Below are 54,741 nucleotides of genomic sequence, written 5' to 3'. Positions count from 1 at the left end.
TTCGACGCTGACCCGCGCAATAACCCTGAGGCCCAGCTGATTTACGAAGCGCGTGCCGATGATCCGGCGCTGGATGCGGTGGCTGGCAGTGTCGGCGGTGCCCTGGGGCGTGGCGGCATGCAGACCAAGCTGCGTGCGGCACGGCTGGCGGCGCGTTCCGGTGCGCATACCATCATCGTTGGCGGTCGGATTGAGCGGGTGCTGGATCGTCTCAAGGCGGGCGAGCGCATCGGTACGCTGCTGTCGCCTGAGCGCGGCATGCTGGCGGCGCGCAAGCAGTGGCTGGCGGGGCATCTTCAGACGCGCGGTACCCTGGTGTTGGATGCTGGTGCGGTTTCAGCGTTGTCCCAAGGCAACAAAAGCTTGTTGCCGGTGGGTGTAAAACTGGTCCAGGGCAGCTTCCGCCGTGGCGAAATGGTGGTGTGTGTGGCGCCGGACGGTCGTGAGATTGCCCGTGGCCTTGCCAACTACAGCGCCCTTGAGGCGCAGAAAATCATCGGGCAGTCGTCTGAGGCGATTGTCGGTCTGTTGGGTTACATGGCTGAGCCGGAGCTGGTTCACCGGGATAACCTGATTCTGGTTTAAGTAAAAAGGAAGTCTCGATGCGCGTAATGAAGGGATTGCTCGGTTTGCTGCTGGCGATGCCGTTGCTGGCGTCGGCCGAAGAGATTGGCCAGGTGTCGACGGTGTTCAAGTTTGTCGGCCCCAATGACCGGATCGTGGTCGAGGCCTTTGATGACCCGAAGGTGGATGGCGTGACCTGCTACCTGTCTCGCGCCAAGACGGGTGGGGTAAAGGGTGGGTTGGGTCTGGCGGAGGATCGCGCCGAGGCGTCGATTGCCTGTCGCCAGGTAGGTGCAATTCGCTTCAAGGGCGAGCTGAAGGATGGGGATGAGGTGTTCAAGGAGCGCACGTCCCTGGTCTTCAAGACCATGCAGGTGGTGCGTTTCCTCGACAAGAAACGCAATACCCTGGTGTATCTGGTCTACAGCGACCGCTTGATCGAAGGCAGCCCGCAGAATGCGGTGACGGCGATTCCGATCCTGCCGTGGCCCACAGCGCAATAAATCTGAAGCAGAGCCGGCATGCCGGCTCTTTTTTTTGGCTTTCCCAAATCGCAGGCAATAAAAAACCGACCCTGGGGTCGGTTTTTTAACAAGCTTATCGCTTAGGCTGCAGCAGCAAGGTTCAGAGCCTTGATGTGGCCATTCAGACGACCTTTATGGCGAGCAGCTTTGTTCTTGTGGATGATGCCTTTATCGGCCATACGGTCGATAACTGGCACAGCCAGAACGTAAGCAGCTTGAGCTTTTTCAGCGTCTTTTGCGTCAATGGCTTTAACTACATTCTTGATGTAGGTACGAACCATGGAACGCAGGCTGGCGTTGTGGCTGCGACGCTTCTCAGCCTGTTTTGCACGTTTTTTGGCGGAAGGTGTGTTGGCCACCGTCGAGCTCCTCGAAAGACTTTTTAGGAAATAGCAAACAAAATAGGCCGCGAATCATGCCGATGAGTTGAAGTCTTGTCAAGGGCGTGTGATGCGAACTGCTGAGTGGTCGATCTTAAGAGGCGGGTGATTTATTTCCGGCGCTTGACCTGTAAACTCGCGAGCTTTGGCTCTGTGCTTGTTGCAGGCGCGGAGTATCGCATATGTGGGCCGTTTGTTCGCCTGCTCTTTATCTATAGGCAAAAACTCTTTCAATGAATCTGCTCAAATCGTTGGCCGCTGTCAGCTCTATCACTATGATTTCCCGGGTTCTGGGGTTTGTGCGTGACACGCTGCTGGCACGTATTTTTGGCGCCAGCATGGCCACGGATGCCTTCTTTATTGCCTTTAAACTGCCCAACCTGCTGCGGCGGATCTTCGCCGAGGGGGCTTTTTCCCAGGCATTCGTGCCGATTCTGGCAGAGTACAAGGCCCAGCAAGGCGAGGAGGCGACCCGCACCTTCATTGCCTATGTTTCGGGTTTGCTGACGTTGGTGCTGACGCTGGTGACGATCGCCGGGATGCTCGCCGCGCCCTGGGTGATCTGGGCCACGGCCCCCGGTTTTGCCAATACACCGGAAAAATTCGCCCTGACCACTGATCTGTTGCGGGTGACCTTTCCTTATATATTGCTGATTTCCCTGTCGTCCCTGGCCGGGGCGATCCTCAATACCTGGAACCGTTTCTCGGTGCCGGCCTTCGTGCCGACCCTGCTTAACGTCAGCATGATTATTTTTGCGCTGTTCCTGACACCGTATTTCGATCCGCCTGTGATGGCCCTCGGCTGGGCGGTCCTGGCTGGTGGCCTGGCACAACTGCTGTACCAGCTGCCGCACCTGAAGAAAATCGGCATGCTCGTGCTGCCGCGTTTGAATCTCAAGGACACCGGCGTCTGGCGGGTGATGCGCAACATGCTGCCGGCCATCCTCGGGGTTTCCGTCAGCCAGATTTCCCTGATCATCAACACCGCCTTCGCCTCGCTGCTGGTCTCGGGTTCGGTGTCGTGGATGTACTACGCCGACCGTCTGATGGAATTGCCGTCCGGCGTGCTCGGCGTGGCACTCGGCACCATCCTGCTGCCAACGCTGTCGCGCACCTATGCCAGCAAAGACCGCCACGAATATTCGCGGATTCTCGACTGGGGCCTGCGCCTGTGCTTCGTGCTGGTGCTGCCGTGTGCCGTGGCCCTGGGGTTGCTCGCCGAGCCACTGACGGTCGCGCTGTTCCAGTACGGCCAGTTCACTGCGTTTGACGCCTCGATGACCCAGCGTGCGCTGATCGCTTATTCCGTCGGCCTGCTGGGCATTATCGTGATCAAGGTGCTGGCCCCCGGCTTTTATGCTCAACAAAACATCCGTACCCCGGTAAAGATCGCGATCTTCACCCTGGTGGTTACCCAGCTGCTCAACCTGGCGTTCATCGGTCCGCTGAAGCATGCCGGGCTGGCGCTGGCGATCAGTGTGGGGGCCTGCATCAACGCCGGGCTGCTGTTTTATCAGCTGCGTAAACAGAAAATGTTCCAGCCTCAGGCGGGCTGGGGCTTGTTTGCGCTCAAGTTGGTGGTGGCAGTGGGGGCGATGGCCGCGGTACTGCTGGGCCTGATGCACTTCATGCCGGCCTGGGAGCAGGGCCATATGCTCGAGCGCTTCATGCGCCTGGGAGCGTTGGTGGCGGCTGGTGTGCTGGTGTACTTCGGCATGTTGCTGCTGATGGGCTTCCGCTTGCGGGATTTCAATCGCAAGTCGCTGAGCTAGAGACTTTTCGTCGATAAGACGGTTGTTTTATCGATTCGCGCAAATGGCCTGCGCTGTTGCCTGTCGTCCGGGGGCCGGGTGTGGTTATAATCGACCACTTTATGAGCAAGAAGCGCGTTATGCAGCTGGTTCGAGGTCTCCACAACCTGCGCCCCCAGCATCGGGGCTGCGTCGCCACTATTGGCAACTTTGACGGTGTTCACCGTGGCCACCAGGCTATCCTGGCCCGCCTGCGTGAGCGTGCGGTTGAGTTGGGCGTGCCCAGCTGCGTGGTGATTTTTGAACCACAGCCGCGAGAATTCTTTACCCCGCAGACGGCGCCGGCGCGTCTGGCCCGCCTGCGGGACAAGCTGCAACTGCTGGCTGAAGAAGGTGTGGACCGCGTCCTCTGCCTGGCTTTCAACCAGCGCTTGCGCAGCCTCAGCGCCGCCGAGTTCGTCGACCGTATCCTGGTGGACGGCCTCGGCGTGCAGCATCTGGAGGTCGGCGACGACTTCCGTTTCGGTTGCGACCGGGTAGGGGATTTCGATTTCCTGCAGCAGGCCGGCGTCACCCAGGGTTTTACCGTCGAAGCCGCGCAAACCGTCGAACTGGACGGCCTGCGCGTGAGCAGTACCCAGGTGCGTAACGCCCTGGCCGCTGCCGACTTCGCCTTGGCCGAGCGTTTGCTCGGTCGCCCGTTCCGGATTGCCGGGCGGGTGCTGCACGGCCAGAAGCTGGCGCGCCAACTGGGCACGCCAACCGCCAACGTGCAGCTCAAGCGCCGTCGTGTGCCACTGACCGGGGTTTACCTGGTGAGTGTCGACATCGACGGCCAATCGTGGCCCGGAGTCGCCAACATAGGCGTCAGGCCCACGGTTGCAGGTGATGGCAAAGCCCACCTGGAAGTTCACCTTTTGGATTTTGCCGGTGATTTGTATGACCGGCGTTTGACGGTGGCTTTCCACCAAAAGCTGCGTGAAGAGCAGCGTTTCGCCTCCCTGGAGGCGTTGAAAACGGCGATCAATGCGGATGTCGCCGCCGCCCGTGCACTAGCCGCACCTAGCGCCCATCGCTAATGAAGAGCCTTAAATGACCGACTATAAAGCCACGCTAAACCTTCCGGACACCGCCTTCCCAATGAAGGCCGGCCTGCCACAGCGCGAACCGCAGATCCTGCAGCGCTGGGACAGTATTGGCCTGTACGGAAAGTTGCGCGAGATTGGCAAGGATCGTCCGAAATTCGTCCTGCACGACGGCCCTCCTTATGCCAACGGCACGATTCACATCGGTCATGCGCTGAACAAGATTCTCAAGGACATGATCATCCGCTCGAAAACCCTTTCGGGTTTCGACGCGCCTTATGTCCCGGGCTGGGACTGCCACGGCCTGCCGATTGAACACAAGGTCGAAGTGACCTACGGCAAGAACCTGGGCGCGGATAAAACCCGCGAACTGTGCCGTGCCTACGCCACCGAGCAGATCGAAGGGCAGAAGTCCGAATTCATCCGCCTGGGGGTGTTGGGCGACTGGGCCAACCCGTACAAGACCATGAACTTCAAGAACGAGGCCGGTGAAATCCGCGCCTTGGCCGAAATCGTCAAGGGCGGTTTCGTGTTCAAGGGCCTCAAGCCCGTGAACTGGTGCTTCGATTGCGGCTCGGCCCTGGCTGAAGCCGAAGTCGAGTACGAAGACAAGAAGTCCTCGACCATCGACGTGGCCTTCCCGATCGCCGACGAAGCCAAACTGGCGCAAGCCTTCGGTCTGGCGAGCCTGGCCAAGCCAGCCTCCATCGTGATCTGGACCACCACCCCGTGGACCATCCCGGCCAACCAGGCGCTGAACGTGCACCCGGAATTCACCTACGCCCTGGTGGACGTCGGTGACAAACTGCTGGTGCTAGCTGAAGAGCTGGTGGAGGCGTGCCTGGCCCGCTACAACCTGCAAGGCTCGGTGATCGCGACCACTACCGGGTCCGCGCTGGAACTGATCAACTTCCGTCACCCGTTCTACGACCGCCTGTCGCCAATCTACCTGGCCGAGTACGTTGAGCTGGGCGCCGGCACCGGCGTGGTTCACTGCTCGCCTGCCTATGGCGTTGACGACTTCGTGATCTGCAAGCAGTACGGCCTGGTCAACGACGACATCATCAATCCCGTGCAAAGCAACGGCGTGTACGTGCCGTCCCTGGAATTCTTCGGTGGCCAGTTCATCTTCAAGGCCAACCCGGCGATCGTCGACAAGCTGGCGGAAGTCGGTGCGCTGCTGCACACCGAAACCATCACCCACAGCTACATGCACTGCTGGCGTCACAAGACCCCGCTGATCTACCGCGCCACTGCGCAGTGGTTTATCGGCATGGACAAAGAGCCGACCAGCGGCGAAACCCTGCGCAAGCGTGCGATCAAGGCGATCGAAGACACCAAGTTCGTTCCGGCCTGGGGCCAGGCGCGCCTGCACTCGATGATCGCCAACCGTCCGGACTGGTGCATCTCCCGCCAGCGCAACTGGGGCGTGCCGATTCCGTTCTTCCTGAACAAGGAAAGCGGCGAGTTGCACCCACGTACCGTCGAGCTGATGGAAGAGGTTGCCCAGCGCGTTGAACAAGAGGGCATCGAAGCCTGGTTCAAGCTGGACGCCGCCGAGCTGCTGGGCGACGAAGCGCCGCTGTACGACAAGATCAGCGACACCCTCGACGTCTGGTTCGACTCGGGTACCACCCACTGGCACGTACTGCGCGGCTCGCACCCGATGGGCCATGAGACCGGCCCGCGTGCCGACCTGTACCTGGAAGGTTCGGACCAACACCGTGGCTGGTTCCACTCCTCGTTGCTGACCGGTTGCGCGATCGACGATCATGCCCCGTACCGCGAGCTGCTGACCCACGGTTTCACCGTCGACGAGAACGGTCGCAAGATGTCCAAGTCCCTGGGCAACGTGATCGCGCCGCAAAAGGTCAACGACACCCTGGGCGCCGACATCATGCGCCTGTGGGTTGCCTCTACCGATTATTCGGGCGAGATGGCCGTTTCCGAGCAGATCCTGCAGCGCAGCGCCGATGCCTACCGCCGGATCCGTAATACCGCACGCTTCATGCTGTCGAACCTGACCGGTTTCAACCCGGCCACCGACATCCTGCCGGCCGAGGAAATGCTCGCCCTGGACCGTTGGGCCGTGGACCGTACCCTGTTGCTGCAGCGCGAGCTGCAAGAGCACTACGGCGAATACCGCTTCTGGAACGTCTACTCGAAGATCCACAACTTCTGCGTGCAGGAGCTGGGTGGTTTCTACCTCGACATCATCAAGGACCGCCAGTACACCACCGGCGCCAACAGCAAGGCCCGCCGTTCGGCGCAGACCGCGCTGTACCACATCTCTGAAGCGCTGGTGCGCTGGATCGCCCCGATCCTGGCATTCACCGCCGACGAACTGTGGGAATACCTGCCGGGCGAGCGGAACGAGTCCGTGATGCTCAACACCTGGTACGAAGGCCTGACCGAATTGCCGGCCGACTTCGAGCTGGGCCGCGAGTACTGGGAAGGCGTAATGGCCGTCAAGGTTGCCGTGAACAAGGAGCTGGAAGTGCAGCGCGCGGCGAAGGCCGTTGGCGGCAACCTGCAGGCCGAAGTTACGCTGTTTGCCGAAGAAGGCCTGACCGCTGACCTGGCCAAGCTGAGCAACGAACTGCGCTTCGTCCTGATCACCTCGACCGCCAGCCTGGCGCCGTTTGCCCAGGCGCCTGCAGATGCCGTCGCGACCGAAGTCCCGGGTCTCAAGCTCAAGGTGGTCAAGTCCTCCTTCGCCAAGTGCGCCCGTTGCTGGCACTGCCGTGAAGATGTCGGCGTGAACCCCGAGCATCCGGAAATCTGCGGTCGCTGTGTCGACAACATCTCTGGCGCTGGCGAGGTTCGTCACTATGCCTGAAGCCAGTCGTTTTGGACGCCTGGGCTTGCTCGTGTTGAGCGTGCTGGTGCTGGTCATTGACCAGCTCAGCAAGGCTCACTTCGAAGGCGCCCTGGAGATGTACCAGCAGATCGTGGTGATTCCCGACTACTTCAGCTGGACCCTGGCCTACAACACCGGCGCTGCGTTCAGCTTCCTGGCCGACAGCTCCGGCTGGCAGCGCTGGCTGTTTGCCCTGATCGCCGTGGTGGTCAGTGCCGTGCTGGTAGTCTGGCTCAAGCGCCTGGGGCGTAACGACACCTGGCTGGCCGTTGCGTTGGCGCTGGTGCTGGGTGGCGCATTGGGCAACCTCTACGACCGCATTGCCCTGGGCCATGTGATCGACTTTATTCTGGTGCATTGGCAGAACCGCTGGTACTTCCCGGCGTTCAACTTTGCCGACAGCGCCATCACCGTCGGTGCAATCATGCTGGCGCTGGATATGTTCAAAAGCAAGAAAACCGGAGAGACCGTTCATGACTGAACAGGTATTGGCTGAGCAACGCATTGGCCAGAACACGGAAGTCACCTTGCATTTCGCATTGCGCCTGGAGAATGGCGACACGGTCGACAGCACGTTCGACAAGGCCCCGGCGACCTTCAAGGTCGGCGACGGCAACCTGCTGCCGGGTTTCGAAGCGGCACTGTTCGGTTTCAAGGCCGGCGACAAGCGCAACCTGCAGATCCTGCCGGAAAACGCCTTTGGCCAGCCCAACCCGCAAAACGTGCAGATCATCCCGCGTTCGCAGTTCCAGGACATGGAGCTGTCGGAAGGCTTGCTGGTGATCTTCAACGATGCGGCGAATACCGAGCTGCCGGGTGTGGTGAAAGCCTTTGATGACGCGCAAGTGACCATCGACTTCAACCACCCGTTGGCCGGGAAAACCTTGACCTTTGATGTTGAAATCATCGACGTTAAAGCGCTGTAACTAACGAAATCGGCCTACTGCAGGGGCGAGCTTGTTGGGGCTGCTTCGCAGCCCAGCGGGAGCAAGCGCCCTCGCCACACAAGCTCGACCCTACAGGGCAAGACACGAGGCACAGCATGCAAATCAAACTCGCCAACCCCCGTGGCTTCTGCGCCGGCGTGGACCGGGCGATTGAAATCGTCAACCGCGCCCTGGAAGTTTTCGGGCCGCCGATTTACGTGCGCCATGAAGTCGTCCACAACAAGTTTGTGGTCGAAGACCTGCGCAGCCGCGGGGCCATCTTCGTTGAAGAACTGGACCAGGTGCCGGACGACGTTATCGTCATCTTCAGCGCTCACGGCGTTTCCCAGGCGGTACGCACCGAAGCAGCAGGCCGTGGCCTGAAAGTGTTCGACGCGACCTGCCCGCTGGTGACCAAGGTGCACATCGAGGTCGCGCGCTACAGCCGTGATGGTCGTGAATGCATCCTGATCGGCCACGCCGGTCACCCGGAAGTCGAAGGCACCATGGGCCAGTACGATGGCAGCAATGGTGGGGCGATCTACCTGGTGGAAGACGAAAAAGACGTCGCTGCATTGCAGGTGCACAACCCTGAAAAGCTGGCTTTCGTTACCCAGACCACCTTGTCCATGGACGACACCAGCCGCGTCATCGATGCCTTGCGCTCGCGCTTCCCGGCCATCGGCGGTCCACGCAAGGATGACATCTGCTACGCCACCCAGAACCGCCAGGATGCGGTCAAGCAATTGGCCGACGAATGCGATGTTGTGCTGGTGGTGGGGAGCCCCAACAGCTCCAACTCCAACCGCCTGCGCGAACTGGCCGAGCGCATGGCCACCCCGGCCTACCTGATCGATGGTGCCGAAGACATGCAGCGCAGCTGGTTCGACGGTGTCGAACGCATTGGCATCACTGCCGGAGCCTCGGCCCCGGAAGTCCTGGTGCGTGGCGTTATTCAGCAACTGCAGGCCTGGGGCGCCACGGGCGCTGATGAACTGGCTGGCCGTGAAGAGAACATCACTTTCTCCATGCCCAAGGAGCTGCGGGTTCGTTCGCTGCTCTGAGGCCCAGAGTGCCGGCATAGCCCCGGCACAAAGCCTGCTCGGTCTTGTTGCTGCGCAGGCTGATACGCCCGCTGGCGGCCAGCACTATTTGATACAGGCTCAGTTGCTGGTCCGTCGCACACACGTGGACGGTGCCGGCGCTGAATGCCCCTGCTGACAGCAGCGGTTCACCCAGGCTGCTGAAGCGTATCTGGGTTCTCACCGGCGTATTCCCCACAATCGGTATCTGCCCACTGTCCTGGCGCTCCAGCAGCACCGGGTTTTTGTCGTCCAGATGGCCGCGACCGTTCAGGTCCAGTATCACCCTCCAACCCCGGCTCCAGTCATCGTCCAATGCATGGATAACCACCGTGCGATTGCGTGCGATGGCTTCTGTGCGGGCATAACGCAGTCCGCCGGCAAGGGATTCGGCGGCGCTCTGGCGTCGTTGCGACTCGAGCAGCCCCTTGAGGCTCGGCACTGCCAGATTGGCCAGGATGCCGCTCAGGAACAGGCCGAGTATCAGTTCAATCAGCGAGAAACCTCGTTGTTTCATGGGCCGTCCCTCCGTGGACGCGGTGTGCTTTTTCAGTCGGTGCCGGATGGCAGACATAGTTATAGCGCCCAGTCCGGCGGGTCGAATGGTGGCCATTCTGTCCAAAGTATTTCGCTTTGTTCCGGGGGGCAGCGCTCAGGCAATACCGGCGCTAGTCTTGCGTCGCACAGCAGGATTGCGCTGCTTTCTGATGACCTTCGACATGGATGGCGATGGTAATGAACGCTTTTCCCGTAACGCCCCACCCGCAACCGACCCAGGCCGGAATGACCCTGATCGAGGTCCTGGTATCTGTGCTGATCCTCGCTGTCGGCCTGCTGGGGGCGGCAGTCATTCAGCTCAATGCATTGAAATACACCGACAGTTCCAGGATGACCAGTCAGGCCAGTTTCATTGCCTACGACATGCTCGACCGGATCCGCGCCAATTCGGGTGCTGATTACTCCTGGGGCCAGGGTGAACGCGCGCCCTCCAGCACTTCGGTCGCGAGTGTGCGTGATCTGGACCTGCACGACTTTGAAGCGAATATCGTCGGGTTCGCCGGGGAAAGCGCCAAGGGGTCGGTTGCGGTCAATCAGCGAGAAGTGACCATCAGCATCAGTTGGGACGACTCCCGTGGAGCGAAGGCTCAAGGCACCCGGGAAACATTCACCCTGACCAGCCGGGTTGCAGTCGACCCGAGGGTGTTGCCATGAGAGGTCCAGTGTGCGGTTTCAGCCTGGTGGAGATGCTGCTGGCATTGGCCCTCGGCCTGATGTTGATCCTGGGGGTGACCCAGATTGCACTCAGCTCCCGAACCACTTATGCCAGCCAGAGTGCGGCTTCGCTGTTGCAGGATGATGCACGGTTCGCCCTTGGCAAGCTGATTCAGGAAATACGCCAGGCGGGCATGTTTGGCTGCTTGTCCGCTGCATCAATCAGCAACGCTCCCGCAGGTTTTGATCGTCCCATTGGATGGAGTACCACCGGCAGTTCCCGGTCCCTGACGCTGGTGACCGCCGACGTCGGGGAGGGTGGCAGCAAGCCGGACTGGACGGTGCTTTCCGATTGCACCGGCTCTGCCCACGCCTATGTTGGAAGCCCGCCGGCAGCGACGCCCGGGCAAATCTACTTCCCACTGCGCAAGCTGACCTACACCTTTGAGGGCGGGCAGCTGAAGTTCAGCACGCTGGCGGCCCCGAGCAAAGCGGTGCTGGTGGATAACGTGGGGGCATTCGATATCAGTTTCGGCGTGGCCGAGAAGCCAGGCTCAACGGTTGTCAGCCGATATGACCCCAACCCCGGCGATGAGTCGCTCATCCGCAGCGTGCGGATTCTGCTGACACTTCAGGATCCAAATGGGTTGGTGAAAGACCAGGCCTACAGCGTGGTCGCGGCACTACGTAATCGCCTGGAGTAGCGTGCCCATGGGTTATTACCTCTCCCGTTCGAGGCAGGCAGGCATGGTTTTGCTGATCAGCCTGGTATTCCTGCTGCTGTTGGCACTCCTCGGAGTGTCTTCGATGCAGGGAGCAATCTCGCAAGAAAAAATTACCGGCAGCCTTCGGCAGCGCAACCAGTCGTTTCAGCAGGCCGAAAGCGGCCTCAGGCTTGGCGAGTCTTTGGTGCAGGCGTCAGGTTTCGCCCTGCGCCCTTGCCACTCGACGGCTGCGTGCGCGCCACCTGCCGAATCGGTTTCGGTAGTGGGGCCGGGGACGAATCCCGTATCGACTGTGACCTGGATAGGGATGAAAGATGGCGTCTACGGTATTCAAAAACTGGGGCCGGGAACGGGTTTGGCTCAGCTCCCGGCAGAGGCCCAGGCCACGGTCTATCGCGTGACATCAGTGGGCGTCAGTGGGCACTCGCGTTCGGTCCTGGAGTCTGTGTATGCCCGTGTGGGCAGCGGGCCCGGCGAGCGTTTTCGACGAATCATGTGGCGACAACTTCAATAGGTGAGCAGCACGATGGGCAAGGATTGCACAGGCTTCACCCTGATCGAATTACTGATCGCCGTGGCGATCGTCGGACTCCTGGCGGGCGTCGCCTATCCCGGGTATCTCAGCCATATGAAAAAGGTCTATCGCGCGGAAATTGCCGGGTTGCTGAGTGAGCAGGCACAGTACCTTGAGCGTTATTACGCGAGGAACGGCACTTTTATTGATGCGACTGGCGTCATCGCCGGCAATGATCGCTATAGAATCACCCCTGCATTGAACCCTCAGGATTTCGTTCTGCTTGCCACGCCGGCAATTGACTCGGTGATGGCGGGCGATCCCTGTGCCGCCTTCAGCCTGAGCAGTACCGGTGCGCGAAGCAATCCGGGAGCCGCGCCTGATATGACGCGCAAGGCGTGCTGGGGGCAATGATGAGGAAGCTGGACGATTGGGCGCCGGGCGTGCCTTTTTCTTTTTATCGGCTGGATCGAACAATGGCTAAGCAACAGCAAGTAGTGGTTGTGGGTGGTGGGGTAATCGGGTTGTTGACGGCGTTCAACCTGGCGACCCAAGGGCAAGCGGTTGTGCTGCTGGATCGTTCGGCGGTCGGTCAGGAGTCTTCCTGGGCCGGCGGCGGCATTGTCTCCCCGCTCTACCCGTGGCGCTACAGCCCGGCCGTGACGGCCCTGGCGCACTGGTCCCAGGATTTTTACCCGCAACTGGCAGAGCGTCTGTTCGCGGCTACTGGCATTGACCCGGAAGTTCACACCACCGGCCTGTATTGGCTGGACCTGGATGATGAAACCGAGGCGCTTGCCTGGGCAGCCCGCGAAGGGCGCCCGCTGAGCAAGGTGGATGTTTCAGCTGCCCATGACGCTGTGCCGGTGCTGGGTGCCGGGTTTTCCCAGGCGATCTATATGGCGGATGTGGCCAATGTGCGTAATCCGCGGTTGGTCAAATCCCTCAAGGCGGCCTTGTTGGCCCTGCCGGGCGTGACGATTCACGAGCAGTGTGCGGTTGATGGGTTTATTCAGCAGGGCGGCAAGGTTGTTGGGGTGAATACGGCGCTCGGGCCGATCCATGGCGATCAGGTAGTGCTGGCCGCCGGCGCCTGGAGCGGTGAGTTGCTGGGCCGCCTGGGGCTTGAGTTGCCCGTGGAGCCGGTCAAGGGGCAGATGATCTTGTACAAGTGTGCGTCGGACTTCTTGTCGTGCATGGTCCTGGCCAAGGGGCGTTATGCGATTCCCCGGCGGGATGGGCACATTCTGATTGGTAGCACGCTGGAGCACGAGGGGTTCGACAAGACGCCCACCGACTCTGCACTGGAAAGCCTGAAAGCCTCTGCCGTCGAGTTGATTCCGGCCCTGGCCGATGCCGAAGTGGTGGGGCATTGGGCCGGTTTGCGGCCCGGCTCGCCGGAGGGCATTCCGTATATTGGCAAGGTGCCAGGTTTCGACGGGCTGTGGCTTAACTGCGGGCATTACCGCAACGGCCTGGTGCTGGCGCCGGCGTCCTGCCAACTGTTTGCCGATTTGTTGCTGGGACATGAGCCGATCATTGATCCGGCCCCGTATGCGCCGGCAGGCCGAATCAACGCTGGATAGATTTCGGCCCTTGCTCCAGATGCGCCTGGGTGCAATACCATTCCTGGCGCAGGCTCAAGGCTCGATCCTGTGGCAGGTGAAGGCCACAGTGGGCGCAACGAACCATCTGGATCGGGCCCTGTTCGCTGGGCCGCTGCTGTTTGGCGGCCGGACTTTTGAATTTGCGCCAAAACCATACCGCGGCAGCAATAACGGCGATCCAGAACAGTAGACGAACCATGGTGGGCAGCTTCTCGACAAGGAATCCCGCAGTTTAGCCAAGGACGTGATGGGCGCACAGCGCAATTATGCAGCGCAATAAAAAAGGGAGCTCCGAAGAGCTCCCTTTTTGCATCGCGGCGAACAATCAGTCAAAGATACCGAAAGTCATGTAGCTGAACCACGAGCGATCTTCGTTATTGCCCAGGGCTTGAGGCCCTTGCTCTTCGATGATGTCGCCGTTTTCGTCACGCGGCTTGAGGTCCGATGGAATCGAATCCTTGGCGTCCTGGTATTGCTTGATGATGTCCTGGTTGGCGCGGGTTTCGCCCGGCGGCAGCGGTGGACGGGACTCGATCAGGCCCAGGGTGTACTTGCTCAACCACGAGCGGTTGTCGGCTTCGGCAACCTGCGGTACGAACTGGCCGTCCTTCAGGCTTGGGTGGTCCGGGTAGTTGAGCTTCAGGGTTTCCAGGCTGGTGGCCGCCAGGGCGTCCAGGTGCAGGCGCTGGTAAGCCTCGGTCATCACGGCCAGGCCGTCACCCACCGATGGGGTTTCCTGGAAGTTTTCCACTACGTAACGGCCACGGTTCGCGGCAGCAACGTACGCCTGACGGGTCAGGTAGTAGTGGGCTACGTGGATTTCGTAGGAAGCCAGCAGGTTGCGCAGGTAGATCATGCGCTGCTTGGCGTCCGGCGCGTAGCGGCTGTTGGGGTAGCGGCTGGTGAGCTGGGCGAACTCGTTGTAGGAGTCGCGGGCAGCGCCCGGGTCACGCTTGGTCATGTCCAGCGGCAGGAAGCGCGCCAGCAGGCCAACGTCCTGGTCAAACGAGGTCAGGCCCTTGAGGTAGTAGGCGTAGTCCACGTTCGGGTGCTGAGGGTGCAGGCGGATAAAACGCTCGGCGGCGGACTTGGCAGCTTCCGGCTCGGCGTTCTTGTAGTTGGCGTAGATCAGCTCGAGCTGGGCCTGGTCGGCGTAGCGCCCGAACGGATACCGCGACTCCAGTGCCTTGAGCTTGGTCGTGGCGCTGGTGTAGCTGTGGTTGTTCAGGTCGGTCTGAGCTTGTTGGTACAGCTCGACCTCGCTCAGGTTTTCGTCGACGACTTCCTTTGTTGACGAGCAAGCAGCAGTCATGGCGAGGATGGCGATCAGCAGCAGGTGTTTCACTTGCATGGCGGCTTGCGTCCCTATGACGGCCGCTGTCTTGGGCGGGGCCGTCCTGTTATGATGAGCGCCCCTTGGAAAGCCTCGGGGCAAAAGACGCCGTATTTAACCACAAGCGCGCAGCCGAAACCAAAGGCTGTGCCACGCCTAGTCTGAGCATGTCCGATAAAATTGAACTTCGCGCAGAGGTGCCGTCCGAATTGGGCGGCCAACGCCTCGATCAAGTCGCCGCACAATTATTCGCTGAGCACTCGCGCTCGCGCCTTTCCGCCTGGATCAAAGACGGCCGCCTGACTGTGGATGGAGCGGTTATCCGCCCGCGAGACATAGTCCATGGTGGTGCGATTCTTGAGCTGACTGCCGAGCAGGAAGCCCAGGGAGAATGGATCGCCCAGGACATTGAACTGGACATCGTCTACGAAGACGACGACATCCTGGTGATCAACAAACCTGCCGGCCTGGTGGTTCACCCGGCCGCCGGGCACGCTGATGGCACGCTGCTCAATGCCTTGTTGCACCACGTGCCGGACATCATCAATGTCCCGCGCTGCGGCATCGTGCACCGCCTGGACAAGGACACCACCGGCCTCATGGTGGTGGCCAAGACCATTCAGGCGCAGACGCAGCTGGTCACACAACTGCAGAGCCGCAGCGTCAGCCGGATCTACGAATGCATCGTGATCGGCGTGGTAACCGCCGGTGGCAAAATCAATGCCCCGATCGGCCGCCACGGCCAGCAGCGCCAGCGTATGGCGGTGATGGAAGGCGGCAAGCAAGCCGTCAGCCACTACCGCGTGCTTGAGCGTTTCCGCTCCCACACTCACGTGCGGGTAAAGCTGGAAACCGGTCGTACCCACCAGATTCGGGTGCACATGGCGCACATCAACTTCCCGTTGGTCGGAGATCCGGCCTACGGTGGCCGCTTCCGCATTCCGCCGGCGGCCAGTGCAACCATGGTTGATTCGCTGAAAACCTTCCCGCGCCAGGCGCTGCATGCACGCTTCCTGGAGCTGGATCATCCGACGAGCGGTAAACGGATGAGCTGGGAATCGCCACTCCCAGACGATTTTGTCTGGTTGTTGTCGCTGCTCAAGCAGGATCGCGAGGCGTTTATCGGATGAGTGACTGGCTGATTCCTGACTGGCCCGCGCCGGCCGGGGTGAAAGCCTGTGTTACCACCCGTGCGGGCGGCGTCAGCGTGGCGCCGTTCGACAAGCTAAATCTCGGCGATCATGTCGAGGACAGCCTCGAAGCCGTGCTCGAAAATCGCCGTCGTCTCCGCGCTGCCTTCAATATCCAGCCCGCCTGGTTGCGCCAGGTCCACGGTGTGGTTGTCGTCGAGGCGGATCCCGGCCGGACTGCCGAAGCCGATGGCAGTTGGACCAGCACCCCGGGCATCGCCTGCACTTCGATGACGGCTGATTGCCTGCCTGCCTTGTTTTGCAATCGCGCCGGTACCCGCGTCGCGGCAGCCCATGCCGGCTGGCGTGGCCTGGCCGCTGGCGTATTGGAAGCGACCGTTGAAAGCCTGGATGCCGAGCCTGCCGACGTACTGGTGTGGCTGGGGCCGGCCATCGGTCCGCAAGCCTTTGAAGTCGGCCCGGAAGTGCGTGAAGCCTTTATGCAGCAACTTCCGGAAACGATTGAGGCGTTCGTGCCCAGTCAGAACCCGGGCAAGTTCATGGCCGACATTTATCAGCTGGCCCGCCTGCGGCTTGCCGCCCGCGGCGTCACTGCCGTGTACGGTGGTGGCTTGTGCACCGTGACGGATCCCCGCTTCTATTCCTACCGTCGCAGCCCGCGCACCGGTCGGTTCGCCTCCCTTGTCTGGCTTGAACGCTAGACTCCTTTGACTTGGGTCAATCCTGACGCAAGTCAGCGGTCGCCCGCTTGAATCTTCCAGAATCCACCCCATCTATAAGGGTATCTGGCAGGTTTCTTCATTCAGGATGTGTTTGTTCATAGCTCCGGCCTGCTCAAAAGGAAGGTGACTAATGCGTATTGATCGTTTAACCAGCAAATTGCAGTTGGCTTTATCTGACGCCCAATCTCTGGCGGTTGGCCTGGATCATCCGGCCATCGAGCCTGCGCACTTGATGCAAGCGCTCCTGGAGCAGCAAGGCGGTTCCATCAAACCCTTGCTGATGCAGGTGGGCTTCGACGTCAACAGCCTGCGCAAGGAGTTGAGCAAAGAGCTCGACCAACTGCCGAAAATCCAAAACCCGACTGGCGACGTGAACATGTCCCAGGATCTGGCGCGTCTGCTTAACCAGGCGGATCGACTGGCGCAGCAAAAGGGTGACCAGTTCATCTCCAGTGAAGTGGTGCTGCTCGCCGCGATGGACGACAACAGCAAACTCGGCAAATTGTTGCTGGGCCAGGGCGTGAGCAAAAAAGCCCTGGAAAACGCCATCAACAACCTGCGCGGCGGCGAGGCGGTAAATGACCCTAACCACGAGGAGTCCCGCCAGGCCCTGGACAAATACACCGTCGACCTGACCAAGCGCGCCGAAGAAGGCAAGCTTGACCCGGTGATCGGCCGTGACGACGAAATTCGTCGCACCATCCAGGTCCTGCAGCGTCGCACCAAGAACAACCCGGTGCTGATCGGCGAACCTGGCGTGGGTAAAACCGCGATTGCCGAAGGCCTGGCCCAGCGCATCATCAATGGTGAAGTGCCGGACGGCCTTAAAGGCAAGCGCCTGCTGTCCCTGGACATGGGGTCGCTGATTGCCGGCGCCAAGTTCCGTGGCGAGTTCGAAGAGCGCCTCAAATCCCTGCTGAACGAACTGTCGAAGCAGGAAGGGCAGATCATTCTGTTTATCGACGAACTGCACACCATGGTCGGCGCCGGTAAAGGCGAAGGCTCGATGGACGCGGGCAACATGCTCAAGCCGGCACTGGCGCGGGGCGAGTTGCATTGCGTGGGTGCGACCACGCTGAACGAATACCGTCAGTACATCGAGAAGGACGCGGCCCTTGAGCGTCGCTTCCAGAAAGTATTGGTGGAAGAACCGAGCGAAGAAGACACCATCGCGATCCTGCGTGGCTTGAAAGAGCGGTATGAGGTCCACCATAAAGTCGCGATTACCGACGGTGCGATCATCGCGGCGGCGAAACTGAGCCATCGCTACATCACTGATCGGCAGTTGCCGGACAAGGCCATCGACTTGATCGATGAAGCGGCCAGCCGCATTCGGATGGAGATCGATTCGAAGCCCGAAGTGCTGGACCGTCTGGATCGGCGCCTGATTCAGCTGAAAGTTGAATCCCAGGCCCTGAAGAAAGAAGAAGACGAGCCGGCGAAGAAACGCCTGGAAAAACTTCAGGAAGAAATTGTTCGCCTGGAACGCGAGTATTCGGACCTCGAAGAAATCTGGACCTCGGAAAAAGCCGAAGTGCAGGGTTCTGCGCAGATCCAGCAAAAGATCGAGCAGTCCCGTCAGGAACTGGAAGCAGCCCGCCGTAAAGGCGACCTGAACCGCATGGCCGAGTTGCAGTACGGGGTGATCCCGGACCTGGAGCGTAGCCTGCAGATGGTCGACCAGCACGGCAAGCCCGAGAACCAGCTGCTGCGCAGTAAGGTGACCGAGGAAGAAATCGCCGAAGTCGTCTCGAAGTGGACCGGTATCCCGGTGTCGAAAATGCTCGAAGGCGAGCGCGACAAGCTGCTGAAGATGGAAAGCCTGTTGCACCAGCGCGTCATCGGCCAGGAAGAGGCGGTGGTCGCGGTGTCCAACGCGGTGCGGCGTTCGCGGGCCGGGTTGTCCGACCCGAACCGTCCGAGCGGCTCGTTCATGTTCCTCGGCCCGACCGGCGTGGGCAAGACCGAGTTGTGCAAGGCCCTGGCCGAATTCCTCTTCGATACCGAAGAGGCGATGGTGCGGATCGATATGTCCGAGTTCATGGAGAAACATTCCGTGGCTCGCCTGATCGGGGCGCCACCAGGCTATGTAGGGTACGAGGAAGGCGGTTACCTGACCGAAGCGGTACGGCGCAAGCCTTACTCGGTGATCCTTCTGGACGAGGTCGAGAAGGCCCACCCGGATGTGTTCAACGTGTTGCTGCAAGTGCTGGAAGATGGCCGCCTGACGGACAGTCACGGGCGCACCGTGGACTTCCGCAATACGGTGATCGTGATGACCTCCAACCTGGGCTCGGTACAGATTCAGGAGCTGGTGGGTGATCGTGAGGCCCAGCGTGCAGCCGTAATGGACGCGCTGACCAGCCACTTCCGGCCGGAGTTCATCAACCGGGTCGATGAAGTGGTGATCTTCGAGCCTCTGGCGCGGGATCAGATCGCGGGCATTACCGAGATCCAGTTGGGCCGCCTGCGCAGCCGTCTGGCGGAGCGCGAGTTGTCACTGGTGCTGAGCCGCGAGGCGTTGGACAAGCTGATCGCGGTTGGTTACGACCCGGTTTATGGCGCACGGCCGTTGAAACGTGCGATCCAGCGCTGGATCGAGAACCCGTTGGCGCAGCTGATCCTGTCGGGCAGCTTTATGCCGGGCACCAGCGTCGAGGCAACGGTGGAGAACGACGAAATCGTCTTCCACTAAGCCCAAGCGGTACTGCTATAAGAAGAGGCCCCGCATTGCGGGGCCTTTTTTTTCGATAGGGCGTTGAACTGTAAGGCAAAGGCTTGTAAAGTGCGCCCCGCAGCAACGTCAGCCCAACGGTTTCTTCTCCCCAAGGAGAAATCAGAAAGAAGCGCAAATCATTGTCTTAAAAGCAATTTAAAGGGTTGACAGGGGTTTTTAAGATTGTAGAATAGCGCGCCTCAGAGACACTAACGTAGCGATACGGAAGCGTCGAAGAGAAGGTAACATGCAACAACGTAACACTTTGAAATATGTAGTTCCGTGATAGCTCAGTCGGTAGAGCAAATGACTGTTAATCATTGGGTCCCAGGTTCGAGTCCTGGTCACGGAGCCAATTTCAAAACCGGGGTATAGCGCAGTCCGGTAGCGCGCCTGCTTTGGGAGCAGGATGTCAGGAGTTCGAATCCCCTTACCCCGACCATATTTGGGTCGTTAGCTCAGTTGGTAGAGCAGTTGGCTTTTAACCAATTGGTCGTAGGTTCGAATCCCACACGACCCACCATTTTTGAGACCAGTTGACGCTGGAATCAAATCTTAGAATCAGAGGTTCTAGCTCTGATAGAGGCGGTTTTACGGTTTTGGAAAGTGTTACAGCACTTAGATATCGCCGTAGACATGCAGCCGTCTGAGGCGAACAGTAGTTTCGGTTCGTCATGATGTCAATGTGCATAGGCTTTGCGATGCGCATTCCGGGGTATAGCGCAGTCCGGTAGCGCGCCTGCTTTGGGAGCAGGATGTCGGGAGTTCGAATCCCCCTACCCCGACCATATTTAATGAAAAAGGCGTCTTTATGACGCCTTTTTTTGTGCCTTGAGCAAAGTCGTACCGTTCGTCTGGAAAAAATCCGGATTTCGACCTGGTTCTTTATTCCGGGCATGCGAAAGCCTCTGGCCAACCAGAATTCCCTATAGCCAGTGCGCTTTGATTATGAGCGTACTAGGGCGATGCTCTGGAAAATGATGAGCTTCGCATTGAATGCTCAGTTGAGGTGCGTTTCCTGAATGTGCCGACACCAAGCCCGCTCGCCATTAGCGTCAATAGTAGACTCTGCTCTACTTGATCTACTGGTGGGTCCATAGAGCATGTCATTGACTCGCGATGCAGTTGCGCAGATGCGAGCTCGAGAGCCTTCTGTAGCGCGCTTCGGCCAGTCGACTTGGTCCGCCGATCAATACTGACCTCTGTGCTGCTAGATTGTTGTGGAGCTGGCAGCTTCTTGGGCTCTGGTTGAGCGGTTTCCTGTGAATGCACACCTATTTTGGCGGGTAAGGGGGCAGAGGGTTTGCCACTTGGATCAACTCGTGTCACTCGGCTCAGAGCGCCCTGAGCCCGACTCCGCTCATGTAGAACAGCACGCATATGGTCGTAGTCCGCCTCTATGTAATTCATCGTTGTCGCTAGATTCGAATGATTCAGCAGGCTTTTCGTGAGATGAATGTTTCGCTCAGGCTGCTTCATCAAGTCTGTTGCTAATGTGTGCCTGAAGCGGTGAGGGGTCATGCGCACGCCGATCTTATCGGTGAGCTTGCCGTACATTGACTCCACCTGGTCGATGTTCATTTCCTTGCCATGGAAGTGACGAGAGAATCTGTTGACGTTGAACAGCTGATCGTCTGGTGAAAAACCGATTTTCTCGGCCTCCCCCAAGATCCTGGATAAGTGTGGAGCGAGTCCTTCCATAATGGGGAGGAAAAACTCCCGATGGGTCTTCTCTGTTTCACCGCGGACCAAGATCATCTGGCTGTCCCAGTCGATATCTTTGTAACGCAGGCACAGCAGGGCATTCAGACGTATGCCTGTGTAATAAAACATCTCGAAGACGCTGAGCCAGAACCAGGCAGGTGTGATCTGGCTACGTTCATGCGTACAACGTTCTTGGCCTACAAGGGATATGAGCCAGTTGCGTGCTCGTTGGATGGCGTCTCCATTGATTGTCTTGCTGGCTCGCTTTGGTGGGATAACGCTGGTTTTCTTGAATGGGTTGATCGTGGTATGGGTCATCAGGCCGTGTTCTATGGCGTAGCCCCAAACAGTTCGAAGGTGATTTGAATAGGTGTTCCAGCTGCGTTTGGATAATCCGTTCTCAAGGACTTTTTTTCGCCATGTCAGAACCGCACGATGATCGATCTCCTCAACTGAGGCCGTTCGGAAATGCTTGAGTAGTGCTTTGGTCGAGGCGCGATAGATCTTTGCACTGGCAGGCCGCAGATCATGGGCAAAGATGTATTCCTCCGTCAGATTCGAGGGCGTCGTCATTGTGGCGGCTCCGTTGCTTCTGACTTCAAGGACAGGCTGATATTGTCGAAAGGGACCTCAGAGAAGATTGTTCGCGGGTCTAGTAGTAAGTACCCCTTGAGCTGCTTGGATTTTCGAGGTCCAACAACGTCACAGGTCCAAATATTCAAACTCTTATGCGTTTTTCGATGAAGTTTCTGTTTCTCGAAACTACGTTGAACCAGCTGCCAGGCGCTGACTTGCTGTACTTTGGCTTGCTGTTCGATATGGGGGAATTCAAGGACGTAGCGTTTGAAAATTCCAGGCGTTACCAGCATAGCGGTCCCTGCTACGGTATGAACCAGCGCTTTGGTATCGTTGATAATGATGGTCCGGGATGCGATGCCTTTCTTAAGCCATTCAACAAATCCCTGACCGATCTCGGTGTTATTGCTAGGCATCGGAGTGACTTCTTCGATTATTGCTAAAGGCGCACCTCCTTGATTGGAGGTTTGGGAAGGCTGGATTTCATCCAGTTTCGGAGGCGCGGTATGTGCCGCTGAGACCGCTTTGTTTTTGGTGTCTTCTGATGGCTCATTGATGTTACCAAGGAGCGCCAGTAGCTCGTCAAATTCATCTGTACTGCTCGAGGAATGCTGAGGTAGTTCGAACGGTGATGGCTGTGCCGGTGCTAAAGGCGCCGGCACAGGGCTGGATTGAATTTCCGAAGGCAACTTTTTGGCCGGTGTGGCGACGGTATTTTCAGCTGCAGAGTCTTCTACCGGGTTGCCAGCTTCTACCTCAAGAGTCCCAGCGTAAGCTGTGGGCCGATCACTTGGATCATTCCAGATCAGTGCCGGTGAGAGCTTCAGCAGGGTGAAGGTGTTTCGCCAGCCACGACCATTGTCTATCGTGGCTTTCCAGATTGCCTTGTCTTGGGCATTGGTTTGGATTACCCCCTGATCTTGCAGCATGTTGAAGAAAGGCGCATTCGTACTGGGTACACCTTCAACGCCTTTGGTCAGCAAATAGGCTCGCAATTGATCAGCAATAGGCTTGCTAACCAGCCAAAGAGCATCCTGTGTCAGCCATCCATCTGACGGTCCATCGGGTTGATTCAGTTTGAATGTATCTCGGACCAGGTGACGCAACCCATCTGCTAATTGACGCTGCAAAGACTGTTTGGGCGCGGACAGCGCGCGGGCTGGATTTCCACCGAGCTCCTGTGCGACGGACGCCTGATCGGCCTTGACCACGATCTCTCCCAAAATGCCGGCATGTTCGTACTGACCAGCCAAAATGAAGATTAACTGCGACCACACTTCGGGGAAATTACTGAGCCAATCTAAGATTTCTGAGGAGAGGATCTGCGCGTAGATCAGTGCGGCAGCGGCTCCGTGAAGTTGGTAGTTGCGTCCTTTCACGTAACGGAATCGATAGGGACGATCGATTGGGCCGTGCCACGGGTGCCAGGTTTTACCTCCTGCCAGCTCGACGTGCACGTCGACGGCGATCTTGCCGAGGTCGTGTATCAGAGCGCCGTAAGCCGCGGCGGCAGTCCAGGCCTCAGCCTGTGCTGATTGAGACTCCGGCGGTGCGCCTATAGGAAGCAGGTAGCTCTGTCGAATTTTCAAGGCATAGGCGACGATTTCAAGCCCGTGATCCAGCATGCCGCCAGGGTGTGCATGATGGTGGTTTTGCGAAGCAGGGAGCTGCTGGACCAACTCCGCGTAGCGCTCAAGTGGACGCCTATAGAGCTCGACAAACTGTGAGCGAGATAACGATGCGCGCTGCCAAATGTTCTCCAGTAGTTTCTGACGGCGCGGCGATGCCAGTAGTGCTTGGCTAGAGGCCGGCTGTATAAAACCGTTAGGGGAGGGGCTTTGGGCGGGTAGCGCTTTATTGCGGCGGAAAATAGAGAACATCGCCTGCTCCGTAAATGATTCATGGGGCAGGCTTTTCTCCTATCAAAGGGGGGGCGAGCAAGGGGAAAGGATCACTGGTTGCCTCGGGTATTTCTTTTGGCGAAGAGCCATCTTTCTATGGTGGTGACGGAGAAAGGAATGCAGAATTATCGTCGTTTCGGTCTAAGGGCACGGGGCCGCAGATCGACTATGTGAGGAAAAAATGATGGTTTCACTTCGCTACGCTACGAAATCAACCTCAGATAATGTTTGGGCACTTTGTGATTTGATACGTGACAATAAGTGTGATGAGATCATTCTTTTTGCTAGTGTAGGGAATGATCTTGATGATGAGGAAGCAAGGTGGGACAACAACCTTCCTCTGGTTGTCGCCTTAGCTAAATATATTATTCCTCACGTTGATAGCGTCTTGGTCATTTTTGATGGAGTGTTTCTAACCGCTGCGCGTTCCGCTCGTTATGGTGAAGTACGTGAACTGCTGGATGTAGCTATTGCGTCTGACAAGGTTTATTACTCTGGGCAGAGAGCCCCACTTACTAGCGAAATGACTCCTGACGAGGCTGTTTCAACTCTTATTAATTTAGGTTCTATCCAACCGTTGACGGTTGAGTCCAGAGCTGAATACTTTTCTTTGCTTAGTAATTTTACAGAAGACGAGTTAGTTGAAGTTTATTCGACTCGCGAGATGCGTTGATGAGATTGGACCTTTTTCCCGCTGAAAGCGGCCCTTTCGGGTAAGGCTTTTACCCTTGTGAACCATTCCATTCGCTTCTACAAAACCTTTTACCTTTTGGGCCATTTTTGTTGTGAAAGGGGGGCATCTGGTGCTGAAGGCAAAGGCCGTTTGTCTCATGATCTTGCAGCATAGAAAAATCGGTATTATAAGTAATGTCAAATCGCCCCTAGACCGGGTAAGAAGGAGACGCACCATGACCGCACAGACCTCTCAGGGAGTAGCAAGTCGCTTAGGCTATGGCCTGGGTCAGGCTGCGCGCCTCGTTTGGTGCAGTCAGAACCGTACCCTGCGTTGGGTCAAGCGTCTGGTTGTGGCTGCCGTACTCCTATATTTTTCTGCAGACATTTTCAGCGGGATTATCAGCGTTGCAGTATTTACCTTGGTTTTGGGTGGAGGGCTCTGGGCGTTGAATCACAGACCTACGCCTCGCAGAAACCAGATAGAGTATGGTCAATGCTATGGCCCCGATGGCTATGGGTACTATGTTGCTGGTCAACGTGTAGACGACGATGATTAAGGGTCTCATATCAATGATATGAGACCCTTACGTTACATAACGCTACGTTTGACAGTATTCACCCCTTCCTGACCTGCCTTTTGAACATCTTTTGTTCCGCTGGTAAGGCCTTCCAATGCTTTTCCTGCGCTCACCCCTGCCCATCCCAGCGCGCCCATCCAAAACACTGGCAGGATGATGAACATCGAGCCCATCACGAAGTTTAAGATTGCGTCCTGGGTGGCAGTGTTCAAACCCATCACAGGATCAAATGATAAATGCGGAGAACCGGCTCCATATAAAGCGTCCAATATCGTGGTATCGACCCATCTAGCCAGTTGAAACCAAAAGTCCACGAATATCAGAGCGAAAAAAACAACGGACATAGTCATGGCCACTTTTAGTTGGTAAGCCCCGACGATTAGCACCAAGGGAATGCAAATCACCATCGCCATTTTCAAGAACGCCATGACCATCGGTAGCGCCTGGCGAACCATGTCCATCGCTGGAAAATAGGCCATAGATCCTAATGCAACCCCGAGAGTCCCCGCTGCCCGGGCTGCACCATTCCACACAGTTCCGTCGATTTGTCCCCCGTAGTCCGTATAAACATCCCCTTTCACCTGGTTCGACGGCGAGACCAGTTGCCGGACAAGCGAGTCAGTGACTTCGTCCGGGGACAACCACTTTGCCCAGCCGAGCATTTTGGTCATGAGGTCCGGCGACACTTGAGCCTTGATACGGTCCCGCAGTCCCACTCCGCTATCTGACCACCATTGTTTGCAAGTTGGATAGCCCCCACCTCCACCCACTTGTGGTAAACCCACATCACGAGATGCGTTATAGGGCCATGATGCCCTTGGAGTTTTGGAGTAGTCCGTGTCGTAATAACCCGAGGTGTTCAATAAATAGTGCGAACCAATCCAGCTGAGTTCCTGCGCAAAACGAGGGTCATTCCCTTGCGCTCCCAATTCGGGTTGGCGCATGAATAATCTGGCACGGGAGGGTCCATAGCAATCGTGCGTAAAGTCGCCAATTTCCTGAGCCAATAGCGGGTTGTTGATCTTGGTGTTGCTAACTTCCATGCGTACTTGCCGTAAATCAGTCCCGCAGGGAATTGCTGCTACAGCGCCATTGGTTAATCCCTTTGATAATGCATGCATTAATGCCCACCACATGGGCATCTGGGCACTCTTTCCTGCCAGTGAGCTGAATGTTGTGTTCCAGCCTGTGTCTGTGGGTTTAGGTAAGTTGTATTGACATTGCTGAGCTCTACTCTGGTCAAATGCCAAGGTATCAAAACTCACATTGACGGCTGGTACAGCGAAGAATGCGACTACGATGTAGCCAACGTAGATATTGGTTTCGATACGTGCCAGTGAGAGAACGCCTTTGTTGCCCTCATCGGCCCCCTCACCACGGACTTTCAGCCACTCTCGAATAACGATGATGCAGAAGGGGAGGGCGAATAGACCGGTATCTGAAATCATCGCCCAGATACCATTGTTGATGATCCAACCGACCAACGTCAGGTAGTACTCTAAATAGTCATTGGTGTAGAGCGTCACAGAACACCCCCTGCCTGATACAGCACCTTGCTCAGTTCAACCATCAGAAATAATAAGATCACCATTATCTCGATCTTCAACAGGCCTTTGCGCCGTTTCGAGCGTTCTGAGTTCGATAACCGTACCTTGAATTTGAACCAGGCAACGGTCAGTGCGATATAAAGCATTAGGCGCCAGGTAAAGAGCGGCCAATAGTGGTCGGTGCGCCAGGCTTGCCATTGCTCGGCGCTGTCGAACATGTTCATCAGGACAGCGCTGAGTAGGACTACGAGGGCGGCAGTCGCGAGCAAAACACCCAGAACAAGCAGAATGCTCCTCCCGGTTCGTCGAACCAGCGAACGGTTGGGAGCGGCGACAGGCTCCTGTATTTCGGTCATGGCCTTTCTCACTGTTTGTTCTGGGCGGGTGACTGCAACTGGTCCAATCGATTCGTTTCTGGGGCTCCCGGGGACACGCCACGAGAGTCTTCTGCCCGTGCTTTGCTGCGTTCAATGATGGTCAGAGGCGAGTTCTTCGCGAGCTGCTGACGCATGTCCAGTTCCATTTTGAGGTTGCCGATCTCCTGTTGCAGCGAGGAGCTCTGCTGGCCGACTGCCTGGACGGCGAGGTCATTAGCCGCGACGTTCGGTTCCCGACTGCCTGCCATCAAGGTGCGCTGTAGGGTCAGAGCTTTCTCCAACACATCGGACAACGCGACTTCGGAGGCAAGCCGGCGAGCGAGTACGTCCTGGTCGCGCTCATCCTTGAGTGCTGCTACAACGCCTCGGGTGATGGGTAACGAGTTGCTGCTCGCTGCTTCCAGGTTTTCTAGCGACAGCGTTTTGCTTCCGCTCAGCAGTTCCTGCAGGGCCTTCAGCTTGGTGTCGTACGTTTCCTGGATCAGCGGCGTGAGGCCGACGCCTGCGGCTGTCACCGTTTTAGGGCAACTGTCACAGGTCTGCTGTTGTTGTTCACCCAGGACACGATTGGCAAAGGTGGTGGCTTCCTGGGGCGATGACCAGACATTGCACACCATGCCGTTGTTGCAGTTCGCTTTACTGATGGATGCGGTGTCGCCGGCCGCGCGCTTGTTCAGAAGGTTGTAGCCCGCCTTGGTGACGTCGCCTACGATACGAATTGGCTTCTGACCGGAACCACCTGCTCTATCACCACCAACCCAAGTGACGCCATCGTTTCCACCTTTCTTTTCGACTTGTTCCACCGCCGACACTGCGTCTGTGTTGGATGTTAGCGCCTGACTCATAGCCTGACCTTCAGCAAGCTTGCCCCAGCCCATTTGGTTACCGGCGATATCCGCCATCTTTTCGCCAATGGCGCGGCAGGTGCCTTTGGAGCGGTCGAAGTCCAGGCGGGCCTGCAAAATGCCGTTGGTGATGAGGTTGTATAGCGCCGGGTTCGCACGTTGAAGAATCAGTGCCGGCAGCGAAGCCACGGCGCTGGTGGCGCTCTGTACCACCGAGCTCATGATGTTTTTGAAGCCGGAAGTGGCACCATTCAATTGGTTTTCAAGGGTTGTGCTCAGGCTCATGTTTCCGCAGATTAGATTGGTATTCCAACCGCCTCCCACAGAAATACTATCCATGTTGCCTGCGCTCCCCATGGTGACTGCGTTGCCGCCGCCAATGCTATACAGCACGTTGTCCCCAATGACGCTTCCGGAGGAGGAGACGTTGATTGGATCAGCAGAGAGCGCTATTGCACTGCTGAGGCTGCAGGCGAGCCCTATCGCCAAGGTAGTGAGTTTCATGCTTTGCTCCGATCGCTGTTTCATTGGAAGTCCGTACTGCCGAGGAAGGTCTGTCCTCGACGCTGGCAACACGAATAAGGGCGCCAGAGTGCCCAGGCGTAGCCGCCATCCTGCGCATCGATGTTCGGATCGATGGTGGGAAAGGTTGCGCAAGTCGGGTTGAGGACTGGGGTGAGCTCTTGCCACTTACCAGTGGAGGCGTCACCTTCGCGTAGCGGCCCTGCGGGCCAGTAACCGGGGTAGGGAAGGGCGAGCATCGGCAAGTAGACATGGACCTGGCCTGGGCGGGTAACCACGTCGCCGGCACGCTGCGCAATAACTGCGCCCGTTTTGTAGTCGTCAGTCTGGTTAAGGAAGCCGCTACGCGGGTAGACGTTCCCCCAGCTGCTTGCTGAGAGCAGGCTACCGACTTCGCGCATGCCCGGAATGAGTGCTTCGGGGTATACGGATTCCGGGACGCCGTATCGCCAAGCAATGGGGTCAAGGGTGCTCAGAAAGTAAGGCACAAGCGGTAAGGTTGCGCCTTTGCATACATAGCCCGAGGCGCTGGCAAACTGACTCAACACCGCACCACCTGGATGGCCGATGACATCGGCTTCCTTAAATTTGATGATGTTGTTCTCTGCAACGTGATTGGTAGTGCCGTCGTTGCCCGCTTGGGCCATCGGATTCGGGGTGCCAAGAGGTGACATCTCTATCCAAGGGTTCATCCCGGTATTCGCATATGCAGACACCACAGCGTCCGGTACGTAGTGACGAACCTTGGTCGAGGTTTTGACTTTGCATCCGAATGGCGTGCAGAGCAGCCAATAGCAGATGCCGACCACTTTGTACTCCAGGCAGGTTGGTGACAGGGTCGAGGCAATAATCGCTGCCGAGTTGATCGCAGCCGATGCACTGAATGACAGGCTGAAAGTGATAGCCAGCGACAAAGGCCGGATCGCAAAACGTGAGCGTCTCATCGTGACAGGCTCCGTGCTCGTTCAATCAACGCGACGGCTTTAGCTGCGTCAGGCTCGCCGTACACGACGTAGCGACGATCTACGACCACGGCTGGGAGTTTTTCGACTCGCAGGCTCCAGGCGTCTATGACGCCCTGCTGGGCTTGGGCCAACTCGTTTTGCAGATGCTTCCCTGCAGGGCTGACAAGGTAGCGTTGAATGGCCGCTTCTGCCTGGCGTGGATCGGCGGGTAGTTGGTTGGAAAGTTGTTCTTCAAGGCGCTGCTGATCATCCAGGAAGATGACGCGAGCGCCAGAAGGTGCGGATACTGGATGTGCTCGGTTTGTAATGACCCACGTCTCCGCGTGGGACGCAGTTGACAAGAACAGTAGCAGTGAAAACAGCCAGCGCCGCGTTTCGCTAATGTGGGTAAGGATCTGGAGCATGGCACCGTACCTGATATGGATTCAGGTACAGAAGACCGGATGGCTGTCTTGAGCGCAGTAAGAAATAGGAATTTGGAAGCTTTGGGTATTTGAGAGCGACGAATTCGTGTGGGTTGGATTAGAGATGGCACTTGGTCGGCTCAAATTGACGACGCAGTGAGTACGCAGTTAACTGGCTATCCACACAGCAAGAGTTCAAGCCAAGTTTATGAGGCGACCCTTCTTGGCCCCATCGCCGCCGATGGTCCACAGTACGCCAGTCGGACGAGTCTCGCCACCGCCCCACGACATAACGAAAAATCACTTCTATTGAAGCTTCGGGCGACATCAACGGCAAAATGCTCGCCCTGCCGATATCGTCAGCGGGTTTGGTCGTGCTGGAGAAAACAACCTCAAGATTCGAAGGCTTTATCTTTATCCTTGGGCAGGCAGTAGTTTGTGCTGTCCTGCTTGAGATCCTTCACGATCAAATGTTGCAAACGGAGCGCCTGCTGCACAGCTTCAATGTCATCTTCGATGACGTTAAGGATAAGATAAAAACCTATCCTCCGAGACCGTATTGCTGTTAAAGACCATCCTGCCGATTGCGTTTTCGGTGCTCTACGTAGTGCCTAATTTCCGCAGCCCATGAGGCTTTTGTGACACGTTCGTAGTCTCATTTAGCTACGCCCAAACGATTCATCCGCCTGTAGCGGTCAAAGCCGCTTTTCATAATAGGAAGATATGCATTTTTATAAAAAATCTCTAGATGCTCCAGGTGGGATACGAGTTGATTTCTGATGGTCGTATGATGCATTCAGCGTGCTCTGCCAATAAAGCTAAACTTTAAATAGTTGAACTCACGAGCTCTACGAGAGGCCTTACAGATATGTAATATTCGCGGCAGCTTCCTGAAAGGCATCACTGGTTATCCTCTAGTCAGAAGTAAGTGAGCACTAGGAGAAAATCATGAAATTATTAAAAGTTGTTTTTGCCGCTTCCATCTTGACCATGTCTTCTTTGGCCATGGCTGAAGGAGGTGGTGACCGTGTTTATGGTCGAATGATGCAAGAGAACCAGAAGGCGATGGAGCAGTACGCCTTAGAAAACGGAAAGGCGACACCTGAAGTTGTTCATTATGAATACGGAATGAACCTCGATGTCCAGAAGGTAATCAGTACCACTCAAGCCAATAAAACCTGTGGCGTAGCCCCTTCGCGCATGACCTATGAAGATTCGGCGGGCAAGCTCAACACCTTGGAATACAAGGTTATGGGTACTAACTGCCCTCACGGAAGTTAATTAGCGTTAGCCCTGACTGCGCAAGGTTGTTCGGTATGTTTTGAGCCTGCTTGCTGTTCGCTGACACAGAAGTAATTTTCAGGTCACGCTGGAGTTATCTATTGTATGAAATTATGTCTGCCGGCACGTAGGAGAAATCCTCACGTGCTGGTGGCTTTTATAATTATAAAAAATATTTCATAAAGAAACTCTGCCAAGCTAAAGCCTGGAGTGTTAAATGAACAATAAAAGCATTTATGGTCTTTCTCTCATTTCCCTTGGCATGAGCATGGGGCAAGTTGCAGTAGCTGTGGAGCAAAAGCCTGAAGGGTTCATTGAGGGGAGCACCTTTAGTATTCTCAATCGGAATCTCTATCTCAATCGTGATTATCGAAAGGGTCAATCAAGCCCCACGGGCAATGGTTACTCAGCCGAATGGGCTCATGGCATCATTGGCCGATTCGAATCAGGCTTTACTCAAGGTACCGTAGGCTTCGGCATTGATGCGTTTGCAATGGAAGGCCTCAAGCTCGATTCAGGTGATGGTCGCTCGGGAGCCCGTAGCTCAGTCGATGTCTTGCCGCACAATAGCAAAGGCCAACCTGAAGACTCCTACTCAAAAGTAGGCGGGGCCGCAAAAGTGCGTTTCCTGGATACAGTCGTCAAGGTAGGCGACGTATTTCCATCGACGCCTGTCGTTGCCTATGGGGATTCCCGACTTCTCCCGGAGAGTTTCCGGGGTGCAACGTTCACTAATACCAGCATCAAAGGCCTGACCCTTCAGGGGGGCCGGCTGCATGCGATGAGCCAACCCAATTCCAGTAGCATGCGTGACGGCTTTTCAACTTTTTACGCCGGTGTAGTAGATGCTCCATGGATCGCTTATCTAGGGGGCGATTACACGGTCAATGAACACGTAGGTGTGAGTCTTTACACCAGCCAATTCAAGGATGTGTGGAACCAATACTACGCGGGCACCACATTGAGCTATCCACTCTCAGAAAGCGTATCGCTAATTGGCGGCTTTAATTACTACCGAGCGGTTGATGAGGGTGAAAAACTTCTGGGAAGCTTCGATAACAAGATCTGGAGCGGCAAGACCGGGGTCAAATTCGGAGCGCACGCCGTGACCGTTGGTTACCAGCGCAATAATGGTAACGACGACTTTGACTACCTTCGCCAGTCCGACTCAATTTTTTTGGATAACTCCATTCAGTACAGCGATTTCAACTCACCGAAAGAGCAATCCTTGCAGCTGCGCTACGATCTAGATATGCAGGCTTTCGGCATCCCCGGTCTGAGCTTCATGACCCGCTACGCTAAGGGTTGGGATGCGGACTATTCCAACGCAAACAGCGTGTACATGCGTCGCGGAGCGGACGGTGCCCCATTGCAGGACCAAAAGCGTTGGGAGCGAGACATCGAGGCTAAGTATGTCATCCAGTCAGGCTCACTGAAGGACATGTCTTTACGTGTCCGCCAAGCAACGACACGAGCTACCGATTTCGAATCTGATTTGGACGAGGTCAGACTGATTGTTGAATATCCACTGCAACTCCTTTAACGGGCATTAGCCATCGGCATCAACTGTCCGGTATCCCCGATACACCCCGTCTCCTTGTTTCTCCTTTGGTTTGGAGACGGCTTAGGCGCCCTAGTGGCGCCTTTTTTTGTGGATTGAAGAAACTGTTGGTATATCCATCCCGGCGGCGAGCGTCCCTGGGGTTGTATGGCTGATTGGTAAGCGTCCGAACTACACCGCCTTGCATCTCAGACCTTAATCCCCTTTAACCGCTGATTGACGCGCTCACACTCAAAAACTGCGAAATTGCACCCCACTTGACCACCCATTTGCGTTGCAACTGACCAATCATTTGCATTCGAAGTGATCAGGACTCTCGGCTCTGTAGGGTAAGAGCGTGGCTAAAAGCAGACCGTAGGTTTGGCCAGTCAACGGGGCTCATTGAGCGCCGCTCTTTTCCTGTTCAAGCCGACAAACAGGGGGGCAATGAAACGGGAAATCGTAGGCTAAGGCGCGAAGTTTTCGTGGCTATCTATTCCATGCAGCGAATCGATCAGCGGGCAGCTAACCGTCCCGTGGCTCGCGCAACAGTCATCAACCAACTGCGCCAGGACCAACTCGATCCGCCGCAGATCCGCAAGTTTCCCCCGCACGTCTTCGAGCTTCTGCTCGGCGTGCACACGCGCATCATTGCAGTGCGTACCGTCATCGAGCCGCAACAGTCCGGCCACTTCATCGAGGCTGAAGCCCAGCCGTTGTGCGGACTTCACGAATTTCACCCGTGCAATATCCGCCTCGCCGTAGCGACGAATGCTGCCGTAGGGCTTGTCCGGTTCGGGCAACAGCCCTTTGCGTTGATAGAACCGAATGGTTTCCACGTTAACCCCGGCTGCCTTGGCAAAGACGCCAATGGTCAGGCTTTCCGCAGTGTTTTTCATACCGCTTGACTCCGTACCTGACTACGGAAATAACCTTAACCCATCGATCAAACATTCGAAAGGTTGAACCCATGTCTGAATCACAAAAGGGCCGTGGTGCACTCCTCGCTGGAGGTCTGGCGGCGATCCTTGCGTCCACCTGCTGCCTGGGCCCGCTGGTGCTAATTGCCCTGGGCTTCAGCGGCGCCTGGATCGGTAATCTCACCGTTCTGGAGCCCTACCGCCCGTTTTTCATCGGCGCGGCATTGTTGGCGCTGTTCTTCGCTTACCGGCGCATTTTCCGCCCGGCTCAAGCCTGCAAACCCGGTGAGACCTGCGCAATTCCGCAGGTACGAACTACCTACAAGTTCATTTTCTGGCTCGTGATGGCACTCGTGCTGGTCGCGCTCGGTTTCCCCTACATCCTCCCGTTGTTTTACTGATCAGGCAGGAGTCTCCCATGAAAAAGCTGTTTGCCGCTCTCGCGCTCATTGCCGTGGTTTCCCCGGTGTGGGCCGCCATCCAAACCGTCACCCTGTCGGTACCGGGCATGACCTGCGCCGCCTGTCCGATCACGGTCAAGAAAGCGCTGACCCAGGTCGAGGGCGTGACCAAGACCGAGGTGAGTTTCGAGAAACGCGAAGCCATCGTGACCTTCGACGATGCCAAGACCAACTCCGAGGCCCTGACCAAGGCGACCGAGGATGCCGGCTATCCATCTACCATCAAGCAATAGGAGGAAATACCAATGAGAAATCCTCTCAATCTGTTCACGCGGATCGGTGACAAAGCCAGTTCCGTCGGTGTGCTGGTTTCAGCCCTAGGCTGCGCCGCGTGTTTTCCTGCTCTGGCTAGCTTAGGCGCTGCAATCGGTCTGGGCTTTTTGAGCCAGTGGGAAGGCCTGTTCATCACCACGCTACTGCCCTTGTTTGCGGCCCTGGCGCTGCTCGTCAATTCCCTTGGCTGGCTCAAACATCGGCAGTGGCAGCGAACTGCACTCGGCCTGATAGGCCCTGTCCTGGTCTTGGCTGCGGTGTTTTTGATGCGGGCTTATGGCTGGCGGAGCGGTTGGCTGCTCTATATCGGTCTGGCCCTCATGCTTGGGGGCTCGATCTGGGATCTCGTGTCGCCCGCCCACCCCCGTTGCGCCCCGGGTGCCTGCCCACCACAGCCAAAACAGTAATGCCGCAAAGAGACCCATTTGAGGAAGTAAACGCTATGACCACACTGCGAATCCACGGTATGACCTGCGCCTCCTGTGCCGACCGCGTCAGAGATGCTCTGGAGGGAATCTCCGGCGTGCACCGGGCGGACGTCTCCTACGCCGGTGGGAAGGCCGAAATGACGGCCGACGCGGCTGTCAGCCGTGAACAAATGCAAGCCGCCGTCGAGGCCCTTGGGTATCAAGCGTCGTTCGAAGTCGCCTCGCTACAACCGCGCCCCGGCCAGCTCGATAAGGCGCTGGGCTGGTTGCGCAGCGACACCGAGGTCGGCAAAAACGGCGACGCGCTACACATTGCAGTCATAGGCAGCGGCGGTGCGGCAATGGCGGCCGCCTTGAAGGCGGTGGAAGCCGGCGCCCGCGTCACTCTGATCGAGCGCGGCACCATCGGCGGCACTTGCGTCAACGTCGGCTGCGTGCCGTCGAAAATCATGATTCGCGCCGCGCATGTGGCTCATTTGCGCCGCGAGAGTCCGTTCGATGACGGAATGCCCGCCACGCCGCCGACCGTCCTGCGCGAGCGGCTGCTCGCGCAACAGCAAGGCCTTGTCGACGAACTGCGTCACGCCAAGTACGAAGGCATTCTGGAGAGCACACCAGCCATCACCGTGCTGCGTGGCACCGCTCGCTTCCAGGACGGCCACACGCTCAGCGTCGAACTGGTCGAGGGGGGCGGGCGCGAAGTCGCGTTCGACCGCTGCCTGATCGCTACCGGCGCCGGTGCGGCCGTGCCGCCGATTCGCGGGCTGCAAGACACCCCCTATTGGACCTCGGAGGAGGCACTGGCCAGCGCCAGTATTCCGCAACGGCTCGCCGTGATCGGCTCATCCGTGGTGGCCTTGGAGCTGGCGCAAGCCTTTGCCCGGCTGGGTAGCCGCGTCACCATCCTGGCGCGCAACTCGCTGTTCTTCCGCGAAGATCCGGCCATCGGCGAGGCGCTGACCGCAGCCTTCCGCATGGAGGGCATCGACGTGCTTGAGCAGACACAAGCCAGTCAGGTGACCCACGCCAACGGCGAATTCGTACTGACCACCAACCACGGTGAACTGCGCGCCGACCAACTGTTCGTCGCCACCGGCCGCACGCCCAACACCCAAAGCCTGAACCTGGAAGCGGCGGGTGTACTGTTGGATGAACGCGGCGCCATTCAGATCGATCAGGGCATGCGCAGTAGCGCAGTGGATATCTATGCAGCCGGCGACTGCACCAACCAGCCGCAGTTCGTCTACGTCGCGGCGGCGGCTGGCACCCGTGCGGCGATCAACATGACCGGCGGCGAAGCTACGCTTAATCTCGATGCCATGCCGGCGGTGGTGTTCACCGATCCGCAGGTGGCCACCGTCGGTTACAGCGAAGCGGAAGCACAGCGCGCAGGCCTCGAAACCGACAGTCGCACGCTGAGCCTGGACAACGTGCCGCGTGCGCTGGCCAACTTCGACACGCGAGGGTTCATCAAGCTGGTCGCCGAAGCGGGTTCTGGTCGGTTGCTCGGCGTGCAGGCGGTGGCCCCGGAAGCGGGCGAGCTGATTCAGACGGCGGTGCTGGCTATTCGCAACCGCATGACCGTGCAGGAGCTGGCCGACCAGTTGTTCCCCTACCTAACCATGGTCGAGGGCCTGAAGCTCGCGGCGCAGACTTTCACCAAGGACGTAAAGCAATTGTCCTGCTGCGCTGGATGAATGGAGAGCACCATGAAATTTGCCCGCTACATTACCGAGATCGCCGAACGTCTCACCCCGACCAACCGGCCCAAAGGTTTTGCGGAGTTCTTGGTCGCGCTACTGGGTGAACTTGCCAAGGGACGCCCGATTTCGCGAACTACGCTTGCCAGGACTCTTGGCTGGCCCGCTGAGCAAGTGGCGGCTGTGCTCGAACAAGCCACCAGTACCGAATACGACAACGATGGGAACATCATCGGCTATGTCCTCACCTTGCGCGAGACGTCGCATGTCTTGGAAATTGACAACCGCCGGCTGTATGCCTGGTGCGCGCTGGACACCCTGATGCTCCCGGCGTTAATCGGCCGTACAGCTCGCGTCTCGTCGCATTGCGCTGCAACTGGAGCACCCGTTTCGCTTACGGTTTCACCCAGCGAGATACAGGCTGTTGAACCTGCCGACGTGGCAGTGTCACTGGTATTGCCGCAGGAGGCGGCCGACGTTCGTCAGTCCTTCTGTTGCCATGTGCATTTCTTCGCATCTATCCCAGCGGCAGAAGATTGGGCCTCCAAGCATCAAGGATTGACTATCGTAAGCGTCCAAGAGGCGTTCGGCGTGGGCCAGGAGCTTAATCGACATCTGTTGCAGACCCTTCCAATGAGAACATCGTGATTGGATTTCGACTCAATGTCCTACGGAGTGGGCATCGGATTTCTCTTTCCGACTTTGATCCGGTGATCCCAGCCATCGCCAAAGTCATAGACCTAGCGGAATGTCCTTTTCCCGTTCAACGCTTTGATCAGAGTCTTGCGGGTCTCCGAGTTCACGGGAGGCCCCCATCCATCGGAGTCGGGAATACCGTAACTCTCACCAGCTATTTCAAACTCATGCAGATGGTCATCGTGCCAGCCCATTGCGATCTGGATCACCGCGTGCAATTTGCCTAAGGTGATGTTCTCGGGCACCGCCACACGGCGCCAGATGGCAGGTTCGATCCACTTCAATTCAATGTGCAGTAGCAACAAATCAGGTTCGGGTTTTGGCAAGCGAACAGTTTTGACCATGGATCAGGCGGCCTCGCAGAGTTCCGTGGAGGCGAGAGAAACGTTCCAGGGCAGCAGTTCGTCGACCCGATTGATCGGGTGGTCGGCGATGCGCTCCAGCACGTGTGTCAAATAGGCTTGCGGGTTCAGGTCGTTGAGTTTGGCTGAACCCACCAGGCTGTAAATCGCAGCCGCTCGTTCGCCGCCGGCGTTGGAACCGACGAACAGATAATTTTTTCTGCCTAGCGCGACAGCACGTAGCGCGCGTTCGGCAGCGTTGTTGTCGATCTCAATTCGCCCGTCATCGCAATAGCGCACCAAGGCCTGCCACCGATTGAGGGCATAGAGAATCGCACCGCCCAATGCCGATTTTTTCGACAGTTGAGTCAGCGTCTGGTTGAGCCACGCGTGGAGTTGTTCCAGCAGCGGACTGGCTCGGCTTTGCCGAACCACTTTTCGCAGGTTGGGCGGTTGCCCTCGAATCTCGCTTTCGATGGCATACAGGGCCGCAATCCGTTGCAGCGCCTCGGCGGCAAGTGGTGAAGCCAGGTCTTTGTAGACCTCGTAAAACTTGCGCCGGGCGTGAGCCCAACACGCCGCTTCCTCAATGGTGCCCGTGGCATATAGTTGAGCAAAACCGGCATAGCCGTCCGCCTGCAAGATCCCGCTGAAGCGCTTGAGATGCGCGCGGGGATGTTGCCCCTTGCGATCCGGCGAGTAGGCAAACCAGACCGCCGCCGGTGTCGCGTCCCCCGTAGGTCGGTCGTCCCGCACGTACGTCCACAGGCGCGCCGATTTGGTCTTGCCGTTGCCCGGCGCGAGCACGCCAATCGGCGTGTCGTCGGCATGGACTTTGTGTCCGCTCATGACGTGGTGCTCAAGGGCGTTGATCAGTGGTCGCAGCAACTGACTGCTCTGGCCAACCCAGTCGGCCAGGGTTGAGCGCTCCAGCTCCACGCCCTCACGGGCGTAGATCTCGGACTGCCGATACAACGGCAAATGATCGACAAACTTCGAGACCAGCACATGGGCCAACAACCCTGGGCCGGCAAGACCTCGGGCGATCGGGCGACTCGGTGCCGGCACCTGGGCGAAGTGCTCGCAGCAGCGGCAAACCCACTTCGGACGGACATGGCGAATGACTTTGAAACGTGCCGGAACGTACTCCAGCACTTCGGACACATCCTCACCTAAATGGCGAAGCGTCCCACCGCAGCCAGTGCATTGCGACTCGGGCTGATGAACGTGGGTTTCGCGAGGTAGGTGTTCAGGCAATGGTTTACGGCGCGAAACTGCGCGAGGTGCCGGCTCGACTGGAGGTGTCATTTCGGCTTGGCTGATTTGCAGCTCATCAAGGCTCAACTGGAGCTGGTCGATCATCGCTTCCAGTTGCTCGGAGCTGCGACCGAACTGCGTACGACGCAGCTTGGCGATCATCATCTTCAAGCGCTCAATCTCTGCGTGCTGGGCAGCGATCAGCGCCTTCAAGGCTTGAAGATCATTCGGCAGGGAGTCGGTCACGAGGGTCATGCCCGAATATTACTGGGGATTTTTTCAGCGCGGCAAGTCAGACCGCGAGGACGGGTGCTGTACGAATTGGCCGGCGCCAATCAATGCCCTCCAACAGCATCGACAACTGCGCGGTCGTCAGCGACACGCTGCCGCTGGTTGCTTGCGGCCAGACAAAGCGTCCTTGCTCCAACCGTTTGCAAAACAGGCACAAGCCGTCGCCATCCCACCACAACAGTTTGATCCGGTCACCACGCCGTCCGCGAAAGGCGAAGATCTGACCGGAGAAGGGATCGGCTTCCAGTTGAGTCTGCACCATGGCCGCCAAACCGTCGAAGCCACGACGCATGTCCGTGACGCCAGCGGCGATCCAGATACGGGTTCCAGCGGGAGGGGCAATCATCGCACTAACTGCTGCAAGACGAGTTGCAGCGTCTGCGGGTCTGGTGCTCCGGTGATACGCAACTTGGCTTTTCCTACCTCAACTGCGATCTCGGAATGACACTCTGCCTGTGGCTGGAAGACTGGCGGCAGATCCATTGGCGCCTCGATCACCTGGACTGGCAAAAACGAAGCACTCTGGCTGACCGGGCCGAATAGCCCTTCTTGGTATTGCTGCCGCCAGCGAAAGACCAGATTGGCATTGACGTCATGTTCGCGAGCGATCAATGACACGGAGGCGCCAGGCTGGAAGGTGGCCTCGACGACTTGGCGTTTAAAGTCCAGCGGAAAGTTGGGGCGGCGACCGGCTCGACGGGCTGGGGCAACTGTATCCAAGATAGTGTCCACTAAAAAATGGTGTCCACTATCTTGGCCAATTTGGAGGGCTGTCAGGAGAGGGTGCTGGCCGGACGGTTACGCTGATTGGAACGTGTGAACATACTCTCAATATAGGTAGGGGGGGTATGGTATGGGTCATATGAGATCAAGCAAAGACAATCTTCTTAAGCGTGTAAAGCGAATCGCTGGGCAAGTCCAGGCGATTGAGCGAGCACTCGACTCTGATGATGACTGCTCGAAAACCCTGCTTTTGGTCGCTTCTGCCCGTGGCGCTATCAATGGGCTGATGGATGAAATTATCGAAGACCACGCTCGTGAACACGTTGCGAATCCGACACTCAGCAACGAAGAAAGAGCGAAAGGCGTCGATGAGCTTCTCGAAGCCATTCGCCGCTATTCCAAATAGGATTTGCCCAGATGAGTAATTCGTACACCGACTATTCCCACGACCATATGTTCCTGGGGAAATCACATGAAGAAAACGCCAAGCGAACCTTGTGGGTAGTGGCTCTGACCGTCGTAATGATGGTTGCTGAAATCACCGCAGGTTATCTCACTGGCTCAATGGCGTTGCTTGCTGATGGATTTCACATGGCAACACACGCTGGAGCACTTGGCATAGCCGCAGCTGCTTACGGTTACGCAAAAAGACATGCCTCAAATGCTCGCTACAGTTTTGGAACTGGCAAGGTTGGAGACTTGGGTGGCTTCGCATCTGCTCTGATTTTGGGACTGGTCTCTTTGGGAATTGCCGGAGAGTCGCTATTTCGTCTCTTTCAACCGACTCAAGTGCAATTCGGGACAGCGACTCTTATCGCAATTGTCGGATTAGCAGTGAATGTGGTGAGCGCGCTTTTGCTGTCTGGCGGTCATAATCATCACCATGGGCATGACCACGGCCAAGATGAATCTCACCATGCACATGGTCATGACAATAATCTGCGCTCTGCTTATATTCACGTCATTGCAGATGCACTGACTTCGGTTCTGGCCATCGCAGCACTGCTTGCTGGTCGTTACCTTGGTTGGGTCTGGCTCGACCCTGCAATGGGGATTGTGGGTGCAGTTGTTATCGCACGCTGGGCTTGGTCGTTGATGCGGGTGACTGCGAGTGTATTGCTAGACCAGACAGATGATCATGTCGCTGAAGAGATTCGTGAACTGGTTGAGCGACAGGGAGATGCTTCGATCATAGATCTTCATGTCTGGCAGGTAGGGCCGCAAGCCCGCGCCGCTATTGTGAGTGTTCTAGGCAGCCCAGCAGTGAATGCACAAAACATACGAGAACGGCTTGCGACAGTTCATGAGATCACTCATCTGACAGTTGAGTACCGCACGAAGCCGGGCGCTGTTTCACCCGATCAGGTCGCCGTTCAGGCTTAGCAATGAGCCCGTAGTTCGCATAAGTTCGCCGAGGAATTGACCAATGGCCAAGGACATCGAGAATCCGTGTACTTCTGTCTGCCAGTTGAACAGCGAACTGTGCGTCAGCTGCGGTCGCACCAAGGAAGACATCAGAAAATGGAAACGAATGAAGCGTCCAGAAAAAATGGCCGCTGTACAACGCGCGACCCTGCGTCTGAAAAGCCTGCAAAAAAAGAACTCTCAAACCACTGTAATTTAACTTTTCTACGCTTTCAGCCGAGACAGATGTCCAGATTCGGAAAGGCAAGCTGAGTGGCAACGCCACCCGAACTTAGCACTATCGTGGTCAGATGCGCAGTGCTTGTCAGCAGACGGAGCATGGCGTCATCTCAAATTGTTATTGAGGACAGCGGTACGGGGTTATCCGATTCGGCGCAGGCGCGCCTTTACAGCTTGTTGCTGATCGTCCTTTGCGTATTGCTTGAGAATGAAATCAACATAGCATGTCCCGCTGCATGGCCATGAGCTGGGACCATGCTGTGGCCGAATGGATGAGGTGGGATTAGTTTGCGGGGTATTCAGCAATGACCTGATCTACGCCGGCTTTGGTCAGGCCGATTATTTGGTAGGTCTCATGTACTCCGTCGACTTCCATTCCTGGAGAACCTGCTGGCATTCCAGGAGCAGCGATCCCGAGAAGGTCGTCACGCTTACTCATCGCAATTATTTGCTCAACTGGCACATGACCTTCAACAAACTTCCCGTTGATCATCGCAGTGTGACAAGACGAGAGTCGTGGAGCGACACCTAGATCTTGTTTGACAGCACTCATGTTGGTTTCTACATGATCAATGACGGTGAAGCCATTGGCCTCAAGATGCTGAATCCATTTTTTGCAGCATCCGCAGTTTGCATCTCGATGCACATCGATGGTCAGGGCCTGCGCCGCTTGAGCCGTTGAGCCGATGAACAGCGCAGCGAATGTTGCAATACGCAGAAATCGACTTGAAAGTCGGAAGCTACCTGTCATGAATATTTCCTTTTCCCTTGGAGACGGCGAGATGTTCTACGAAGCAATAGAACCCCACTCAAGCGTTCATGCCGCTGCAAAGGTTACATTGAAGGATCTACTTTAGAGTCGGGGAGCCAACTCCCCGATCATTTGAATTCGTAGGGCTAGTGCTCAAATCGCTCAGAACCACATCCGAATACCAGCTACAAACCGGGCCTCGTTTGTCTTTTCCCCTTCATCGCTGGCTAGGTCAGCCGTCTTACCATATGAGCGATTCCAGCTAACACCAATGTAGGGTGCGAATTGACGAGTAATTTCGTAGCGCAACCGCAGGCCTAGTTCGGTGTTGGCCAATCCAGATCCTATGCCGCGCTGAGGATCATTTTTCCCGTACAAGTTTACTTCGGCGGTCGGCTGCAAGATCAGGCGATTGGTCAACAGGATGTCGTAATCGCCTTCAAACCGAGCTGCGGTTTGACCGTTCTCACCAATATAAGCAGTCGCTTCAGCTTCAAAGTTATAGAGGGCCATGCCCTGAATACCGAGCGCTCCCCATGTTTGAGGTGACCCAGGTTTGAAGTCTTGTCGAATGCCGGTGACGACATCCCACCAAGGACCGATGGCGTGTCCCCACAGAGCCTGAAGTTCAGCGTTCTCGGTTACGCCATTGGTACGTTCGCCTTCCGAACGCAACCATAGGCGATCGACGTCACCGCCGATCCACCCTTTTGCATCCCAAGCCAGCGCACTACCGTTGTCAGCGTCTTGGTACTCAAATTTATCCAGGAGGATGAACGAGTTAATTTTTTTATCGTGCACACCATGGCCTGGTAAGTCTGGAAAAGCGGCGGCCCGGTCAGCGTCGGTAAGTACGGGGATTGGGGTTCGGCTTGTGGTAGTCGCCCCTCCATCCATGCTTTCCATACCGTCCATTTGCCCGTTATCGCTGTGATCCATAGCCCCCATCTTGCTATGGTCCATGGCTCCCATTGAGCCGTGGTCCATCTTGGAGTGATCCATCGCGGCATCTTTCGGTTTGGCGGGTTTGGATTTTTGTGCAGTTGAAGACTTTGCGTCCGCACTTGATGGCATCGCCATCGACGGATCCATCTCTTCAGCGGCTTGAGCCATGAAAAAGAATGCTGGACCGGTAGAGACTGCAAGTGCCATCAGCGTTGGGCGTAAAAACTTACTGGTCATGATCTCAATCTGCCTTTTTGGTTTTTTGGTCATGATCCATCGACTCATGGCTCATCTGGCTATGGTCCATCGCCCCGTGATCTAGCTTCGAATCGTTTGCCGTTGCTGGCTTGTCCGTTGCTGTAACAGGAACAGTGGTTGAATGGTCGCTGCCATTTTCCTCTGCCAGCACCGTGGACGAGAGTCCACCCAGCAGGACAGCGGCAAAGAGGCAACCCACGAGGGAATTACGATTTCGGTATGTGCTCACAGATCGTCTCCTTTACTCATCAACCCGTACTTCACGGAACATGCCCATTTCCATATGGAAAAGCAGGTGACAGTGATATGCCCAACGGCCTAAGGCATCAGCGGTGACTCGATAGCTGCGTTTGGTACCTGGTGGCATATCGATCGTGTGCTTGCGCACCATGAACTTGCCGTTCTCGTCCTCAAGGTCACTCCACATGCCGTGAAGGTGGATGGGGTGTGTCATCATGGTGTCGTTCACCAAGGTGATGCGCAGACGCTCGCCATACTTCAGGCGCAGCGGTTCGGCGTCAGAGAATTTGATGCCGTTGAACGACCACGAAAACTTCTCCATGTGACCGGTCAAATGAAGCTCGATGGTACGATTTGGCTCGCGGCCGTCAGGGTCTTGGAAAGTGCTTTTCAAGTCGGAGTAAGTGAGCACTCGACGACCATTGTTCCGCAAGCCTATGCCCGGATCACTTAGCTTTGGCGTTGGATTCATGGCTTGCATATCAACCAGGGGATTGTTGGTTTCAGAGGCAGGGTGTGTCTGCATTTCTCCACCCATACCACCCATGCCAGCCATCCCTGACATATCACCATTGCCCATCCCAGCCATCTTGCTGTGATCCATGCCCGCCATGTTAGTCATGTCACCGCTGTCCATGCCGGTCATCCCGGTCATGTCACTTTGGTCCATACCGGTCATCTTGCTGTGGTCCATGCCCGCCATGCCCGCCATGCCGGACATGTCACCTGGTGTCTTCTCTGCGCCGCCCATACCAGCCATGCTGCCATGGTCCATACCAGCCATACCGCCCATCCCCATGTCATCCATAGTGACGATTGGACGTGGATCTATAGCAGGTACCTGAGCAACTAGCCCTTCACGAAGAGCGAGGGTTCCGCGTGCATAACCCGTCCGATCCATAGACTGGGCGAAGATGGTGTAAGCCTCTTCACTGGCAGGCTCTACGATCACGTCATACGTTTCAGCTACGGCGATGCGGAATTCGTCAACACTCACTGGGTTGACGTGTTGGCCGTCGGCGGCCACAACGGTCATTTTCAAACCAGGAATGCGGACGTCGAAATAGCTCATCGCCGAGCCGTTGATAAAGCGTAGTCGTAGCTTCTCACCCGGCTTGAAAATACCGGTCCAGTTACCGTTTGGCGCCTGGCCATTCATGAGATAGGTGTAAGTATCTGCGCTGACGTCTCCAAGGTCGGTTGGGCTCATGTTCATTTCAGCCCACATCTTCCTGTCAGCTACTGTAGCTGACCAACCTTGCTTACTGACATCGTCGATAAAATCACCAACGGTGCGTTTATGGTGGTTGTAGTAGCCCGACTGTTTCTTAAGCTTGGCCATGACGCGACTAGGATCTTCATCGGTCCAATCAGTCAACATCACCACATAGTCGCGGTTGTATTGAAAAGGTTCAGGCTCTTTCGAGTCGATAACGATTGGCCCGTAAACCCCTGCCTGCTCCTGTAAGCCCGAGTGGCTGTGGTACCAGTACGTACCATTCTGATGAACCTTGAACTTGTACTCGTACATGCCGTCGGGTGCGATGCCATGGAAACTCAAGCCAGGTACACCGTCCATATTGGCCGGCAGAATGATCCCGTGCCAATGGATTGAGGTGTCTTGGTCCAGGCGGTTTTTTACACGCAGGGTGACTGTCTCTCCTTCGCGCCAACGCAGCAAAGGTCCTGGCAATGATCCATTGATGGTCATGGCTGTTCGCGGCGAGCCGGTAATGTTTACAGGTGTTTCACCAATAAACAGATCAAATTCATTGCCGGTGAGTACGCTCGGCAGACCTGGACTTGTCACCGCCCATACTGGAGTGCGCCAAAGGCCAAAGCCGCCGAGAATGCCACCAGCGGCCAAGCCTTTTACGAATGTCCGTCTAGAGGTTTTGGAATGCATGCCGTTTATTTCCAATCAGTCAAAAGGGAAGCCGTGCGAAACAACCGATCATGAGTTGCCCGGATCAGCTTTGCCCACCGTCACAAAAGACAAACTCTTACGGCAAGCGAGCTCAGAAATTGCCACATTTAAACCACCGCAGTGATTACATTTCTGTCAGCTTGGAGGGCTAGCTATTTAGCAATTCTTGTGATCCATCGCCTTGGCTTTGCTTTCAGCGACGGGATGTTGGGCATTTTGCGTTTGAGCTACTCGGTACGATTCCATCGAATTATTCCTGGCCACTTCCATGCGTGCGAAAGTCCGGTCACCACCCCCTTCAGCCATAGCCAAAGAAGAGACGGTCAGAGCCGCGATGACGAACAAGGTTTTGATAGGGTTCATTTGGGGGGCCTCGGATGATTATTGGTGACCCCTGAATCCACATCAGTCGTTGACTCTAGGGGGTGAGCTTGAGGCTCAATAGGACTATAAGACTCATCCCCTGTCAGGAAGCTTAGGCCAATATTACAGTTGTGTCAGGTTGCGATATTTCTCTTGAGATGCAGAGTGATTAGTCCGTAAGGTCTAAGCTATCCAACGACACATAACCTCCATCCACCATCTAAAATTTACCTGTGCGGCGTTGTAAGTTTCCGGTCACTGCACGATGGCGTGGCGTTTTTTGAGTTTTTCGCTGAAATCATACATCGGCTCGGACGCACTACGTTAAGCACTTGAGTGTTCGATAGGTGGGAATTAAATGGCAGCGTAACTAAAGGTGGCCACCGGTGAGTATTAATTTTGACAAAGCGCTTGGCTCCGCAGAAAGAGCATTACGTTTTCGCAGCCAACGAGCTGAGGTACTTAGCAATAATATCGCTAATGCCGACACTCCTAACTTTAAGGCCAGGGACTTGGACTTTTCTGCTGTACTGGCTAGCCAAACAAAAGGAGGTTTGGCTACTCCGTTCTCTTTAAAAACAACAAACCCAAAACATATTGCCGTAAACGAATTAGTAAGTGATATTCACGGCGGTGCTTTGCTTTACAGTACGCCGAACCAACCTTCCATTGATCAAAATACTGTGGATCAACAGGTCGAGGTCGCAAAGTATACGGAAAATGAAATTCATTTCGAAACCGCCTTTACTAGATTAAATGGAGCATTTAAGGGGCTACTTAAAGCTCTGCGAGGTGAATAATAAACTTTACCCAGCGAGGGAATCAGCGCCTCAGGCGCTGATTTGGGAAGGGAAACCGAGTGCTTCGACAGTTTTACGGACTTGCTCTGGGTTTTCACTGCTTTCAACGCTTACCTTACCTGCTGCGCGATCCACGGAAATCATAGCCTCGCTGTCCAGTGACTGAATTGCTTTGGTGATTTTGCTGACGCAGCTACCGCAACCAATGCCTGATACGTTTAAGACGAACATGGTTATTCCTCTTGTGCTGAGCAGTCTATTTTCACCGCAACAACAAGATCAACGTTGACACCACGGTAAGGTCAAGAGTTATGTATAGCGGGCTGTGAGCATCGGTTACGCTCATTCAATTCGGGTATTCCTCAGCCTCAAAGCATTGAAAACTACAGACGCAGAACTGACGCTCATGGCTAACGCAGCAATCATTGGAGACAGAAGGTGCCCCGTCAGTGGATAGAGCAGGCCTGCGGCGAGGGGAATACCCATTGAGTTGTAAAGGAAGGCGAACCCCAAGTTTTGCCGCATGTTTTTTACCGTTGCAACCGAAAGTGCCCGTGCCCGTAAAATCCCCATCAGGTCGCCTTTTACCAGCGTGAGCTGCGCGCTATTCATCGCGACGTCAGTCCCTGTACCCATGGCAATGCCCACATCTGCTCGCGCCAAGGCCGGTGCGTCGTTGATACCGTCGCCGGCCATGGCAACCTTTCGACCGGATTGCTGGAGGTCCGCCACCAGGCGCTCCTTGTCCTGAGGTTTCACTTCACCATGAACCTCTTCAATACCCATCTCCTTGGCGACAGCACGTGCGGTGGTGAGCCCGTCTCCCGTGGCCATGATGATTTTTACGTTATCAGCCTTAAGCTTGGTGACTGCTTCTTTAGAGGTCGGTTTTATCGGGTCTGAGACCGCTAGTAATCCTGCCAAGACCCCGTCAACTGCTAGATAGATGATGCTGATGCCTTCAAGGCGCAACAACTCTGCACGTTCTTGTAAGACCTTTGTGCTCACGCCGGCAGCTTCCATCAGTGCAGTGTTGCCCAGCTGTACTTTCTTGCCATCAACGAGACCACTCACCCCAATCCCTGAGCCGGACTCAAACGATTCAGGCTTGGTGAGCGCAATATTTTCAGTTCGGGCGTGATCGACGATGGCGTGTGCCAAAGGATGTTCGCTGCCTTGATCAAGGCTAGCGGCCAGTTGAAGCACATCGCGTGGGTTGAAATCTGGTGTGGCCTCCACACTGTGAAATACCGGCCGTCCCTCTGTCAGGGTTCCCGTTTTATCGACAATCAGTGTGTCGATCTTGCAAAGGTTTTCGATGGCACTGGCATCTCTGAACAGCACACCCATACTGGCGGCTTTACCCGTCGAAACCATGATCGACATGGGCGTTGCCAGACCCAGAGCACAGGGACAAGCGATGATAAGCACGGCGACAGCGTTGATCAGGCCGAAGACCCAGCTGGGTTCCGGGCCGAACAGTCCCCAACCTATGAGGGTCAGCAACGCAATCGCGATAACCGCCATCACAAAGTAGCCGGCGATCGAGTCGGCCATTCGTTGCATGGGCGCTTTGGAGCGTTGGGCTAGTGCGACCATTTGTACTATCTGCGACAGCATGGTGTCAGCGCCGATCTTTCGCGCCTCCATCACCAAGCTTCCATGAGTATTAAGCGTGGCACCGATCAGACTATCCCCTGCTCTTTTCATGACCGGCACAGGTTCACCAGTGAGCATGGATTCATCCACCGCACTTTCTCCCTCGAGTACAGAGCCATCAACTGGCACTTTTTCACCAGGTCTGACCCGCAAATGGTCTCCCAAGTGAACATGGGTAAGAGGAATGTCTTCCTCCTGACCATCGGCGTTGATCCTGCGTGCAGTCTTGGGAGATAGGCCAAGAAGGGACTTAATGGCGGCGGAGGTTTGTGACCGTGCTTTGAGCTCAAGAATCTGCCCAAGCAAGGTGAGCGAGATGATGACCGCAGCGGCTTCGAAGTAGACGCCGATGCGTCCATCTTGCATGAAGGTGGTGGGAAAACTTTGGGGAAATAGGGTTGCCGCGACGCTGTAAAGATAGGCTGCGGCAGTACCTAAACCAATCAGAGTCCACATGTTTGGACTGCGATTTCTAACGGATGCTATGCCTCTTACAAAAAAGGGCCAACCTGCCCATAAGGTGACCGGAGTGGCAAGAGCGAACTCGATCCAGTTTTGAACCGAACCATGGAAGATTTGTAATGAGTGACCCGCCATGGCTAGAAGGGCCACCATTACGGTTAAAGGCAGCGACCACCAAAAGCGGCGGGTGAAATCCAGGAGCTCGGGTTTGTCATCGTCATCAAGCGCGGGCATGACGGGCTCTAATGTCATGCCACATTTAGGGCAATTGCCGGGCCCTGGCTGTCTTATTTCCGGGTGCATAGGACAGGTAAACTCAGTGGCTACCTGTAGCGTGGGCTCTATAGCGGCGCTGCTGGGTTCAGCGCTGGGATGATTACCAATGTAGCGTTCTGGATCTGCCCGAAATTTCTCTTGGCATTTCTGGCTACAAAATTGATACGTCTGTCCTTGGTAAGACTCGCCAAATTTACTTGGAGGTATAACCGCCATACCGCACACCGGGTCGCGTAGACCACCGTCATTGGGTGAGGCAGCGTGGGCGGGACCGTGATCGTGGTGGCTCGGTGGAGTGGGCATAGCTATTTCTCTTCCTTGTTGGTTCCTGCCTGATCGCCATGGTCATGTCCGCCATGTCCATGTCCAAAAAAATGCATCAATGGACAGATCAACAGGATGAGGTAGGGCAAATACGGATAAACGTGGGTGAAATGTTCCCGCACCCCGTAAAAGGCACCGATCGCAATGAGCATGATCAGTACAACGCCTGTTTTGCGCCTCCAAAATGGTGGGGAGGTGCTTCCAGCCGGATGCTGATGCTTATCCATGATCTAGACCCCGTGTGTGAGCGTGTTGCTCTGATCTCTGCCTCAGAGCATAGCGAACTCTTGCGTCGACGCGGTTTTAGCGGTCGGTTCAGGCTTACTTCAAGTCAAATTGACCGACCATCCCCGACTGGTAATGACCTGGCACGTTGCAGGCAAATTGAAGTCCAGTTGTGTTGTTGAAGGTCCAGATCAACTCCTTGGTTGCCCCTGGCTCGATCAGCACGCTATTCGGGTCGTTGTGTTCCATTCCAACCATCTTCATGCCTCCCATGCTATGGCCCATGTTGCCCCACATTTTTCCAGTTCCGGTGGGTGTAAGCGTTCCATTCTGGAACATGCTCGCCATTTCTTTTTGGTGCGCCGCGTGAGCAGCGGCTTGGCCGATATTGAACTCGTGCAGCAACGCCCCTTTGTTGTGAAGTACAAAGCGAACCGTTTCACCGGGCTTTACGTCGATGCTTTTAGTTTTGAAGAAAATATCACCCATCTCTACATCAACCGTGCGAGTGACCTCTGAGGCGACTCCAGGCTGACCGATATCCTCTTTCCCATGACCTACGCTGGCCATCGCCGTAGCGCCGAGGAGTAGGGTGATTGCCGCAATAACTGGAGTAATGAGCTTAGTTTTCATGGTGACCTCGAGAGCCAGTGGAAAATACTAGCTATGCTAAAGGGATAGAGCTGAGCGTTAACTGACTTGAACACTACATTTCTGTCAGTTTTCCTGAGAAAACACGGCGCCCAGATGACGCCGTGTCTAGTGGGCGGTTCAGAGAGCCCCGTAGGAGTTATTCGGTTACTGATGGTTCTCAGAAAGCATCAGTTTGTGCTCGCGCTGCATTTGGTTCAAAACGTCATCAACCATGGCGTCGTGTTTTTCCATCCAGGCGAGATGTTCCTGAGGTGACATTGATGCTTTTGGATGATCTAGATGAAGCTGGCCCATGATCTCGCCCAGTATTTTCATATGCTCGGCCATGTGAACATGGCGCTGCCCTTCAGGAGCTTTTTCAGCTTGTACCAAGGTCGCTTCGGCTTTATCGCGCAGGCTTTCCATGCGCTCCATAATCCGATCTGCACCACCTTCAGCCAACGCAGATGCTGAGATGAGTATCGAACTAGCAAAGAATAGGACTTTTAAACGGTTCATGAGGAAGCTCCTTTTTGATTTGTTTTCCGGCTCCTCTAGCTTTCATGGTTAAGAGTCGGTCGAGCACCAGAAAGTACTCATGCTCGAACCCTAGACAGCACTCGCTGACATCTACCTGAAGCCAATATTACTTTTCTGTCAGTTGCTGGTTGGCAGAGGCATTTCATTGCAGACTCAGCCTCACAATTATTCGAGAGCCATCCCCATGAGACTTCTGGTTGCGGAAGACGAACCCAAAATAGGTATTTATTTGCAGCAAGGACTCACCGAGGCGGGGTTCAATGTTGATCGTTTTACCAATGGCAAAGACGCGCTTCAGCACGCCTTGAGCGAGGCGTATGACCTGCTGATTCTCGATGTGATGATGCCTGGGCTGGATGGCTGGGAAGTACTTCAGAAAGTGAGAGCATCCGGAAAAAATGTCCCTGTGCTTTTCCTCACGGCGCGAGACCGAGTTGAGGATCGGGTAAAAGGACTTGAGCTGGGGGCTGACGATTACCTGATCAAACCCTTCGCATTTTCTGAATTGCTGGCTCGCGTCAGAACGCTGCTGCGTAGAGGTACCACTGCCCCCTCCCAAACCCATATGAAATTGGCTGATTTGGAGGTGGACCTCCTCAAACGCAGGGTTATCCGCGCAGGCAAACGTATAGATCTAACGGCCAAAGAGTTTGCGTTGCTCGAATTGCTGCTCCGTCGTCGAGGTGAGGTTCTGCCCAAGTCGCTTATTGCTTCCCAGGTCTGGGACATGAACTTTGACAGCGATACTAACGTCATCGAGGTTGCTGTCAGGAGGCTCAGAGCAAAGATTGATGATGATTTTGAGGTCAAGCTTATCCACACCTCTCGAGGCATGGGGTACATGCTGGATGCGCCGGATTCGGGGACGGGGTCGGAATGAAGCGAATGTCCCTGACTACGCGCATGAGCCTGATGTTCATGCTAGCTGTAACGGCTGTGCTCACCGTCGCTGGACTCAGTTTTAACAACCTCAGCCGGCATCATTTCAAGATGCTGGATCAGCAGGCGCTGAACGAAAAGCTTCACTCGACGCAAAGAATTTTGACTGGGTTGAACAGCATTGATCAATTCAGTGATGTTAAGCCTGAGCTGGAGGCACTGCTTGGTGCTCATCGTGATTTGACAGCTCTTATCATCGATGGTGACGGTAAGCTCCTGTTTGCTGACCCAGGTCCGATCGTAGTTCCTGAAGACTTCCGAACGGTCACAAACAGCAATGTCTGGGAGTGGCGAGACCAGGAGCAGATATTTCGAGGCGTGACGGCGCAAGCCATAGTGACGGGGCAGGACAAGCCATTGACAGTGATGTTGATCTTTGATGTTACTCAACATATGGCCTTCTTCGAGACGCTTGAACGATGGTTTTGGATAGGACTGGTGATAAGCGCGCTGGTCAGTGCTGCACTGGGCTGGATGGTAGCGCGTAGTGGGCTACGACCTATTCGCCTAGTCACTCAGGTAGCAGCTTCGATGTCAGCTAAATCGCTCAAAGAGCGTATTCCATTAGGTCCCGTTCCCCAAGAGCTCCAGCAGATGGTGCTCTCGTTCAACGCAATGTTATCTAGACTGGACGATGCGTTTGTTCGTTTATCGAACTTCTCTGCGGACATTGCTCACGAATTACGGACACCCGTTAGCGATTTGATGACTCACACTGAAGTGATTTTATCTAGAAAAAGAAATATTGAGGACTACGAGGACAATCTGTACTCAAATCTTGATGACTTGAAACGTATGGGACGTATGATTGATGACATGCTTTTTCTAGCGAAATCAGATAACGGTCTAATTACACATGAAAACAAACCGATTGACCTGGTAGCAGTAGTAGAGAAATTACTCGAGTACTACCGTTTGCTGGCTGATGAGCGAGGGATCGACCTGAAGGTCACAGGCAGGGGTAGCGTCCGAGGTGACGTACTCATGCTCGACAGGGCCATCTCTAATCTGCTCTCAAATGCGCTCCGGTACACCCCCGAAGGAAAGTGTATTACTGTCGATATTCGGCAGAAAGGAACTTCAATATCAGTCTCTGTGGAGAACCCGGGAGAGCCCATTGCGTCCGAGCATCTTGAAAAGCTGTTTGATCGATTTTATCGCGTGGACCCAGCTCGCAGAGAAGGAAGTCCAAGTAATGCAGGGCTAGGTTTATCGATTACTCGATCTATCATTGAAGCGCATGACGGAAAAATATGGTGTACGTCGTTAAACGGAATAACAGCCTTTCATATTGAACTCCCATGTGCTGATGCAAGAAAGGTCTAAGACACCTTGTTCATATGTATGCAGGCAACATGTGGTTAGCTCAATAGGATCGTTTTTGGATGAGAGAAAACTCTTGGAGCGTTCCAAAGAAAGTCGCGTATTTGGCGCCGTATTCGGGCAGATCAGTGCCAAAAACCCGCCCCAAGCTGACTGAAATGTAATCGAACAGTTTGCGTTCATGTGGCATCGTGTACTCGCACTGTGACGTTGGAAATCTTGTGATTCCTCCCTGTCCAGCCGGCCCTAGAACACGGAATTTGCTAGGTATTCGTCAGTGGTTTTAACGAGCGTCAAAAAGTAAAAAACTAGATATTCCCTAAAAACCTAGAACCAACAGCTTTTGCTGTCAGGAGTCTTGCATGTCATTCCTTAAAACTACCACCGTAGCTGTTGCGCTGACTGCGGGTTTGCTTCTGAGTGCAGTTGCTCAGGCGCATCCAAAGCTGGTTTCTTCTACTCCCGCTGAAGGATCGGATGCGGCGGCTCCGTCTAAAATCGAACTGCACTTTTCTGAGAATCTAACGACTCAGTTCTCTGGTGCAAAGCTGATTATGACCGATATGCCTGGTATGCCGAATTCACCTATGGGCGTAAAAGCTAACGTGGCAGGTGGCGGTGATCCGAAGACGATGGTTATTACACCCGCATCGCCATTGACCACGGGTACTTACAAAGTCGAATGGCGTGCCGTTTCCTCGGACACTCACCCGATTACCGGCAACTTTTCTTTCAAAGTGAAATGATTCATGAGCGACTCATTAAATATCGTTGTTCGCTTTGCTCTTTATTTCGACCTGATGCTGTTATTTGGACTGGCAATTTTTGGTCTTTATAGCCTCAGGGGAAAAGAAAGAATATCGGGAACAGTTTTGAATTTTGAGTCGCTTCTTTACAGTACTTCTGCTGTAGGTGTAGCTCTGTCCCTTGCCGCCATGTTGTTACTTGCGAAAGCAATGAGTGGCGTGTCGGGTTTCATGGAGCTACATCACCATATCTTTCAAATGGTTCTCATGGGGACTGACGTCGGTTTGACCTGGATGGTCCGAATAGGGGCGTTGGTGACGGCCATTATTGGCGTTTCCCTGAACAAGCGCTTTCCAACACTGAGTCTTTGGATTGTCACTGTCTGTGGCGCGATTGCGCTAGCGACGCTGGCATGGACAGGGCACGGAGCAATGGACGAGGGGAGCCGTCGCTACTGGCACTTTATTAGCGATATCTTCCATCTTTTGGCCGCAGGCGGTTGGTTGGGTGCGCTAGCGGCATTTGCCCTGCTGCTGCGTTTGAAATCACTGAAAGGTGAGCGAGAAGCACGAATTCTTGCTCGGGTACTGACAGGGTTTGAATCGGCCGGCGCGGTGATTGTAGTGATCATCAGCATTACGGGAGTGGCGAACTACCTATTTATCGTTGGGCCAAATCTCGATGAGGTGATGCTCAGCACTTATGGCGAGTTGCTATTTTTGAAGGTCCTGCTCTTTGCCGGGATGATCGTATTAGCGACGCTCAACCGTTTTCACCTAAGCCCGCTCTTGGAACGTTCTGTTCGAAATGGAGACTATGCTGTCGCGGTCAATGCCTTGCGCCGTAGCATGAAGCTCGAATTTTCAATGGCAGTCATCATTATTTGTCTAGTCGCATGGTTAGGTACTTTAAGCCCGGTCATGGAAATGAGCGCGGCATAGCGGTTGGTGATGGCCGACTAAGGAGTCTCAAGGGTGAATTGTAAGGGCCATTTGCACCGTCTACACTCCAGCTCATGAAACGCTACCTGCGGTTTTGCCTAATTTTCCTGATTAGCTTGGCGCTTCCCCTCAGCGGGATGGCGGGTGTTCAGACATCGATTGAACCATGCCCGATGAAAACCATGGGCATGGCGATGATGGATGGTATGGGGCAAGACTGCTGCCACGACATGAAAAGTCCCACCGAGCATGGCAAACCTTGTAAGCCCGGTCAGGAATGCAAAACTGGCGGCATGTTGCAAGTATCGATCATCAAGCCTCCTATCACCCTGTCCAGTCCTCTCATTCTATCATTCTCCAGCCATTTCCCGCTCGTACAAACCTCTTCAGGGGTATGGCGACCCCCACGTACTTGATTCCTGTACCACACTGAGCCTCATTCCGCGTTAGCGGGATGGCATATCTGCGCGCATGTCTTATGAAGCGCGCGGTGGATCATCACAGGAATCGTGAACATGAACTCCAAGTGCTGTTGCACAGGTTGGTCCTTCCTGGCCGGCCTGGCGGCAAGCGTACTTGCATTGCCG

Annotated in this window: 60 protein-coding genes, 4 tRNA genes and 1 pseudogene (2 of these 65 cut by a window edge); 39 read left to right on the top strand and 26 right to left on the bottom strand. The window is 55.9% G+C overall.

Annotation, left to right across the window (positions count from 1 at the left end; all coding sequences use genetic code 11):
* Positions 1–585 carry the 3' portion of a glutamate 5-kinase gene (gene proB / locus QF039_RS24905; protein ID WP_003215866.1) on the top strand. The gene continues 534 nt to the left of window position 1, outside the view, so only the last 585 of its 1,119 coding nucleotides appear in the window; its start codon lies off the left edge, out of view; it ends in the stop codon at positions 583–585.
* 17 nt (positions 586–602) lie between these two features.
* Positions 603–1,067, top strand: a complete 465-nt coding sequence (locus tag QF039_RS24900; protein ID WP_008432835.1) for a CreA family protein — start codon at positions 603–605, stop codon at positions 1,065–1,067.
* Between the two features lie 101 nt (positions 1,068–1,168).
* On the opposite strand, the gene rpsT is transcribed toward QF039_RS24900, so the two are convergent.
* Positions 1,169–1,447 (bottom strand): 30S ribosomal protein S20, encoded by a 279-nt coding sequence (rpsT, locus tag QF039_RS24895; RefSeq protein WP_003215870.1) that lies wholly within the window; start codon positions 1,445–1,447, stop codon positions 1,169–1,171.
* A gap of 254 nt (positions 1,448–1,701) precedes the next feature.
* On the opposite strand from rpsT, the gene murJ reads away from it, so the two are divergent.
* The 6 genes from murJ (at position 1,702) to ispH (ending at position 9,154) form a co-directional block, all read left to right on the top strand.
* Positions 1,702–3,240, top strand: a complete 1,539-nt coding sequence (gene murJ / locus QF039_RS24890) for a murein biosynthesis integral membrane protein MurJ (protein WP_307521205.1) — start codon at positions 1,702–1,704, stop codon at positions 3,238–3,240.
* A gap of 119 nt (positions 3,241–3,359) precedes the next feature.
* On the top strand, positions 3,360–4,298 hold the full coding sequence (ribF, locus tag QF039_RS24885; RefSeq protein ID WP_003215874.1) for a bifunctional riboflavin kinase/FAD synthetase: 939 nt from the start codon (positions 3,360–3,362) through the stop codon (positions 4,296–4,298).
* 13 nt (positions 4,299–4,311) lie between these two features.
* On the top strand, positions 4,312–7,143 hold the full coding sequence (gene ileS / locus QF039_RS24880; protein WP_008432838.1) for an isoleucine--tRNA ligase: 2,832 nt from the start codon (positions 4,312–4,314) through the stop codon (positions 7,141–7,143).
* Complete coding sequence (gene lspA, locus QF039_RS24875; protein ID WP_003215877.1) at positions 7,136–7,645, top strand: signal peptidase II; 510 nt, start codon at positions 7,136–7,138, stop codon at positions 7,643–7,645. Before ileS ends, lspA begins: the two co-directional genes overlap by 8 nt.
* 7 nt (positions 7,646–7,652) lie before the next feature.
* Positions 7,653–8,090, top strand: a complete 438-nt coding sequence (gene fkpB, locus QF039_RS24870; RefSeq protein ID WP_003215879.1) for an FKBP-type peptidyl-prolyl cis-trans isomerase — start codon at positions 7,653–7,655, stop codon at positions 8,088–8,090.
* 116 nt (positions 8,091–8,206) lie between these two features.
* Complete coding sequence (gene ispH / locus QF039_RS24865) at positions 8,207–9,154, top strand: 4-hydroxy-3-methylbut-2-enyl diphosphate reductase (RefSeq protein ID WP_003215881.1); 948 nt, start codon at positions 8,207–8,209, stop codon at positions 9,152–9,154.
* On the opposite strand, the gene QF039_RS24860 is transcribed toward ispH, so the two are convergent.
* Positions 9,108–9,689, bottom strand: coding sequence for a GspH/FimT family pseudopilin (locus tag QF039_RS24860; protein WP_008432843.1), 582 nt, complete (start codon positions 9,687–9,689; stop codon positions 9,108–9,110). The two genes, ispH and QF039_RS24860, sit on opposite strands and share 47 nt — an antisense overlap.
* A gap of 218 nt (positions 9,690–9,907) precedes the next feature.
* On the opposite strand from QF039_RS24860, the gene pilV reads away from it, so the two are divergent.
* From pilV to thiO, 5 genes are all read left to right on the top strand, one after another.
* Positions 9,908–10,384 (top strand): type IV pilus modification protein PilV, encoded by a 477-nt coding sequence (gene pilV, locus QF039_RS24855; protein WP_003215885.1) that lies wholly within the window; start codon positions 9,908–9,910, stop codon positions 10,382–10,384.
* Positions 10,381–11,088 carry a PilW family protein gene (locus QF039_RS24850; RefSeq protein WP_307521197.1) on the top strand — a complete coding sequence of 236 codons (708 nt, stop codon included), beginning with the start codon at positions 10,381–10,383 and terminating at the stop codon, positions 11,086–11,088. Before pilV ends, QF039_RS24850 begins: the two co-directional genes overlap by 4 nt.
* 7 nt (positions 11,089–11,095) lie before the next feature.
* Positions 11,096–11,623 (top strand): PilX N-terminal domain-containing pilus assembly protein, encoded by a 528-nt coding sequence (locus tag QF039_RS24845; RefSeq protein WP_307521194.1) that lies wholly within the window; start codon positions 11,096–11,098, stop codon positions 11,621–11,623.
* A gap of 12 nt (positions 11,624–11,635) precedes the next feature.
* Entirely contained in the window at positions 11,636–12,037 is a 402-nt protein-coding gene (locus tag QF039_RS24840) for a type IV pilin protein (RefSeq protein ID WP_003215892.1), read from the top strand.
* Between the two features lie 62 nt (positions 12,038–12,099).
* Positions 12,100–13,209, top strand: coding sequence for a glycine oxidase ThiO (thiO, locus tag QF039_RS24835; protein ID WP_003215894.1), 1,110 nt, complete (start codon positions 12,100–12,102; stop codon positions 13,207–13,209).
* On the opposite strand, the gene QF039_RS24830 is transcribed toward thiO, so the two are convergent.
* Both QF039_RS24830 and QF039_RS24825 read right to left on the bottom strand, forming a co-directional pair.
* The gene (locus tag QF039_RS24830) at positions 13,196–13,429 is read right to left on the bottom strand and encodes a PP0621 family protein (protein ID WP_026078011.1); all 234 of its coding nucleotides are present in this window, start codon (positions 13,427–13,429) and stop codon (positions 13,196–13,198) included. The genes thiO and QF039_RS24830 overlap by 14 nt on opposite strands.
* A gap of 126 nt (positions 13,430–13,555) precedes the next feature.
* On the bottom strand, positions 13,556–14,581 hold the full coding sequence (locus QF039_RS24825) for an outer membrane protein assembly factor BamD (protein ID WP_003215898.1): 1,026 nt from the start codon (positions 14,579–14,581) through the stop codon (positions 13,556–13,558).
* 149 nt (positions 14,582–14,730) lie between these two features.
* Here QF039_RS24825 and rluD point away from each other — a divergent pair, with 149 nt between their 5' ends.
* The 7 genes from rluD to QF039_RS24790 all read left to right on the top strand — a co-directional run bounded on the left by rluD (position 14,731) and on the right by QF039_RS24790 (position 19,940).
* Complete coding sequence (rluD, locus tag QF039_RS24820; protein WP_003215899.1) at positions 14,731–15,693, top strand: 23S rRNA pseudouridine(1911/1915/1917) synthase RluD; 963 nt, start codon at positions 14,731–14,733, stop codon at positions 15,691–15,693.
* On the top strand, positions 15,690–16,415 hold the full coding sequence (pgeF, locus tag QF039_RS24815; RefSeq protein WP_307521190.1) for a peptidoglycan editing factor PgeF: 726 nt from the start codon (positions 15,690–15,692) through the stop codon (positions 16,413–16,415). Before rluD ends, pgeF begins: the two co-directional genes overlap by 4 nt.
* Before the next feature lie 151 nt (positions 16,416–16,566).
* Entirely contained in the window at positions 16,567–19,131 is a 2,565-nt protein-coding gene (clpB, locus tag QF039_RS24810) for an ATP-dependent chaperone ClpB (protein WP_003215904.1), read from the top strand.
* A 300-nt stretch (positions 19,132–19,431) separates the two neighbouring features.
* A tRNA-Asn gene (locus QF039_RS24805) sits at positions 19,432–19,507 on the top strand.
* A 10-nt stretch (positions 19,508–19,517) separates the two neighbouring features.
* A tRNA-Pro gene (locus tag QF039_RS24800) sits at positions 19,518–19,594 on the top strand.
* Positions 19,595–19,599: 5 nt separating this feature from the next.
* Positions 19,600–19,675 (top strand) — tRNA-Lys (locus tag QF039_RS24795).
* A gap of 188 nt (positions 19,676–19,863) precedes the next feature.
* Positions 19,864–19,940, top strand: a tRNA-Pro gene (locus tag QF039_RS24790).
* Positions 19,941–20,109: 169 nt separating this feature from the next.
* On the opposite strand, the gene xerC is transcribed toward QF039_RS24790, so the two are convergent.
* A complete protein-coding gene (gene xerC, locus QF039_RS24785) occupies positions 20,110–21,429 on the bottom strand; it encodes a tyrosine recombinase XerC (protein ID WP_008432853.1) in 1,320 nt (439 codons plus the stop codon).
* A complete protein-coding gene (gene mobH / locus QF039_RS24780; RefSeq protein ID WP_008432854.1) occupies positions 21,426–23,312 on the bottom strand; it encodes a MobH family relaxase in 1,887 nt (628 codons plus the stop codon). Before mobH ends, xerC begins: the two co-directional genes overlap by 4 nt.
* Before the next feature lie 205 nt (positions 23,313–23,517).
* On the opposite strand from mobH, the gene QF039_RS24775 reads away from it, so the two are divergent.
* Together QF039_RS24775 and QF039_RS24770 are read left to right on the top strand one after the other, a co-directional pair.
* Positions 23,518–24,006: a hypothetical protein gene (locus tag QF039_RS24775; protein WP_019821334.1), complete on the top strand. Its 489-nt coding sequence runs from the start codon at positions 23,518–23,520 to the stop codon at positions 24,004–24,006.
* Between the two features lie 235 nt (positions 24,007–24,241).
* The gene (locus QF039_RS24770) at positions 24,242–24,565 is read left to right on the top strand and encodes a hypothetical protein (RefSeq protein WP_008432855.1); all 324 of its coding nucleotides are present in this window, start codon (positions 24,242–24,244) and stop codon (positions 24,563–24,565) included.
* Between the two features lie 32 nt (positions 24,566–24,597).
* Here QF039_RS24770 and QF039_RS24765 read toward each other — a convergent pair whose 3' ends face one another.
* Genes QF039_RS24765 through QF039_RS24745 form a run of 5 tightly spaced genes read right to left on the bottom strand, consistent with a single transcriptional unit; the run spans position 24,598 to position 29,246 of the window.
* Positions 24,598–26,112: a conjugal transfer protein TraG N-terminal domain-containing protein gene (locus tag QF039_RS24765; RefSeq protein ID WP_008432856.1), complete on the bottom strand. Its 1,515-nt coding sequence runs from the start codon at positions 26,110–26,112 to the stop codon at positions 24,598–24,600.
* Positions 26,109–26,489: a hypothetical protein gene (locus QF039_RS24760; protein WP_008432858.1), complete on the bottom strand. Its 381-nt coding sequence runs from the start codon at positions 26,487–26,489 to the stop codon at positions 26,109–26,111. Before QF039_RS24760 ends, QF039_RS24765 begins: the two co-directional genes overlap by 4 nt.
* 8 nt (positions 26,490–26,497) lie before the next feature.
* Positions 26,498–27,859 (bottom strand): integrating conjugative element protein, encoded by a 1,362-nt coding sequence (locus QF039_RS24755; RefSeq protein ID WP_024073345.1) that lies wholly within the window; start codon positions 27,857–27,859, stop codon positions 26,498–26,500.
* A gap of 20 nt (positions 27,860–27,879) precedes the next feature.
* Positions 27,880–28,821 (bottom strand): TIGR03756 family integrating conjugative element protein, encoded by a 942-nt coding sequence (locus QF039_RS24750; RefSeq protein WP_307521185.1) that lies wholly within the window; start codon positions 28,819–28,821, stop codon positions 27,880–27,882.
* The gene (locus QF039_RS24745) at positions 28,818–29,246 is read right to left on the bottom strand and encodes a TIGR03757 family integrating conjugative element protein (protein ID WP_008432865.1); all 429 of its coding nucleotides are present in this window, start codon (positions 29,244–29,246) and stop codon (positions 28,818–28,820) included. The genes QF039_RS24750 and QF039_RS24745 overlap by 4 nt, the downstream gene beginning before the upstream one ends.
* Before the next feature lie 948 nt (positions 29,247–30,194).
* Here QF039_RS24745 and QF039_RS24740 point away from each other — a divergent pair.
* Together QF039_RS24740 and QF039_RS24735 are read left to right on the top strand one after the other, a co-directional pair.
* Entirely contained in the window at positions 30,195–30,527 is a 333-nt protein-coding gene (locus tag QF039_RS24740) for a DUF2790 domain-containing protein (RefSeq protein ID WP_008432869.1), read from the top strand.
* 217 nt (positions 30,528–30,744) lie between these two features.
* The gene (locus QF039_RS24735) at positions 30,745–32,070 is read left to right on the top strand and encodes an OprD family porin (protein ID WP_008432871.1); all 1,326 of its coding nucleotides are present in this window, start codon (positions 30,745–30,747) and stop codon (positions 32,068–32,070) included.
* Between the two features lie 464 nt (positions 32,071–32,534).
* Here QF039_RS24735 and merR read toward each other — a convergent pair whose 3' ends face one another.
* Complete coding sequence (merR, locus tag QF039_RS24730; protein ID WP_003425050.1) at positions 32,535–32,966, bottom strand: Hg(II)-responsive transcriptional regulator; 432 nt, start codon at positions 32,964–32,966, stop codon at positions 32,535–32,537.
* A 71-nt stretch (positions 32,967–33,037) separates the two neighbouring features.
* Between merR and merT the strand changes: the two genes are divergently transcribed.
* The 5 genes from merT to merB are packed head-to-tail and all read left to right on the top strand — an operon-like array spanning position 33,038 to position 36,497.
* The gene (merT, locus tag QF039_RS24725) at positions 33,038–33,388 is read left to right on the top strand and encodes a mercuric ion transporter MerT (RefSeq protein ID WP_003425049.1); all 351 of its coding nucleotides are present in this window, start codon (positions 33,038–33,040) and stop codon (positions 33,386–33,388) included.
* Positions 33,389–33,405: 17 nt separating this feature from the next.
* Positions 33,406–33,681 (top strand): mercury resistance system periplasmic binding protein MerP, encoded by a 276-nt coding sequence (gene merP / locus QF039_RS24720; RefSeq protein ID WP_003425048.1) that lies wholly within the window; start codon positions 33,406–33,408, stop codon positions 33,679–33,681.
* Between the two features lie 12 nt (positions 33,682–33,693).
* Entirely contained in the window at positions 33,694–34,128 is a 435-nt protein-coding gene (gene merC, locus QF039_RS24715) for an organomercurial transporter MerC (protein WP_003425046.1), read from the top strand.
* Between the two features lie 35 nt (positions 34,129–34,163).
* Positions 34,164–35,846, top strand: coding sequence for a mercury(II) reductase (merA, locus tag QF039_RS24710; RefSeq protein WP_003425044.1), 1,683 nt, complete (start codon positions 34,164–34,166; stop codon positions 35,844–35,846).
* 12 nt (positions 35,847–35,858) lie between these two features.
* Positions 35,859–36,497, top strand: a complete 639-nt coding sequence (merB, locus tag QF039_RS24705; RefSeq protein WP_003425042.1) for an organomercurial lyase MerB — start codon at positions 35,859–35,861, stop codon at positions 36,495–36,497.
* A gap of 92 nt (positions 36,498–36,589) precedes the next feature.
* Here the strand turns inward: merB and QF039_RS24700 are convergent, their stop codons facing one another.
* The 4 genes and pseudogenes from QF039_RS24700 to QF039_RS33845 all read right to left on the bottom strand — a co-directional run.
* Entirely contained in the window at positions 36,590–36,889 is a 300-nt protein-coding gene (locus QF039_RS24700) for a plasmid pRiA4b ORF-3 family protein (protein WP_003425039.1), read from the bottom strand.
* Between the two features lie 3 nt (positions 36,890–36,892).
* A complete protein-coding gene (locus QF039_RS24695) occupies positions 36,893–38,398 on the bottom strand; it encodes an IS66 family transposase (protein ID WP_003425038.1) in 1,506 nt (501 codons plus the stop codon).
* A 37-nt stretch (positions 38,399–38,435) separates the two neighbouring features.
* Positions 38,436–38,780 carry an IS66 family insertion sequence element accessory protein TnpB gene (gene tnpB / locus QF039_RS24690; RefSeq protein WP_003425037.1) on the bottom strand — a complete coding sequence of 115 codons (345 nt, stop codon included), beginning with the start codon at positions 38,778–38,780 and terminating at the stop codon, positions 38,436–38,438.
* Positions 38,781–38,976: 196 nt separating this feature from the next.
* Positions 38,977–39,073 (bottom strand): annotated as a pseudogene (locus QF039_RS33845) (transposase); the annotation flags it as partial.
* A gap of 214 nt (positions 39,074–39,287) precedes the next feature.
* Here QF039_RS33845 and QF039_RS24680 point away from each other — a divergent pair.
* The 3 genes from QF039_RS24680 to QF039_RS24670 are packed head-to-tail and all read left to right on the top strand — an operon-like array spanning position 39,288 to position 40,781.
* Positions 39,288–39,563 (top strand): metal/formaldehyde-sensitive transcriptional repressor, encoded by a 276-nt coding sequence (locus QF039_RS24680; RefSeq protein WP_024073346.1) that lies wholly within the window; start codon positions 39,288–39,290, stop codon positions 39,561–39,563.
* An 11-nt stretch (positions 39,564–39,574) separates the two neighbouring features.
* Positions 39,575–40,540 (top strand): CDF family Co(II)/Ni(II) efflux transporter DmeF, encoded by a 966-nt coding sequence (gene dmeF, locus QF039_RS24675; protein ID WP_008437453.1) that lies wholly within the window; start codon positions 39,575–39,577, stop codon positions 40,538–40,540.
* Between the two features lie 43 nt (positions 40,541–40,583).
* Entirely contained in the window at positions 40,584–40,781 is a 198-nt protein-coding gene (locus QF039_RS24670; protein ID WP_008437450.1) for a DUF1289 domain-containing protein, read from the top strand.
* A 303-nt stretch (positions 40,782–41,084) separates the two neighbouring features.
* Here the strand turns inward: QF039_RS24670 and QF039_RS24665 are convergent, their stop codons facing one another.
* The 5 genes from QF039_RS24665 to QF039_RS24645 form a co-directional block, all read right to left on the bottom strand.
* The gene (locus QF039_RS24665) at positions 41,085–41,552 is read right to left on the bottom strand and encodes a DUF411 domain-containing protein (protein ID WP_008437448.1); all 468 of its coding nucleotides are present in this window, start codon (positions 41,550–41,552) and stop codon (positions 41,085–41,087) included.
* Between the two features lie 162 nt (positions 41,553–41,714).
* Complete coding sequence (locus QF039_RS24660; protein WP_008437443.1) at positions 41,715–42,767, bottom strand: copper resistance protein B; 1,053 nt, start codon at positions 42,765–42,767, stop codon at positions 41,715–41,717.
* Positions 42,739–42,984 (bottom strand): hypothetical protein, encoded by a 246-nt coding sequence (locus QF039_RS24655; protein WP_024073347.1) that lies wholly within the window; start codon positions 42,982–42,984, stop codon positions 42,739–42,741. The genes QF039_RS24660 and QF039_RS24655 overlap by 29 nt, the downstream gene beginning before the upstream one ends.
* Before the next feature lie 12 nt (positions 42,985–42,996).
* Complete coding sequence (locus QF039_RS24650; protein WP_008437439.1) at positions 42,997–44,901, bottom strand: copper resistance system multicopper oxidase; 1,905 nt, start codon at positions 44,899–44,901, stop codon at positions 42,997–42,999.
* A 177-nt stretch (positions 44,902–45,078) separates the two neighbouring features.
* Positions 45,079–45,285 carry a co-regulatory protein PtrA N-terminal domain-containing protein gene (locus tag QF039_RS24645; RefSeq protein WP_019821302.1) on the bottom strand — a complete coding sequence of 69 codons (207 nt, stop codon included), beginning with the start codon at positions 45,283–45,285 and terminating at the stop codon, positions 45,079–45,081.
* Between the two features lie 386 nt (positions 45,286–45,671).
* On the opposite strand from QF039_RS24645, the gene flgB reads away from it, so the two are divergent.
* Entirely contained in the window at positions 45,672–46,085 is a 414-nt protein-coding gene (flgB, locus tag QF039_RS24640; RefSeq protein WP_008437437.1) for a flagellar basal body rod protein FlgB, read from the top strand.
* A 30-nt stretch (positions 46,086–46,115) separates the two neighbouring features.
* On the opposite strand, the gene QF039_RS24635 is transcribed toward flgB, so the two are convergent.
* From QF039_RS24635 to QF039_RS24615, 5 genes are all read right to left on the bottom strand, one after another.
* On the bottom strand, positions 46,116–46,316 hold the full coding sequence (locus QF039_RS24635; protein ID WP_008437435.1) for a heavy-metal-associated domain-containing protein: 201 nt from the start codon (positions 46,314–46,316) through the stop codon (positions 46,116–46,118).
* Between the two features lie 111 nt (positions 46,317–46,427).
* Entirely contained in the window at positions 46,428–48,785 is a 2,358-nt protein-coding gene (locus QF039_RS24630; RefSeq protein WP_373462064.1) for a heavy metal translocating P-type ATPase, read from the bottom strand.
* A gap of 2 nt (positions 48,786–48,787) precedes the next feature.
* A complete protein-coding gene (locus tag QF039_RS24625; protein ID WP_032899631.1) occupies positions 48,788–49,033 on the bottom strand; it encodes a DUF2933 domain-containing protein in 246 nt (81 codons plus the stop codon).
* A gap of 94 nt (positions 49,034–49,127) precedes the next feature.
* Positions 49,128–49,664 carry a plastocyanin/azurin family copper-binding protein gene (locus tag QF039_RS24620; protein WP_008437431.1) on the bottom strand — a complete coding sequence of 179 codons (537 nt, stop codon included), beginning with the start codon at positions 49,662–49,664 and terminating at the stop codon, positions 49,128–49,130.
* A 165-nt stretch (positions 49,665–49,829) separates the two neighbouring features.
* Entirely contained in the window at positions 49,830–50,183 is a 354-nt protein-coding gene (locus QF039_RS24615; RefSeq protein WP_008437430.1) for a co-regulatory protein PtrA N-terminal domain-containing protein, read from the bottom strand.
* Between the two features lie 205 nt (positions 50,184–50,388).
* On the opposite strand from QF039_RS24615, the gene QF039_RS24610 reads away from it, so the two are divergent.
* From QF039_RS24610 to QF039_RS24585, 6 genes are all read left to right on the top strand, one after another.
* On the top strand, positions 50,389–51,084 hold the full coding sequence (locus QF039_RS24610) for a heavy metal response regulator transcription factor (protein ID WP_008437429.1): 696 nt from the start codon (positions 50,389–50,391) through the stop codon (positions 51,082–51,084).
* The gene (gene copS / locus QF039_RS24605; RefSeq protein WP_307521158.1) at positions 51,081–52,469 is read left to right on the top strand and encodes a copper resistance membrane spanning protein CopS; all 1,389 of its coding nucleotides are present in this window, start codon (positions 51,081–51,083) and stop codon (positions 52,467–52,469) included. Before QF039_RS24610 ends, copS begins: the two co-directional genes overlap by 4 nt.
* Positions 52,470–52,828: 359 nt before the next feature.
* Positions 52,829–53,212, top strand: a complete 384-nt coding sequence (gene copC / locus QF039_RS24600; protein ID WP_008437424.1) for a copper homeostasis periplasmic binding protein CopC — start codon at positions 52,829–52,831, stop codon at positions 53,210–53,212.
* Between the two features lie 3 nt (positions 53,213–53,215).
* The gene (gene copD / locus QF039_RS24595; RefSeq protein ID WP_008437423.1) at positions 53,216–54,154 is read left to right on the top strand and encodes a copper homeostasis membrane protein CopD; all 939 of its coding nucleotides are present in this window, start codon (positions 53,216–53,218) and stop codon (positions 54,152–54,154) included.
* Positions 54,155–54,228: 74 nt separating this feature from the next.
* A complete protein-coding gene (locus QF039_RS24590) occupies positions 54,229–54,570 on the top strand; it encodes a hypothetical protein (protein WP_073844967.1) in 342 nt (113 codons plus the stop codon).
* Between the two features lie 99 nt (positions 54,571–54,669).
* Positions 54,670–54,741: the beginning of a TolC family protein gene (locus QF039_RS24585; protein WP_008437421.1), read on the top strand. The gene runs 1,185 nt beyond the window's last position; only the first 72 of its 1,257 coding nucleotides appear in the window; it begins with the start codon at positions 54,670–54,672; its stop codon lies beyond the right edge, outside the window.

This window comes from Pseudomonas sp. W2I6, from assembly GCF_030815935.1.
In the GTDB taxonomy this organism is placed as follows: Bacteria; Pseudomonadota; Gammaproteobacteria; order Pseudomonadales; family Pseudomonadaceae; genus Aquipseudomonas.
The sequence above is the reverse complement of the archived record's forward strand: the minus strand, read 5'-3'. Positions and strand labels throughout refer to the sequence as shown.

Bases quoted from the DNA above. Each gene is read 5' to 3' on its own strand.
- QF039_RS24900 (WP_008432835.1), top strand. From the start codon at position 603: ATGCGCGTAATGAAGGGATTGCTCGGTTTGCTGCTGGCGATGCCGTTG.
- murJ (WP_307521205.1), top strand. From the start codon at position 1,702: ATGAATCTGCTCAAATCGTTGGCCGCTGTCAGCTCTATCACTATGATT.
- ribF (WP_003215874.1), top strand. From the start codon at position 3,360: ATGCAGCTGGTTCGAGGTCTCCACAACCTGCGCCCCCAGCATCGGGGC.
- ileS (WP_008432838.1), top strand. From the start codon at position 4,312: ATGACCGACTATAAAGCCACGCTAAACCTTCCGGACACCGCCTTCCCA.
- lspA (WP_003215877.1), top strand. From the start codon at position 7,136: ATGCCTGAAGCCAGTCGTTTTGGACGCCTGGGCTTGCTCGTGTTGAGC.
- ispH (WP_003215881.1), top strand. From the start codon at position 8,207: ATGCAAATCAAACTCGCCAACCCCCGTGGCTTCTGCGCCGGCGTGGAC.
- QF039_RS24860 (WP_008432843.1), bottom strand. From the start codon at position 9,689: ATGAAACAACGAGGTTTCTCGCTGATTGAACTGATACTCGGCCTGTTC.
- pilV (WP_003215885.1), top strand. From the start codon at position 9,908: ATGAACGCTTTTCCCGTAACGCCCCACCCGCAACCGACCCAGGCCGGA.
- QF039_RS24850 (WP_307521197.1), top strand. From the start codon at position 10,381: ATGAGAGGTCCAGTGTGCGGTTTCAGCCTGGTGGAGATGCTGCTGGCA.
- QF039_RS24845 (WP_307521194.1), top strand. From the start codon at position 11,096: ATGGGTTATTACCTCTCCCGTTCGAGGCAGGCAGGCATGGTTTTGCTG.
- QF039_RS24840 (WP_003215892.1), top strand. From the start codon at position 11,636: ATGGGCAAGGATTGCACAGGCTTCACCCTGATCGAATTACTGATCGCC.
- thiO (WP_003215894.1), top strand. From the start codon at position 12,100: ATGGCTAAGCAACAGCAAGTAGTGGTTGTGGGTGGTGGGGTAATCGGG.
- QF039_RS24830 (WP_026078011.1), bottom strand. From the start codon at position 13,429: ATGGTTCGTCTACTGTTCTGGATCGCCGTTATTGCTGCCGCGGTATGG.
- QF039_RS24825 (WP_003215898.1), bottom strand. From the start codon at position 14,581: ATGCAAGTGAAACACCTGCTGCTGATCGCCATCCTCGCCATGACTGCT.
- rluD (WP_003215899.1), top strand. From the start codon at position 14,731: ATGTCCGATAAAATTGAACTTCGCGCAGAGGTGCCGTCCGAATTGGGC.
- pgeF (WP_307521190.1), top strand. From the start codon at position 15,690: ATGAGTGACTGGCTGATTCCTGACTGGCCCGCGCCGGCCGGGGTGAAA.
- clpB (WP_003215904.1), top strand. From the start codon at position 16,567: ATGCGTATTGATCGTTTAACCAGCAAATTGCAGTTGGCTTTATCTGAC.
- xerC (WP_008432853.1), bottom strand. From the start codon at position 21,429: ATGACGACGCCCTCGAATCTGACGGAGGAATACATCTTTGCCCATGAT.
- mobH (WP_008432854.1), bottom strand. From the start codon at position 23,312: ATGTTCTCTATTTTCCGCCGCAATAAAGCGCTACCCGCCCAAAGCCCC.
- QF039_RS24775 (WP_019821334.1), top strand. From the start codon at position 23,518: ATGGTTTCACTTCGCTACGCTACGAAATCAACCTCAGATAATGTTTGG.
- QF039_RS24770 (WP_008432855.1), top strand. From the start codon at position 24,242: ATGACCGCACAGACCTCTCAGGGAGTAGCAAGTCGCTTAGGCTATGGC.
- QF039_RS24760 (WP_008432858.1), bottom strand. From the start codon at position 26,489: ATGACCGAAATACAGGAGCCTGTCGCCGCTCCCAACCGTTCGCTGGTT.
- QF039_RS24755 (WP_024073345.1), bottom strand. From the start codon at position 27,859: ATGAAACTCACTACCTTGGCGATAGGGCTCGCCTGCAGCCTCAGCAGT.
- QF039_RS24750 (WP_307521185.1), bottom strand. From the start codon at position 28,821: ATGAGACGCTCACGTTTTGCGATCCGGCCTTTGTCGCTGGCTATCACT.
- QF039_RS24745 (WP_008432865.1), bottom strand. From the start codon at position 29,246: ATGCTCCAGATCCTTACCCACATTAGCGAAACGCGGCGCTGGCTGTTT.
- QF039_RS24740 (WP_008432869.1), top strand. From the start codon at position 30,195: ATGAAATTATTAAAAGTTGTTTTTGCCGCTTCCATCTTGACCATGTCT.
- QF039_RS24735 (WP_008432871.1), top strand. From the start codon at position 30,745: ATGAACAATAAAAGCATTTATGGTCTTTCTCTCATTTCCCTTGGCATG.
- merR (WP_003425050.1), bottom strand. From the start codon at position 32,966: ATGAAAAACACTGCGGAAAGCCTGACCATTGGCGTCTTTGCCAAGGCA.
- merT (WP_003425049.1), top strand. From the start codon at position 33,038: ATGTCTGAATCACAAAAGGGCCGTGGTGCACTCCTCGCTGGAGGTCTG.
- merP (WP_003425048.1), top strand. From the start codon at position 33,406: ATGAAAAAGCTGTTTGCCGCTCTCGCGCTCATTGCCGTGGTTTCCCCG.
- merC (WP_003425046.1), top strand. From the start codon at position 33,694: ATGAGAAATCCTCTCAATCTGTTCACGCGGATCGGTGACAAAGCCAGT.
- merA (WP_003425044.1), top strand. From the start codon at position 34,164: ATGACCACACTGCGAATCCACGGTATGACCTGCGCCTCCTGTGCCGAC.
- merB (WP_003425042.1), top strand. From the start codon at position 35,859: ATGAAATTTGCCCGCTACATTACCGAGATCGCCGAACGTCTCACCCCG.
- QF039_RS24700 (WP_003425039.1), bottom strand. From the start codon at position 36,889: ATGGTCAAAACTGTTCGCTTGCCAAAACCCGAACCTGATTTGTTGCTA.
- QF039_RS24695 (WP_003425038.1), bottom strand. From the start codon at position 38,398: ATGACCCTCGTGACCGACTCCCTGCCGAATGATCTTCAAGCCTTGAAG.
- tnpB (WP_003425037.1), bottom strand. From the start codon at position 38,780: ATGATTGCCCCTCCCGCTGGAACCCGTATCTGGATCGCCGCTGGCGTC.
- QF039_RS24680 (WP_024073346.1), top strand. From the start codon at position 39,288: ATGGGTCATATGAGATCAAGCAAAGACAATCTTCTTAAGCGTGTAAAG.
- dmeF (WP_008437453.1), top strand. From the start codon at position 39,575: ATGAGTAATTCGTACACCGACTATTCCCACGACCATATGTTCCTGGGG.
- QF039_RS24670 (WP_008437450.1), top strand. From the start codon at position 40,584: ATGGCCAAGGACATCGAGAATCCGTGTACTTCTGTCTGCCAGTTGAAC.
- QF039_RS24665 (WP_008437448.1), bottom strand. From the start codon at position 41,552: ATGACAGGTAGCTTCCGACTTTCAAGTCGATTTCTGCGTATTGCAACA.
- QF039_RS24660 (WP_008437443.1), bottom strand. From the start codon at position 42,767: ATGACCAAAAAACCAAAAAGGCAGATTGAGATCATGACCAGTAAGTTT.
- QF039_RS24650 (WP_008437439.1), bottom strand. From the start codon at position 44,901: ATGCATTCCAAAACCTCTAGACGGACATTCGTAAAAGGCTTGGCCGCT.
- QF039_RS24645 (WP_019821302.1), bottom strand. From the start codon at position 45,285: ATGAACCCTATCAAAACCTTGTTCGTCATCGCGGCTCTGACCGTCTCT.
- QF039_RS24635 (WP_008437435.1), bottom strand. From the start codon at position 46,316: ATGTTCGTCTTAAACGTATCAGGCATTGGTTGCGGTAGCTGCGTCAGC.
- QF039_RS24630 (WP_373462064.1), bottom strand. From the start codon at position 48,785: ATGCCCACTCCACCGAGCCACCACGATCACGGTCCCGCCCACGCTGCC.
- QF039_RS24625 (WP_032899631.1), bottom strand. From the start codon at position 49,033: ATGGATAAGCATCAGCATCCGGCTGGAAGCACCTCCCCACCATTTTGG.
- QF039_RS24620 (WP_008437431.1), bottom strand. From the start codon at position 49,664: ATGAAAACTAAGCTCATTACTCCAGTTATTGCGGCAATCACCCTACTC.
- QF039_RS24615 (WP_008437430.1), bottom strand. From the start codon at position 50,183: ATGAACCGTTTAAAAGTCCTATTCTTTGCTAGTTCGATACTCATCTCA.
- QF039_RS24610 (WP_008437429.1), top strand. From the start codon at position 50,389: ATGAGACTTCTGGTTGCGGAAGACGAACCCAAAATAGGTATTTATTTG.
- copS (WP_307521158.1), top strand. From the start codon at position 51,081: ATGAAGCGAATGTCCCTGACTACGCGCATGAGCCTGATGTTCATGCTA.
- copC (WP_008437424.1), top strand. From the start codon at position 52,829: ATGTCATTCCTTAAAACTACCACCGTAGCTGTTGCGCTGACTGCGGGT.
- copD (WP_008437423.1), top strand. From the start codon at position 53,216: ATGAGCGACTCATTAAATATCGTTGTTCGCTTTGCTCTTTATTTCGAC.
- QF039_RS24590 (WP_073844967.1), top strand. From the start codon at position 54,229: ATGAAACGCTACCTGCGGTTTTGCCTAATTTTCCTGATTAGCTTGGCG.